Below are 50,309 nucleotides of genomic sequence, written 5' to 3'. Positions count from 1 at the left end.
GAAATGGGGGGATCAGGAGACTTCCGAAATCGAAACGTTATAACCTAAGCTCTCAAGCCTTCGAACTGAATTCCGTACAATTGCTCCGAGTTTCTGTTTGTCAAAGTAATCTTCACCTAGATCAACATACATTTCTTTTCTTGTCAATAAATAATAAGCGATTCTTAGCATGGCATGGGCCACAACAATAGCAGCTCTTTTTCTGCCTTTTCGTGCTAAAGTTCGCCTATACATTGCACCAAGATAGTTTTTGGATGCACCTACCGAATGCGCTGCTTCTGTTAAAGCAGATTTTAAATATTTGTTTCCTTTTTTGCCTTTGGAAGACTTTCGTTTGCCGGCGCTCTCATTATGTCCAGGCACTAATGCAGCCCAAGAACATAAGTGAGCCGCACTAGGAAACTGTTTCTCTATGTTTGTTCCGAGTTCAGCTAGAATCTGTTCCGCCATCCGAGGGGCAATTCCAGGTATGGAGTCCAAGCGTTCTACGTCTTCTTGATACGAACTAACCCTGTTTGCAATTTCTTGATCTAACATTTCAATTTGTTCGGACAGAAAGTCAATATGAGTTAGAATTGTCTTGATCATTAAACGCTGATGGGGGTTTACGTAACCTCGAAGAGCTAGCTCAAGTTCTGCTTTCTTCTTTTTCAGTGTTCGTTGAGCGAAGTTTGCCAATTTCTCAGGATCATCTTCACCTTCTGCAATAGCGCGAAGCATATCCTTAGAGGAAACGCCCATAATATCGGAAACAACAGAGCCGAGTTTAATGTTTGCTCCTTCTAGAACCTTTTGTATTCGATTGTGCTGTCTGGCCCGTTCTTCAATAATGCTTCGGCGATAACGGACTAACTCTCGAAGTTCTCGTTGATCGCGGTTTGGAACGAAGCTAGCTTTTAGAAGTCCATGGCGTAGAAGTTGGGCGATCCATTCAGCATCTTTGACATCTGTTTTACGTCCTGGTAGTGCCTTCATATGTTGGGCATTTACGACTAAAAACTCGATATCCTCAGCTTCTAGCAGGTTAACAATTGGCTTCCAAAAGACTCCTGTGCTTTCCATAGCAACATGAGTACATCCATGTTTTTTAATCCAGTCGATTAATTGCAACAAAAAGACTGTTTTAGTAGAAAACGTACAAATCTCCTTTCCTTCTGGTGTCATTACACATGCTGTAATGGAGTCTTTATGAACATCCAAACCACATGCGCGTTCAATGAGAATTTCCATTGAAAGCATCCTTCCTACGGCACTAAAATTGGAGCTGGTGCAACAACCAAAATAGGATTAATCTACCATGAGTGCTTCCCAAGAGGGAGCGACATTCTGTGATGCACCGTGGTCGTCGGAGTCAGACTAACGGATGGGCTCTACCGCACCATAGTTCATCGACCTTCTTCTCCCAGCCGTAGTAGCAGTATTGACGGCTTTTTGATTTCATTTTCATCCTCTGTGATGCAGCGCTGTTTCGCGCGCTGCATGATTGGCTAACGGGCAGGATAATGACAATCCCGTATGGCAACAAATGCGCTCGCTTAATGATTGTTTCTCTTTTTTTTTATTTTTATGGATACAACTTTTTGTCCTTTTCGTAAGACAAGAAGTTGCACAGATTTCAGAAGGAGAAATTAAATATGATATGTTCTCCACAGAAGCAGAACCATACATATTTAGGGTCACATTTCTTTTCTTTAATATGGTTTGTGGATTGAAATAGCGATCACAATTTTACTAACGACTTGTTTAAGTAAAGGGGATAAAAAAGTGTCAAAAATTCACCAACATAGTTAAGAAAATCTTACTAAAAGAAATTTAAAGGCGTACCTGCGCAGGTATGCATTTAGAAAATCGTTTCAAAATAAGATCCAACTGACATGACTTTTATAATTCCTCATAAAAAGAACCTTCCACCAAATGTTGGAAGGTTCTTTTTCATTGATTGTTTCTTGGTTAGCCGCGTGATAGATAATGTCTATACAGCGTTGTTTGATTTTCAATGCATTTAACTTACCGATTCACTCTCTAGGGCTCGACTTTTCCTATACTCGCTCGGTGTAACTCCGGTAAGGTTCTTAAATGTGCGGTTAAAGGATCTCATCGTCTGGTAACCGACCGCAGTCGCAACATCCTGGATCTTCAGCTCCTGTTTTAGCAGCAGATCCGTCGCTAGTTTGACTCGGAATTCGTTGACGTAGTCGACGAAATTCGTCCCCGTCTTTTCTTTGAAATATGTGGACAAATACCCACCGGTTATGTTCAGCTTGCTTGCTACGTGATCAAGCGTAATGTCTTCGGCGTAATGTGCCTGCATGTAGCTCATGACGAAATGGACGATCGGATCGTGCTCCTCATTTTTCATCCGAACTTGTCGGCACGCCTCGCTGATCAGCTTCTCAAAAAACTGCTCGATCTCACAGAGCGTGTGAATGTGCGGTATCGAGCCTAACATAGCAGATATGATCCTTGTCTCAAGCTGCAGGCCGTGCAATACCCTGATGACTCTGTCTGCGATTTCTTCGGCAAAGCGATGAAATCGCATGGTGCTGAAGCTTTTTTTCTTCATGTGCCTCACCGTGCGAAGCAGCGAATGCAGCACCTGCGCATCGCTGCCTACCTGCAGGTTCGTCTGAAGCTCCTGCTCCAAGGAGGCGGGTAGCAGGAAAGGTTCTTCCACAACTTCGGAGCCCAGCAGAATGTGTGTCTTGTCATCAAACGGCCGCTGTTTGATCATCGCAAGCGTTTCCTCGTAGCAAGCAGTCATTTGCGAAGAATGCTCGTACATTGAGCTGACGGCAATCGTGAAAAAACAGTAGTGGCTATCAGCGTCCAGTACGCTTTTGATCTTATGGAGCACGTCGAGCCATCGCTCATCTTCGTCTTCCGGATAAAGAATCGATAAGATTTGGTTCGCCTCAATCTGAAACGTCTGCGAATCCTTGATGTCCAGACCCATAGCCTGGTTGACGAACTCCCGGAAAAAATAAGTCGCCCGTTCTTCATCACCCTGCATTTCCTCCCAAAATTGCATCTTAAACGTCAATTGGAACAGTACGAACCGATATTTCCGCTCCATCTCAGGTTGCAGTGTCTCCTGAAAGCCGCTGCGAATGCGTTTTAACCGATTCATCAGCGAATAGTAGCGAAGCAGACTCTTTTTTTCCTCCAGATCCGTGAGTGTATCCCGGTTCAGTTTCATCATCCGCCCAATATTTTCACTGATCAACTCAAGTTCATTGACCGGTTTTCCACCGAGCTCCTTCTTCTCATTTAGATGGCGGATGGACTCTACGATCTTTTTCACCGGATTGTTGAAACGCAAGCTTGAGAACACCGAAACCGTCACACTGACGATAATCGAAATAACGAGCAATAGAAGCAGAGTTAAGCTTTGCCGGAAAAGCTGGGCGCTGATACTGCCATCCGACACGATGTTGACATACGTCAACCCGGTGACCGTCCCTTTTTTATAAAAATAGTAGTTCCCGTTATACTTCACCCATTTTTTCCCTGGATCTAAAGCAGGAAGCTCGTGCTTGCCAGTCTGATCGGAAGAAAACAGCGTCTGCCCTTGGGGACTTATCATATAAAAGTTTTCGTTAATCGATTGATGATAGGCCTTGTATAGCTTAGTGAAATCAATAAAAGCAAGCATGATGAAGTCGGGGTAGACCGGACTTTTGACCATATAGGGAATAACAAGATCCGACTGCGAACTATACGCGGTACCCGATGACTCTGTAAAGGTAGCTGAGGGATAAAGTTTGTAAGTAAATGGCTCCGCAAACTCCCGTTTCCAGAATTCATATGTATATCGCGGATTCACATAATGCTCGGAAAACATCGTTTCCGGATTGCTACTCCCTCTGTTTTTTTCTAAAACGAGTGACAGCTTGGCATCATAAACGAACAAATTATTTAAATAAAGCTGTGAATTGGCGGTCGTATGCTGTAAGTCGTTTATGACTTGGCCAGCAGCCACATAATCAATGGAGGGGTGATTTAGCTTTTCAAGGTTATCGCCTGTGTACATGCTTAAAAGCACGCTGTTAAGCAGTTCAAAATATTGCTCAAATCCATTTGTGGTATACGTCAAATTGGCATCGTTGTACTTTATGATTTCATCGTGAATATTGTTGCGGTACATGATCAGCGAAACGATATGAAACGAAACGAATAGCAAAATAATCGTCCAAAAGCTAACCAGCAGCTTAAAAAGTATGGATCGCGTGTTGAGTTTCATCTGTAAAATGCTGCGCACCGAGCCGCCTCCCCTTATATCTGGATAGACACTTTTTCGAAAATGGTACATATTTACGAAAAAACCTGAGAAATGTCTCATTCGTGGTAAATATTTCGATATTCAGTCAGCATTCGTTTCTTATACGATAATAGCATGACAGACAGAAATCAATACTGCAATTAAGGAGGGGAATGCAGAATGGACACGAACTCGGATGCCAATATCCATATGAACACCGTTGCCATCCACAAAATGAAAGCAAAAAATGCAGTGTTAACCCGATTGCGGAAAGAGCGTTATTTATATTTGTTGCTTTTGCCGGGACTTATGTACTTTATTGTTTACCGCTACATTCCAATGGCCGGCAATGTGATCGCCTTTCAAGACTTCAGCGCATTTCAAGGCTTTTTGCACAGCGATTGGGTCGGGCTTAAGCATTTCAAAAAGATTTTCGAAGACCAGGAAGTGATTCGCGTCATTTGGAACACGCTGTACTTATCGTTCTTACAAATTGTTTTTGCATTCCCAATGTCGATTGTGCTCTCGCTCATGCTGAACGAACTACGAAGCGAGCGGTATAAGCGACTTATTCAATCCCTGGTCTACTTGCCGCATTTCTTATCATGGGTTGTTGTCGTCGGCATCGTAACTGTGTTTCTGAAGTCGGAAGGGATCGTTAATAAGCTTCTATATCTCGTATTCGGTATGGATCAGGTTTCTTTTCTGACGGAGCCGGGATGGTTTATGCCGCTCATCGTACTAGAGGTTATCTGGAAGGAAACAGGATGGGGAACCATCATTTTTCTAGCTGCCTTGTCGGGAGTTGATCCGAGCTTGTACGAGGCGGCCATCGTTGACGGAGCCGGCAGATGGAAGCAAATTTGGCATATAACCTTACCTGCGATTCGTAGTACGATTATCATTCTTCTTATTTTGCGGCTTGGCAGTGTGCTTGATGTCGGCTTCGAACAGATTTTCCTGATGCTCAATTCGTTGAATATGGAGATCGGTAACGTTTTGGATACGTTTGTATACTTCAAAGGTATCGAAAAATCGGATTTCAGTTTTGCAACGGCCGTCGGGTTGTTCAAATCCCTCGTAGGCTTCATATTGATCATCAGCGCCAACAAGCTGGCCAAGAAGTTCGGTGAAGAAGGCGTTTTCTAGCCGGAGGATCTTTCACAAGCGGAGGTGCAATTCTTGATCAAACAAAGGTCATTTGCGGAAAAAACGTTAAACGTGCTGAATGTTGTGGCGCTCACTGTCGTCGGACTCATCATGCTGTTCCCGTTTTATTACATGATTAGTATTTCGTTCACTTCCTACTCGGAGTATGTGGCAAAGGACATCGTTCTGTTGCCGGCTCGCCCCGTGCTCGACGCATACCGGTTTATTTTTAACTCCAAAGCGTTCACACGCTCCATCGGCGTTACTGCCTTTGTCACGGTGGCGGGCACGTTATTCAGCCTGCTACTCACTTCTATGATGGCGTATGCGCTTTCTCGAAACATTCTTGGCCAAAGGGTATATTTGTTTCTCGTACTGTTTACGTTCGTCTTCGGTGCCGGGATTATTCCAACCTACATGGTCGTCAAAGCGACGCATCTTCTCGACAGCTACTGGGCGCTCATCATCCCCAGTGCGATCAATTCATTCAATCTCATCGTCATGCGGCAGTTTTTTCTTAGTATACCGAAGGAATTAACAGAAGCCTCCGTCATTGATGGCGCCAACGATTTGCAAATTTACACTCGGATCATTCTTCCGCTTTCGAAGCCGGCACTGGCGGCATTTGGCCTCTTTTATGCCGTCAGTAACTGGAACACGTATTTCAATGCACTTATTTATATCAGCGATCCGGCCAAATGGACCGTACAAGTCATCTTGCGGCAAATCGTCATCTTAAGTCAAAAGCTCGATTCGCTGTCTGACGGCCAGCAAGCTGCGTTGGCGCAAAGTGCTCCTCCTGCTGAGACGATCGGAATGGCGGCAATCTTACTCGCAACGATCCCGATATTGGTCGTATATCCGTTACTGCAAAAGCACTTCGCAAAAGGGGTGATGCTTGGTTCGGTGAAAGGCTAAACGTCTAGAGTCTCGTTAACGCTTTACTTGATATGCAATTTAAGAGATGCTTATTTTAAGGAGGGGGTAAAAAAATGAAAAAACACTTCGTTTCCGTCCTGCTCTCGGTCGCTATGACTAGCAGCATAGTAGGCTGTTCAGGCGAGCAGACAGCTATTCCGAAGGAAAGCCTGAAAACGACGACTGACTCCAAAACAGCTGATAACAAATCGGACAACAATAAAAAATTAACCATTAACTGGTTTGACGGTACTTGGGAAAACCCGGTTCCGCCGCCGGATGGAGAAGCCGTAAAAGCGATTAACGAAAAGTTCAACGTTGATTTTAAATCGCAATTCATCCCCTTTGATACCTATGACGAAAAGCTTGCCGTTAAGATGGCCTCGGGCGATATTCCGGACGTCATTGGCATGGAGGAGGTCAACGCAAACTATTTGAAATGGGCGAAACAAGGCGCATTCTTGCCTCTCGATGAGTTTTTGAAGCAGTATGAATCGACCAAAGCGGTACCGGATTTTGTGTGGGACTCCCTCAAAGTGGACGGCAAGGTCTATGGCATACCGAATTACTTCTCTCCTAAAGGCGGGAAAAAGCCTTTAATTCGCAAAGATTGGCTCGATAAGCTTGGCTTGAAAATGCCGACCAATTACGACGAGCTGAAGCAGGTCGTTACGGCTTTCACGAAGAACGACCCGGATGGCAACGGCAAGGACGACACGACCGGACTTGGACTGTCAAAAGGCATTTACTACGATCCGTCGTTCGGCGCTTATTACAGCAACACTACCTGGTATCACAATAATGACAGCGGTCAGTATATTCCTGGCAACATTGCAAAAGGGAACAAAGAAAAAATCGAATTCCTGGCCGATCTGCAGAAGCAGGGTCTTCTTAACAAGGATTGGGCTATCTTGGCCTATAAAGACGTGTTTAAGGCATTTAATGCCGGTAAGGTCGGCATTTGGTACGAACAGCCAGGACTCAGTACGGGCAACGGGATTGACTTTGAGACGCTCAAGCAAAACGACCCTAAGGCGGAAGTCGTACCGATTCCTCCGTTCAAGGCAACGGACGGCTCCCAAGGCCTTACGCTCGGTAGTGGATGGTACCGTATGTATATGATTTCGTCCAAGCTTAAAAACGATCCGGAAAAAGTAAAGCGTATTCTTGAAATGATCGATTATTTCCATAAAAACGTTCCGCTTGAAGAGAAAAATCCTAAAAATGAATACTTTAACTGGTTGAACGGTGGAGAAGGGAAAGGCTACAAAATGATCGACGGCATCGCGCAGCCGATTCCGGAAAACCGCTCGAACGTCGCGCCTAATGCCTATATTTTAGATGGGGGTTGGGTGATGAACGACGAAGACCTGTTCCAATTCACGAAAACGGAAAAATCGGCGGGAGGGAAACAATTAAATCAAGCCCTCGCCGACATGCTGCATAATATGAAATATTACATCAATCCAATTAATCGCATCATCTCGCCGACTCTGATGGAGAAGCGCGACGACCTTAACAAATACATTACGGATGAGACAACCAAGATGATTATCGGCCAGAGACCTGTTTCCGATTGGGATAAAATGGTGCAGGAATTTATGGCTAAAGGCGGTAAGCAAATGATTGACGACGTCAATAAAGAGCTGCAGGCGAGCAAGATTCAAGGCGAGTGGAAATAATGCTCGCGACTTCATGTAAGCAGAATATAGAATAGAGCATAGTCCGATAGAGAAGTCCGGACATTCCCAGGGGAATCGGTGCTTCTGCTAAGTAACTGATTGTGTCGATATATTGGGCGATTAAGGAACTAGCGGAGCTAGCCTCTCTCTCCCAAAGTAGCTGCTCACGTTTTAGGGAATATACAGAAATGGCCCCGCAGGAATATCATCGTGTTAGGCTCGGCTCCATTATTGATAGAACAGTTGAAAAGGTTGGAAGACAATAAGTCTGGAACGAAGGAACCTGCAATTTAGGTCTTCTTATTAACATGGAGATTGTGATATAATTTTGATAGGCGAAAGACGCACTGAAATAGGGCGTCTTTCGCTTTTTTTTGTTAGAGAGGGGGATTAGACGACTTTCTTTCTGAAATCGACTTTATATAACAAATGATACTATGTGAGCATTATGACGTGAAAACACTCGCTTCGGTAGAAATTGCAGAGTGGATAGCTTTTGAAAGCAACCCCGTCATTCGAACAAATGCGATAAAGTTAATGGGATGTAAAACCTTTGAAGAAGTGAACAGAATGGTGAATTGGAGACCAAAACGTTATTAATCTAACGGACACGTTTGCTCAAATTCTTCCTAATTAGAGGAGACATGCATGAACTATTCGAAACGTCATATATGGATAGAAGCTGAAACATGGCCTTTAGGCTCATGGGATTGTAACGATGAAAGTACCGATGTTATTGTTGTATTTCCGGATCGATCCAAATGGATCGCAAGCTGTTTCACTTACAAAAATATCGAAACGTTGAGGCAAAAGAATATACAAACCGGTGAATGCATGAACGGTTCATATTTTTGGTCCAGTGACATGCTGCTAATTGACGTAATAAGAAGGGAAAGAATCGAAGAACTTGTCGACCACTTGATCAAACAAGGTAATTTTCAAAAAGTATTCAGTCGTTACCCTGATGTAGAGGCTGAAGAAGATGAGAATTATCCTGTTGGTTTTTTTTATAACTAAGAGTCTTAAAAACTTAATCACTTGTTGAATATATCGGAGGAGTTAAATGTGTTCAACAAATAGCCGAGGGCATGTGTATCAATAACAAGAGCAATAATGCATTATGCTAACTAAGGGGATTTGAACTAAGTGAATTATTGGTATCTTTCTAAGGGTACTATCTGCTCTGATTGGTAAGTTGGTTTAAATAAAAAAGGAGGGTGATTGAATTGGAGGACTTATTTAAGGAGTATGCCTTAGGATACGAAATGCTTCGGGATGCGATCGAAGGATTCAAGCCTGCTTCAGACAAATGGAGCATTCATCAAATCCTTATACATATAACAGACTCAGAGATTTCGTCCACATCTCGACTAAAAAAAGTCCTGGCGGAAGATGAGCCAATTCTGATTTCATTTGATCAAGACGCATGGGTGAATAACTTGGAGTATGATTTATTGGACCGCGAGCAGTATTTGCTTCTATTCAAATTCCTACGTTCCAGCATGCAGACAATTCTAGACAATCTAACTAGTGAACAAAGCGAGCGAGTGGGGGTATATGTCGATCAGGGACGGTTCACATTTAAGCAATTGATGGAATACCGCGTCGAACATGTCCGCAACCACCTTGCTCAAATTGAAAGGATAAAGAAGGCATACCATGATAACAAATAATAACCTATTCAGCTATCGGACACGTTGCTTTAATTAAACAGCTTGCCAGCGTGATACGGCAGGCTGTTCAGCTAATGGGAGTTTAGTTCTAATAAATCTGGAAAAATAAGAAAAATGGCTTTTGTCGGAAGTGTATGTTGAAAGTAAAGATACTGAGGAAAGAGAGGCTATACAGCGACACAAACATGTGTGCTTTCAAATCTCTGGAATCGGGGATTTTTTAATTCAAAGCACCTATGTTTGTGTCGCGAGCCCACGACACAAACATAGGTACTTAATCGTTTTGCGACACAAACATATGCGCATAATCGCGGTGGTAGTATAGGTTGGATTAGTAAATGTTTTTTCACGTAGCCGTTAAGCTAAATGGCAGTTTAATCCAACATGTGTGCTTGTTATAATTAGCGAATGGGCTGTACATTCTGCTACTAATGATCCAGTATAATGTCATGCAAAAAGAACGCTAATCTATAACGATTGGCGTTCTTTTTGGGAGTAATAGCAATGTCGCAATTGATCCTAAGATGTGGACGATGTTTGGGTCTGCTTTCTTCATTCGGCGCAGTGTTTTAATATGGAGTTGGAGTCGGAGGAGAACAATGGAAAGAAACAATATCTCTTAATGCAATCGAATAATGATTCCATCTTCCGCCGAAAAACCTATAGCCATAAACTCTTTGATGCCTGACAGTCGTCAAGAAAAACCAGAAATTGTCTCCGTTTCTAAGCCGCATATACGTGAAACGGAATATACATTGTTGAAGCCCCCAGGGACTCAGGGCATAGGGAGACGTTTGTTGCATATATCCCATAATTCGAGGCTCACTCCTTATTGAAATAAGACTTATAACCAGTTTATGCCCAGGGTCAAAACTTGGGTTGGATGTATGCCTAGGAGAAGAAGAAGACCCGAAATGTCGGATGACAAGAACATTATTTCTTTCCCGACAGAGGGCAGGGAGGAGTATTTTTCAACTGATTAACGGACAGATTAGTTCCAATTTACCGGTGCCATATTTCGAGATGCCTCGTCGTCCAAGGTAATATGATTTTTGATTTCAATCCATTTCATTTGTAGCTCATCAGTTGAACCAGAGCGAATCTTGTTCTCAGTTTCTTGAATAAAGCAAGTCAATGCATTTTGAAAAATTGCCTTACCCACGTCTTTTGTTATGACTAAAAAGATCATGGTTTGCTCTCTTATTAAGTTATATAATCAGGTGAGAAATCTTCTTAATGACTGCCAGATTAATAGTAAAACGGAGACCAATATGCTCGAAAAAAGATGGCAAGATCAGCATTTGTTTATAAAAGCATTTGAGGACTCACCTATCGGTATGGCTTTTGTATCCCCGGGTGGAAAATTTATGAAAGTGAATCAGTCTATCTGCAAGATGCTAGGATATAGTGAAAATGAATTAATCAACCTCACCTTCCAAGATGTATCATATCCGGAAGAATTAAAAATTAATTTGGAGTTGAGGGCTAAATCGATTGCCGGTGAGATCGACAGTTACAGATTGGAGAAAAAATATATTCATAAATCCGGTGAAGTGATCTGGGGATTGCTAAGTGTCACTGTCGAGCGGGACGACAAAGGGGAATTATTACATTTCATATCTCAAATAGTCGATATTACCGAGCAAAAAATAAAGGAAGAGAAGATAAGAGAATCCGAAAAGCTATCTATGGTGGGGCAGTTGGCGGCAGGAATCGCTCATGAAATTAGGAATCCCTTAACATGTTTGCGCGGATTCGTTCAGGTGATTCTAAATGAGGATTCTGAAAAGAAAACACGGTATAAAGTCATGTTGGCCGAAATAGATAGAATCAATGAGATTGTCAGTGAATTATTGGTATTGGCCAAGCCTGCCACAGAGAATTTTGGTTTTGGAAGCGTTTCGTGTATGTTGGATCATGTTGTTACACTTCTAGAGGCACATGCAAAACTCTATAACGTTGAAATCAAGAAGTATTTCGAAGCGGATTTGCCTCTAATTAAATGCCATAGCAGCCTTAAACAAGTATTTATCAATATGACGAAAAATGCCATTGAATCGATGCCTGACGGGGGAGAACTGCGCATTGAGGTTAAAAAATTGATAAAGAGTATTTCCATAAATTTTGTTGACAATGGATGCGGTATTCCGGGAGAAGTACTTCAGAAAATAGGACAGCCGTTTTTTACAACAAAAGAGTCTGGAACTGGTTTAGGTATAATGGTCAGTAAAGGCATTATTCAAAATCATAACGGTATTTTTGACATCCGAAGCACCGTGGGGAAAGGAACAACGATTGAAATCATTTTGCCTGCAATATAGCGACTGATACAAGCGACGGTAACCTTAAGTGTTGTTTTTGTATAGATTTAATCCAAATTAGTAGTTTTTGAAAACCAACATCGTCGTTTTTAAAAGAACAGGGCCTACCCAACTCGATACCACGGAAGGTGACAGTTCGAGCGACTTGAGTCTCTTTGGCGATGTCGATACCAACAACAAGATGATAACTGGTAATGTGTTCTATCCGTTGATTTTGGACGTCATTCTGCTTAAACTTCATAGTGAAGCATCCTCCTAGATCGGAATATTCGGGCTATTGACCCAGTGCACAATTCCATCTTACGAGGGAGCTTTTCTTTTTACAAAGCCAAAAATTAACGCTCTACAGGAATGCTTCGTCACATCTAAACTAAGGGGTGGAGGTCGGTCTTTCTAACGGAACGGGTCAGAGCCCTTTTGCGCAACGTCTCCCGATACTCCGTGCTTCTTCATCCTGCGAATGCATGAGCTGGTGAGAATAATCTTTTTTTAAGCTTCTTTTGGGAAAACTCGAGTTGAATCGTATTCCTCGCTGCTTCTAGCCAGACCGACTAACAAGCGAGCTACTTTACCACATAGTTTCATGATGGATTTCATCTTCTTTTTCTTCTTTTCTTCTACGTTGTAGCGGTGTAAAGCGCGGAACTCCGGATTAGTCATGACCATACACAAAGTTTCTGAGCATACGGAATACGTTTAAGAATGATATGGATCTCATTCTCAATCCGTTCAAGCTGGCTTTGCGTAAGGTCATATTCTTCGATGGGATTCTTTAACATGTCTGAAATTAGAAGCTACAGAGAGGTTATGAATATTAACCTAAGGTTTTATTTGATGGAGATCTCAAAAGAGAAAGCGATGGCTGAATTTAATGAAAGAAGATTAAAGCTGCTGTCTCAGTTTAGTATCAATCGAACGTTCCCAGACGCAGACGAATTGAAGTAACTTATTACGTACAGGCACTTCTAGGCACAAACCCACATACACTAATACTAATCTCTAAGCGGAGACTTCCGAAGCAGCTATGATCCGCAAAACCTCAAGGGGGTGGCTGGAATGCCTGGACTGTTTAGCGCAATTGCATTGTTGATCAAGCAGCTAACTTTGCTTGTATCTTATGTCAAGAATAATGCGTTTCCACAACCTCTAACCGAAGAAGAAGAAGAGAAGCACCTTAGGCTGATGGCTGAAGGCAATGACCATTCAAGAAATATGCTGATCGAGCACAATCTAAGGTTAGTCGCCCATATAGTGAAAAAATTCGATAATACGGGTGAGGATCTCGAGGATCTCATCTCCATCGGTACCATTGGGCTCATTAAAGCGATCGAGTCGTTCTCGCCAAATAAGGGTACGAAGCTGGCGACGTTCGCAGCGCGTTGTATCGAAAATGAGATCCTGATGCATCTTCGTTCGCTAAAGAAGACGCGGAAGGATGTTTCGTTGCATGATCCGATCGGCACGGACAAAGAAGGCAACGAGATCACTTTGATCGATATCCTCGGAACGGAAGCCGACGATGTCGTGGAGAAGGTGCAGCTCAAGATTGAGAAGAGCAAAATTTATAAGAATTTAGATATATTGGATGACCGGGAAAAAGAGGTCGTTGTTGGCAGGTTTGGGTTGGAGCTTGGCGGCGAGGAGCGGACGCAGCGGGAGATTGCGAAGGAGCTGGGGATTAGTCGGAGCTACGTGTCAAGGATAGAGAAGCGGGCGCTGATGAAGTTGTATCATGAGTTTTATAAGGCAAAGCGGTGAGTGAATTTAACGAATTAGAAACAAAAAGTTCAAGAGTATTTGTGGGACCGGCGCTTGAAGGCTGAGGCGCGGAGTATATCGTTATTCCAAAGGAAACCATCATTCGCTCGGGAGCTGTGATGTGTATAAGCTAAAGTCTGCTCTCTTGAAATTTCTGGAGCAGACTTTTATTTTTATTGTAGTTCTAGAGTACAAATTTTTTACTGGCTATCTCGACTAAAGTATACTAGGAACTAACGTTCTCCTGTGAGGTGATTGATTTATGGCAACTAATCGTGAAGAAAAGAAGATTGCAATTGTGATGTCTGAAGCCCTTCTAGATCGGCAGTTCGTTGTAGTAACGGTCTTTGATGAAAAGGGATATCAACAAATTTCTGGATTGATAACAAAAATTGACCAGGAAATGTATCTATAGGACGTTCAGTTGTTGGGATGACTTAAGAGTGTATTAATTGCCGGTGTTTATGCTGAATCTTCTTAAAGCAATATAGAGGGAAAGATTGTTAATACTTTGTAAGCTTCTTAAAAGGAGATAATAACAATTGTATAAATCGGTCATCAAAGAGGGTAAATATTTGGTTATTGTAGCTGATGGTGTGTTTGATTCTCCTATAATGGAATTGCCTACAGAAGAGCTTGCGGATAAAGTGGCATTTGAATTACAAACCGCTTGGGATCAAGGTGAATCGTGGGGAGCGCTTCAAATGCGTAAAGAACTTGATAGGGAGAGAGTTTCTAAAGAGATTAGTGAAATTTTTTTTAAAGCAAAGTCTATGAGTCAAGCAGAGAGAGAAGTTCATAAAGAAAAAAAGCATCGACGCCAAGAAAGAGTTGAAAAAGTTCAACAAGCAAGAAGGTGGCAGAGTGTTTTAAGTTGGAAGAAGCATGATGTCTGAAGGATGCACAAGCGATAAATAGCCAGAGTGTTCAATTTACAGTAAACCTAGTACAAGCAATTGATTGTTTGGATGATAAAATGTTTGTCTCATCCTAATCGGGGTAAAGCTCTACACAAATAAGAAATGAAGTTAAACCATGCCCGTGAAACTGGACATGGTTTAGTTTTTTAACATAACGAATTCAGGTACTAACGATATTAGCTCTTATGTAATCAACCATGTCGTTATTCTTTTCGTTCGTCCAACATAGTTTCAAGATATCATCGATTTGGCGCATTTGGTATAGAAAATGCTCATTTTGGAGATTGAGTATCCGGTATAGTTTCAGCGATGATAAGTAATGACAAAATTATTAGCAATCAAATGCCGGAGGGAATAATATGGCCATTTTAGAAGCCAAAAACAAGCAGTTTCTTTTAGATGGAAAACCTTTTCAAATCATATCCGGAGCTATTCATTACTTTCGGGTTGTGCCCGAGTATTGGGAAGACCGGTTGCTTAAACTGAAAGCCTGCGGGTTCAATACGGTAGAAACCTACCTAGCTTGGAATTTGCATGAGCCTCAGGAGAATGTATTCAACTTTGAAGGGCTTGCGGACGTGGAACGCTTTACCAAGCTAGCTGGGGATATGGGGCTGCATGTGATCGTGCGTCCGAGCCCGTACATTTGCGCAGAGTGGGAGTTTGGCGGGTTTCCGGCATGGCTGCTGCAATACCCGGATATCCGGCTTCGCTGCATGGACAACACGTATCTAGAAAAAGTTGACAGATATTATGACGCTTTGATCCCGCGACTTACTCCGCTGCTCAGCACGAACGGCGGGTCGATCATCGCCATGCAGATCGAGAATGAATATGGCAGCTACGGAAATGACAAGAACTACTTAGCTTATTTACGAGACGGCCTTGTGAATCGCGGCGTAGATGTGCTTCTGTTTACTTCCGACGGACCCGAGGACGGAATGCTGCAAGGGGGGACACTTCCCGGTACGCTGGCTACGGTCAATTTCGGCTCCAGACCGGAGGAAGCGTTCGAGAAGTTCCGCGAGTATCGCGCCGATGAGCCGCTAGTGTGCATGGAGTATTGGAACGGCTGGTTCGACCATTGGCTGAAGCCGCATCATACGCGCGATGCAGGCGATGCCGCGAATGTATTCGACCGCATGCTGCGGGCGGGAGCATCCGTCAACTTTTACATGTTCCACGGGGGGACGAACTTCGGATTCTACAATGGCGCTAACGACGGCGCAAATAATGGCGATCTGTATGGAGCGACAATCACCAGTTACGATTACGATTCTCCGCTTTCCGAATGCGGCGATATAACGGAGAAATACCGAGCAGTACGGAGCGTCATTGCGAGCTATTTGGGCATGGATGTGAAGGAGTTCCCGGAACTCCCGGAACCAATTGCTAAGAAGAGCTATGGCCGCGTCGCCATGAGCGAAAAAGCGGACCTGCTTGACCATTTGCAGCAGCTCTCCGAGCCAGTAAGAAGTGTCTGCCCGGAGCCGATGGAGAAGCTTGGACAAAGCTACGGCTTTATCGTTTATTCGACGCATGTTTCCGGGCCACGCAACGGTGAGAAATTGCATTTGCAGGAAGTACACGACCGGGCGCAGATATTCCTGAATGGAATATATCAAGGTACTGTGGAACGCTGGAACGAGCAGTCGCTACCGCTGGATATTCCGGCCGGAGGCGCAAAGCTTGACATCGTCGTCGAAAATATGGGCCGTGTCAATTATGGGCCCCATTTGAAGGATTTTAAAGGTATCACCGAAGGGGTTCGGATGAATAACCAGTTTTTGTTCGACTGGACCATCTATCCGCTCCCGTTAGACACTACGTCTTCGGTTCCTTTCGGACGTATTCCGGAGAGTAATCCACGAAAAGACCGGCCCGCTTTTTACCGTGGTGAGTTCACGGCGGATTCGTTAGGCGATACGTTTGTTCGCTTGGAAGGCTGGTCTAAGGGCGTAGTCTGGATTAACGGCTTCAACTTGGGTCGTTATTGGGAACAAGGCCCTCAGAAGACCTTATACTTGCCGGCGCCTCTGCTTCGCGAAGGAAAGAACGAAATCGTCATTTTGGAATTGCACCATACGGAGAATGCGGTTATTGAGTTGACGGAGAAGCCGGATTTAGGTTAAAAGGAAAATCGAACAGAACTCAAGAGCAGTTCGAGTAAAAGTTTACTCGGCTGTTCTTTTTTGCAAGAAGAAAACCAGGGCGCTTACTTCCTTTGGTTATTATGTTTGCTGTTCATCCCGAATTTCCCGGTATTCCCTAGGCGTAATATTTCGATGCTTCTTAAAGGATTGAATAAAATGGTTTACATGATTAAAACCAACCTTTGCAGCTATTTCGTTGATTGTAAACTCGGTCGTACCTAACAGCTCACAGCTCCTTTTGATCCGATATTTAATCAAGTAATCGTAAGGAGTCAACTGGATGCTTTTTTTAAAGCTGCGAGTGCATTCCGAAATATTTAGATGGACTACGTCAGCGATTTCCTTCAAAGCAATCGGGTTCATGTAGTTTTGGTGTATAAAACTAAGCATGAGTTGCAATCGCTCTTGCTGAAGCCTGTTCTGTTTAGAGGATTCCTCGGAGGATAGCGAAATGTTGGCTATTAGAAGCAACCATAACTGAACCGTGTGGATGGAAATCTTTACTGCCATCTCCATTCCTTCCTCTCGAGCTTCTTTTCCATCTCCCACAGAATGTGCAGGATTTGCTTTTGCCACTCCAAGTCTCCTTCGATTAGCAAAGATAGGAGAGAAGAATTCGTATAAGGATGAACATGTTTTTTTTCCATGGAGCTATCTGAATAGAAGGCGAACAATTTCTCTGGAAAATTAAAGCTCACGTATTCTCCGTCATGGGTGAGGTACGTCACTATGTGCAAAACACTTTTATTGATAAAGATGGCTTGCTCTGCTCCTAAAGTGTAATCAATTCCGTTAATTCGTATATTAAGTTTGCCTTTAGTCACTAAGGTCACCGATTTCGTTTCTGATGCAGGAAGTTAGCAAACTCGAGCTTAACAGGTTTCAAATATCACAAGATAATGAGGAGGGGATCCAAATGCATGACACGAAGGGTCAAGTCAGAATTGGTATGATCGGTGCGAGCGGTCGCGGAGGTATCGCTGCATATTGGCACAAACCGGAGGGGCGATCCGTTGTTGCAGGGGCTGCCGACATTGTTCCAGACAAACTGGAGGCATTCAAGCAGAAAATAAACCCCGACGCTTTCGTTACGTTGGACTACCGGGAGCTGCTGCAGCGCAACGATATCGATGCCATTGCCATAACCTCGCCGGATTACTGTCACGAAGAGCACGCGATCGCGGCACTAGAGGCAGGCAAGCATGTCTTTTGTGAGAAGCCGCTGGCTATTACGACAGAAGGCTGCGACCGCATTCTCGAAGCTTGGAGGAAATCCGGTAAGCATCTCATGGTTGGCTTTAATATGCGCTACATGAATATGTTTCGCACGATGAAGGAGATTGTCGATTCCGGCGTGATCGGCGAGATTAAAGCCGTTTGGGTTCGCCACTTCGTTGGTTGGGGCGGAGATTTCTATTACCATGATTGGCACGCGAACTCGAAAAACTCCACAGGCCTGCTGTTGCAGAAGGGTTCGCACGATATCGACATGATCCACTGGATTACAGGGCGCTACGCAACAAAAGTTTCCGCTTTTGGCGGGCTGGATTTCTACGGTGGTGACAAACCTGATGATCTCACCTGCCCGAACTGCGCGGAGAAAGACACCTGCACCGAATATAGCGGGAAACATTTGATCCAATGTGCTTTTCGCAAGGAAGTCGATATAGAGGACAATAACGTTGTGATTATGGAGCTGGAGGGTGGGATCAAGGCATCGTACCTGCAATGCCATTTTACCCCCGACTATCACCGTAACTATACGTTCATCGAAACGGAAGGAAGGCTTGAAAATTCCGAGCCGGATAACAAAGTGTTTGTTTACACGAGACGTTCGAATACGGAGCGCGAGCTGGCGAATCGCGTGTACGAAATTAAGGAAGCTGAAGGAACACACGGCGGAGCTGATCCTATCATTTGCCAAGATTTTATAGATATGATCTTAACTGGTAAAAGGCCCGTGGCATCGCCTCAGGCAGGGCGCATGAGCGTAGCCGTAGGCTGTGCGGCGACGAAGTCGCTTCGCTCCGGCGGCGGGGTCGTACAAGTGACGCCTGTTCCAGATTTTGCAAGTGAATGAAGCGGGGAAGCCAGTTCACTCCTGAAGATGGGGAACTGACGAAGGAAAGCCGTGTGCTGGAAATCCGTATGCACAGTTTGACGGGGAGTTCGGGGAAGTATTTCCCCGTCTTACCCTACTTAAGCTCTAAATAGCGGCATTTAAGTGACCCTGTGGCGTCCAATTTCATCCGCTCATTAACTTTCTAGATTCTAAATAAAGGACTTGAATAAACTTTTTTGTGTTTTGCCGGATTAAGCTGGGAGCAGAAGTTTCATCATTTTCTAGTGCTTTCATTATTTTTCGGATATCGCTCAGGTCAAAAAACTTGGTTGAGTACTGCTCGAACTTCGGATTCGAATAATCGATCAATCCAAGAGATGCCAAGTGGGTTAGGGCTTGATTCACTGCTCGCCGCACCCGTTGTTCGGCCGCTTTGATCTCTTTTTTCAAGTCGATCGTCGAAGCGGAGGTACCTAATTTTTTCAAAGCAATCTGATGGTATATTTCATGAAGCTGCGGGAAGCCCTGTTCCTGTGAGTGCTCGGCCTCATAACGGTATAAATAATCGAGCATCTCCAGCAAGTCTTTGCTGCCGGCTTCCCCAATCAGTCCGAGATCTGATAACATATAGTTTCCGCATGTTATGATATTTTTTTCATTGGAAGAAGGCTCCTTTTCCGTTAATGCGCCGCTGAAACCGACAGCACGGAGTGATTTTTGAATACTTCGAAAGGATTGGTGGATGAGCAGCAATTCAGAAACCTTTTTAATAACAGCAATAACTTCCAATCGATTTATGGGCTTGGTGATATAATATTCAATTCCGCAGGCGTACGCCTTGACGATCATTTCCTTCGACTCCACTTGAGAAATCATAATGATTTTCCCTTCAAAGCTCCCGGAAAGTTTGCGAACGGTCTCTATGCCGTCACGAACGGGCATTAATAAATCGATAAGCAGGATGTCTACTTGCTTGAGTTCTAGCAAAGTGATATCAACCTGCGCCCCGTCAGGAGCTTCCCCTACCACAGTTCCTAAATCCTCATCCTCGATAATTTGTTCCAGCATGGAACGGATGGCCGGATCGTCATCGATTATAAAAAAACGCATGGCGCTAATCTCCCTTTGCTATTTGGCCAATCGGCAATGTGATGGTGAAAACAGTACCTGCCCCTTCGGGGTTGTTTTGAACTTGGACGTTTCCGAGCAAACGCTCTGTTTCCTGATTCACATAAACCAAACCGATTCCCGTTGATGGATTGCCATTTTTATCGAATTTAGTTGTGTAACCGGGCATGAAGATTTTCTCTCGATATTTCGGCGCAATACCTGGGCCATTATCGGCGACACTGAATACAATCCTATCTTTTTCTCGTTTAACCCATATTTGAATCATTCCCTGTTCCTTTAACGCTTCTACGGCATTGGCAACTAAGTTATTGAACAAAGATAAAATTGTGTAAACATGGCATAAAGGAAAGATCCCTTCGGTTTGCAGCGTGAATTCGATCTTCTTACCAAGTGAATGGGCATATTTCTGATTGGAGCGTAGAACGATATCAGCCAATTCTTCCACTGGCATATAATCGCTATCGTGCGAAATTAGGCTGGATAGACCCGCATATATTCGTTGATTGTCCTTTTTGATCTCATGAACCTCACCGGCGATCCGGAGAGCTTTTTGTGCTAGATCTTCATGAAAACCATGCTGTGCATCGTTTAACGATTGATACAAATCGTAGCTGTCACGGGCGATATTTTCTGCGTTGTGCAGTGTTTTCTTCAATTGAATCGTTTCCTCGTAAAGCTCAGAAATAAGCATGAGCATCTTCTCGTTTTCTTTACGCTTCTGCTCTTCGGCCGCTTTCGACTGCCTCAATTTGACCAAATTGAAAAAACCAAGAACGAAAAAACTACGAAAAAGAGCAATGAGAACAATCTGATTCCAGGTTGCGAAAGTAGTCGTTTGCTCTGTTGCCGAATAACGTAGCAAAAGCTCTGCCAACGTCGCAGCGATTTCACACGTCACACCAAGTGCTCCAATCAGAAGTGGCCGGTTATGACGACGGTTCATTCGAAATGCCGCGAACACAGCCGCATAGGTCAAATAATAAAAGAATACCGGATAATGATGCTGAAAAGCAGCCCCCCAGTTCCAATGCGGTTCGAGTGCTACCTCAAGTCCTGTACGAAAGATCGTAACCGAGCTGCCGACAAGTAATCCGGAGATAAGAGGTGGGGGAGAACGGAGCCAGAGGAGGAATAGAAAAAAGGCTGGGGTGCCCAAACTTACCCGAAAATCAGTTTGAAACGGGTAAAAATTCAATTCGCCCGCGATTGGAACCGAAATGACCATGAGTATTAAAAGAAGCCATTTTTCTTTCAATGCGGTTTCCCAGTCTCCTTTCTTAGCGATTTAAACAGACATCGACATCATTTGTATTTATTATTCCTCCATGGTTATAGATAATCCTTCACTACTTCATTATTCCAAAAACGAGTTGAATAATTCGACGCAGGATGGAGCAAACAATTTTTGCTCAACATGTAGATTCATATAGATTGCTGTAGATTCCCCGTACAATAAACTCATTCAAGACATTTCAAATTTATATACAGAAGGAAAAGAAAGCGCTTAACAATTTTAAGCAAAGGAGAATGATTATGAAAAAATTTGGTTTGGCCTTTCAAATCTTGTTTGGACTCCTATTAGGGATTATTGTCGGAGCCATTTTTTATGGTAACCCAACCATTGAAAGTTATTTGAAACCAGCGGGAGACATTTTCATTCGTTTGATTAAAATGATTGTCGTTCCCATCGTCGTTTCCTCTCTTATTGTCGGAGTGGCTGGAGTAGGAGATATTAAAAAGCTTGGAAGACTTGGAGGGAAGACACTTCTTTATTTTGAAATCGTGACGACGATTGCTATTATTTTCGGCCTGGTCATAGCGAATATCTTTCAGCCTGGAGCGGGGATCAATATGGCTGGACTAGCTAAGACCGATATTACGAAATATGTTGAAGCGACGAAAGCTCTGACCAGTCACAGCTTTGCCGACACATTTGTCAATATCGTCCCGAAAAACATTTTTGAATCATTAGTAGCCGGTGACATGCTGGCCATCATTTTCTTCTCTGTTTTGTTTGGTTTGGGCGTTGCCGCGATTGGCGATAAAGGAAAGCCTGTATTATCTTTTTTCCAGGGCGTTGCCGATTCGATGTTCTGGGTGACGAATCAAATTATGAAATTTGCGCCGATCGGTGTATTCGGATTGATTGGCGTTACCGTATCCAAATTCGGTGTAGGCTCATTGATTCCTTTGGGGAAATTGGTGCTTGCCGTGTATATCGCCATGTTCCTGTTTATAGTTATCGTACTTGGTTTGATTGCTAAGCTTTGCGGTACCAGCCTTATGGCCATTGTTCGCATATTAAAAGATGAACTCATTCTGGCTTACTCTACAGCAAGCTCCGAAACGGCACTTCCAAAGATGATGGAAAAAATGGAGAAGTTCGGCGTGCCAAAGGCCATCACGTCATTTGTCGTCCCTACGGGATATTCGTTTAATTTGGACGGGTCCACGTTATATCAAGCGATAGCCGCATTATTTATTGCCCAAATGTATGGGATCCATATGTCGATTAGCTCTCAAATTATGTTGATGCTTGTCTTAATGCTCACTTCAAAGGGAATTGCTGGCGTGCCAGGCGCGTCGTTTGTCGTCCTGCTTGCCACACTCGGATCTGTCGGGATTCCGCTCGAAGGTCTGGCTTTTATCGCAGGGATTGATCGCATTCTGGATATGGCCCGGACAGTCGTTAATGTCATCGGCAATTCTATGGCCGCGGTGGTCATGGCTAAATGGGAAGGCCAGTATGACAAGAATAAAGGGAAGAAATATTTAGAGTCTGTCAAGCAGGCTGCGTAAGAGAATAATAAGGGGGAACCAACGATGAAAACAGCTGAACAAAGAGTGGAAAAAGATTTTCTTGGATCTAAGGAAGTGCCATCCGACGCCTATTATGGCATTCAAACATTGCGTGCAGTGGAAAATTTCCCAATTACCGGCTACCGTATTCACGAAGAATTGATACGCGCGATGGCAATCGTTAAACATGCGGCTGCTGCAGCGAACATGGAAATTAAGCAGTTGAATTCGAAGATTGGGCAGGCAGTTGTGCAAGCGGCACAGGAAATTATGGACGGCAAATGGCATGATCAATTTATCGTCGATCCGATACAAGGCGGAGCAGGAACGTCTATCAATATGAATACCAATGAGGTCATCGCCAACCGGGCGATCGAGATTCTCGGGGGAATCAAAGGCGATTATTTTAAAGTAAGTCCCAATTCGCATGTAAATATGGCTCAATCGACCAATGATGCTTTTCCGACCGCGATTCATATTGCAACACTTTCTTTAATTGAGAAGCTGCTAGTTACGATGGAGGAGATGCTCACAGCATTTCGTAAAAAAGCCGTGCAATTCGATGGGGTTATCAAAATGGGACGGACACATCTCCAGGATGGCGTGCCGATCCGACTCGGGCAGGAATTTGAAGCCTACAGCAGAGTACTCGAGCGCGATATCAAGCGGATAAAACAAACTCGCAGCCATCTGTACGAAGTCAACATGGGTGCAACAGCTGTCGGTACCGGCCTGAATGCCGATCCCCGCTACATTAAGCGGGTTGTGGAATTGCTCGCCGAGCTCAGCGGGCAGCCGCTTACCAATGCTGATCACCTGGTGGACGCAACTCAAAATACGGATGCCTATACCGAAGTGTCGGCCGCGTTGAAAGTTTGCATGATCAACATGTCTAAGATTGCCAATGACTTAAGATTACTCGCTTCCGGACCGCGTACTGGGCTCGGTGAGCTGAATCTGCCTGCACGGCAACCCGGTTCGTCCATCATGCCAGGAAAGGTCAATCCAGTCATGGCTGAGGTCATCAATCAGGTAGCATTCCAGGTCATCGGGAATGACCATACGATTTGTCTTGCTTCCGAAGCGGGGCAGCTCGAGCTTAATGTGATGGAGCCTGTGCTCGTATTCAATTTGCTTCAATCGCTCAGCATGATGAATCAAGCCTTCAAAGTTTTCCGTGTACATTGTTTGGAAGAAATTGAAGCGAACGTAGAGCGCTGTAAAGAGTATGTGGAGAAAAGTGTTGGGGTCATTACCGCGCTCAACCCGCATCTGGGCTATGAAGTCGTAGCGAGGATCGCGCGTGAAGCGATTCTAACGGGGCGTCCAGTTCGGGAGCTATGCCTTTTATATAATGTCTTAACGGAAGAGGAGCTCCAAATAATTCTCGATCCGTATGAAATGACGAACCCAGGTATCGCAGGAGCGGAGCTATTGGGTAAGAACTAAAGAAGAACAGATAGGAACTATGTCCGCGGTATAACCGTCAATGTTTAGATAACACCAACGAAAGGAATTGATGAAAATGGAAGCCAAGTTGCAGCAGTTGAAATTAGGTAATATATCATATAATTTGCCCGTTTCCCCGCTGGTCGAAACAGCATTGGAACGGAAGGAAGGGGTTCTTGCTTCCTCAGGAGCCTTACGAGTAAATACAGGGAAATATACCGGACGTTCCCCCAAAGATAAGTTCATTGTCCAAGAGCCTTCCGTCATGGATCACATAGATTGGGGGGCTGTGAATCAACCTATCTCAGAGATCCAGTTCGAGCGGCTCTACCAAAAAGCGCAAGACTACATGTCGGACAAGGATTTGTTTATTTTCGACGGCTATGCCGGGGCGGATTCAGACTATCGGTTACCCATTCGCATCGTGAATGAATATGCATGGCATAATTTATTTGTTCGGCAGCTTTTTGTTCGTCCGACTCAGGAAGAATTGCAAACCCATCGTGCGGAGTTCACCGTGATCGCACTGCCGGGCTTAAAAGCTGATCCGGAAGTGGACGGCACGCGCTCTGAAACGTTTATCTGTATTTCCTTTGAAAGGAAAGTGGTTCTCGTCGGAGGGACCGAGTATGCAGGAGAGATGAAAAAATCGATTTTTAGCGTTTTGAACTATTTGCTCCCTTTCCGGGGTGTTTTTCCAATGCATTGTTCAGCTAATGTGGGCGAGAAAGACGATGTTGCTTTATTCTTCGGGTTATCAGGAACGGGAAAAACGACGCTTTCCGCTGATCCAAACCGCCGGTTGATTGGGGATGATGAGCATGGTTGGACCGATCAAGGGGTGTATAACTTTGAAGGCGGATGTTATGCCAAGTGTGCCAATCTATCCGAAGAAAAGGAACCGCAAATTTGGCAGGCTATCCGTTATGGCTCGGTTTTAGAAAATGTCGTTCTAGATCCGGGGACAGGCAGAGCGGATTATAACGATACTCAGACGACAAAAAATACGCGAGCCGCTTATCCGATCGATCTCATTCCTGGTGCGGTCATTCCAGGGAAGGCTGGCCATCCGAACGTCATCATTTTCTTAACTGCTGATGCTTTCGGCGTGCTTCCTCCTATTTCGAAGCTGACAAAGGAACAGGCGATGTATCACTTTTTGTCAGGGTATACTTCGAAGTTAGCAGGTACCGAAAGAGGAGTAACGGAGCCGGAGGCGACATTTTCCACTTGCTTTGGGGCACCTTTCCTTCCTCTTCATCCAACTGTGTACGCAAGGTTGTTGGGAGAAAAAATTGAGAAGCACCAAGTAAACGTGTATTTGGTTAACACGGGATGGTCGGGCGGTCCCTACGGCGTAGGTAAGAGGGTAAATTTAACTTTCACCCGTGCGATGGTAACCGCTGCTTTGAATGGGAGTATCGAGCGAGCGAAATTTACTGTCGATCCGATCTTTGGTGTGCTTTGTCCCAATTCCGTGGAAGGGGTTCCAAGCAATATTCTTGTTCCTCGTCATACTTGGCACGATCAAGAGGCGTATGAGAAGGCTGCTTGGGAGTTGGCCGAACGGTTTACTCGCAATTTCGAGAAATTTTCAAATATGGATAAAGAAATTATTGCTGCCGGTCCTTCGGCAAACCTATGACTCATGTAATTCTGTGAGTTGTAAGGGATCAGGATAAAAAATGAGGGGAAATTCGCAGGAAATATCATTTAATTAGAGCTAAACTTCAATTAGACTCTAATTGAAAGCGTTTTACAAGATTGACTTATGCCTTTGGCAGTAAAATTGTTCAATCTAATGGTGGCAACAATCAGAAGTGGATATTCTCAAAATAAATACAATAACTTTCTAGGAGGTTGTCCCAAAAGGTCTAAAGACTTGAGGGGCTCCCCTTCATTGTATTGAGGACAAATTTTGATAATGGCTTGTAAGAGGACACGGGATTTGTAGCTTGTGTCTACGAGTTCCCGAATAATCTCGTTTACATTCCTACAATTAAGAGTATATTCAAAATCATCTTACACCCAACTTACATGTAAGTTGAGTGTAAATTAGGAGGGGTCTTCATTGAAAGAAAAAACACTTCAAGAAACAGCGTATATTGAAATTAAAAACAAAATTATTAGAGGTGATTTTTTGGAAAGCGGGTTCACTTCTCAAAATCAGTTAGCAGCTGAGCTTGGGATAAGTAGAACACCGATAATAACCGCTTTGCAAAGGTTACAAAATGAAGGATTTGTAAAAATTATTTCGAAGCATGGCATTCAAATTTTGGGACTGAATGTCCGAGAGCTAGAAGAAATGTATGAACTGCGTTTAGCGATAGAAACTTTTATCATTCCAAAAGTAGTTGAACTGATGACTGCGGAACAAATGGAGATCCTTGAGGAAATCATTCAAGAACAGAAAAAATGTGTTGAAAACAAAGATCTAGTTCAGTTCTTGAAATTGGACTCTGCTTTTCATCTTCAACTTACTGAAGTTTACGGAAACTCCTTATTTATTCAAACACTTTCTAACATCCGAGAAAGATTATTTAGTAACCCCTATTATTTTCGTAGAAAAGATTATCAAATTTCCAGATATGTAAAGGAACATGAACAAATCATCGAGGCAATTAAATCAAAGGACATTAGCCAAGCGATTAAAGAGTTAGAAGCACATATTCTAAATGGGTAGTTTTTGAAATAGCGGGTTTCTCTTTATAATGAGCTAATCTAGGAGGAAGCTATGAAGAATAAAACTTTAATCGATAGTATTGTAATTGGATTTGCCACATTTGCAATATTCTTTGGAGCAGGAAATCTTATTTTCCCCCCCTTTATTGGCTTTACTTCGGGAACAGAATGGGTCCCGGCGTTATTGGGTATGACAATTACAGGTGTAATTTTACCGGTATTGGGAATTGTAGCTGTATCTGCTGGCGGAGGAACATTCGCTGAATTAACAAAGCCGATAGCACCTTGGTTTTATAAAGTGTTTTGCACACTCATCATGATCGTCATTGGAACTTTCATCAATGTTCCGCGAACTGCTGCAACTAGCTATGAAATTGCTATTAAACCATTTTTCCCTAGTTTTCCCACACTCTTATTCAGCATCCTTTTCTTTGCTATTGTGTTTTTAGTTTCTGCTAATAGAGCAAAGGTTATTGACAAAATTGGAAAATTCCTCTCGCCTTTTAAAATAGGATTGCTACTAGTAATCGTTGTCGTTGCCATTTTCTCTCCTATTGGGAAGCCAATTTCAACCCATTTAGCACAACCATTTTTGAATGCCTTTGTTCAATCCTATCAAACAGCCGATGTATTGACTGGGTTGCTCGTTGCGAATATTATCATCGCAGCAATCCGTGCCAAAGGATACGCGGGAAAAGAATTGAAGAAAATTACAATCTATGTTTCTGCTGTTGCTGGTCTTGGACTTTTCGTCATTTACGGAGGATTGCTCTATCTTGGATCATGCGGCAGCCAAGTCATTCCAAACAATAGTATTGAAAGAACTAGGTTGTTAGTAGATTTGATGCAAAAATTGATGGGACAAGGCGGCCTGACACTACTTGCACTTTGTGTTTTACTAGCTTGCTTGGTTACAGCAATCGGATTGACAAGTGGGACTAGTGACTTCTTGACAGACCTAACAAAGAATAAAATTTCTTATACGACCTGGGTGGCTATTAATGCATTGATAAGTGCAATTTTTGCAAATGTTAAAGTGGATGCACTTATTTCAGCTGCTGCACCTATCTTCCTTGCATTGTACCCAATTTCGATTTCGCTCGTTATTTTAGGATTGTTTACGAAATATATGCCAAATAAAGGGTCTTATATTGGAACAGTATGTTTCACATTCATCTTTAGTTTAAATGATGCTTTTAATGCAATGGGTATTAAATCTGATGCCTTTAACTCATTTGTGGCAAAAATACCTTTCAGTTCTCAAGGTTTCACATGGTTAATACCGGCGATCATAGGTTTTATTGCGGGAACTATCATTTATAAAATCGTCGTTAAAGATCATAGCAGTAGTATTGCAGCATAGTTTACACGAATTGAAAGAAGGAGATTTAATGAAAAAACCGATAATCGGGATTAGTTGTAGCTTTAGTCCCAATGGACAAATTGGGGTTGTGTCTCACCTTGGCGCACCAAGCCAGGAATGGCAGCTTCTTGCAGACGACTATATTCAAGCCATTGAGAAAGCTGGAGGGATTCCAGTGATTTTGCCAGTCGTTGAAAATCCAGAAACAATCCTTCCTATTCTTGCGAAGCTTGATGGAATTCTTTTTACTGGCGGAAATGATGTGAGCCCACTTTGTTTTAACGAAATCCCTTCAAGTGCTGTTGGAGAGGTTTCTGTGAAAAGGGACCGTACTGATTTAGCACTAATCAAATCGGCATTGGAGAATTATCAAATGCCGATTTTGGGAATTTGTAGAGGTTGTCAAGTGCTGAACGTGGCTCTTGGCGGCACATTGCATCAAGATCTTACTAAAGATGGCGTTACAAAAAATGAGCACTTCTTATTGTCATACCCTATCGAGCATATTTCTCAAAAAGTAAATTTGGAGACAAACAGTAGACTTGCAAAAATTTTTGCAAGTAACAGTATAGGAATCAATAGCTTCCATCATCAAGCAGTTAAAAATTTAGGCAAAAATTTAGTAGTAGCTGCAAGAGCTGAAGATGATGTCATTGAGGCTATTGAAATTCCAGGTGAGAGATTTATAGTTGGTGTTCAATGGCACCCTGAGATGATGCAGAAAAACAAAGTAAATCACTCCGTCCTTTTTGAGAGCTTTATTAATGAGTGCTCCCTTGAGAGATAGAATCGGGGGATGTGCACTGCATTTTCTGAGTAGAGTAGTGTAGTAGCTGACAAAAATTTGGCACTTTGTGCATAGTTGGCGGAGTGAATATGAATGTTGAGGTCGGCGATTTGATGCTCTTATCGAATCACATAATAAGGAGAAGAAGTTAACCATGCACCATCAAATCGAAGCGATTAAGAATAAACTTGTACCGATTATCGAATCCAAGAAAGTGGAGGAGGGGGACCTGGCCTCCTTTCCTCCGGAGCAGATGGCTTCTTTCATTGATCACACATTATTGAAGCCCGAAGCTACCCCCGAACAAATTATTAAGTTGTGTGAGGAAGCCGCGGAGTGGGGATTCGTATCCGTATGCGTGAATCCCCTTTATGTGAGGCTTGCAGCTGAGAAGCTGGCAGGCAGTACGGTTAAGGTATGTACGGTCATTGGTTTTCCACTGGGAGCTTCAGCGCCTGCATTGAAAGTTATTGAGGCGGCGAATGCTTTGACTGATGGAGCGACCGAGGTTGATATGGTCCTTCCGATTGGACAGCTTAAGTCGGGAGATTACATGTCCGTATATGAAGATATTCGCGGAGTCGTTAGAGTGGCAGACGGCAAAGCCATCGTGAAGGTGATTCTGGAGACGGCTTTATTGGCGGAAGAAGAAAAGATAGCTGCTTGCCTCTTAGCGAAGACAGCGGGTGCTGACTTCGTTGAAACATCAACTGGATTTTGCGGTGGGGGCGCTATAGTAGAAGATATCATATTGATGCGTACGGCAGTAGGTCCTACTATGGGCGTAAAGGCCTCGGGAGCGATAAAGAATAACAAGGATGCACGTGCCATGTTGGCTGCCGGAGCGACAAGGATCGGCACTAGCTCCTCAGTGGACATTATCCAAGGGGAACCTTAACAGCGGAAGTCGTGTGATGTGCGGGGGGATTTGTTTCACAAATCTTAGTGCAATCGCTATTATATCCTTTTCCATAAGTATATATTTAAAGGAATGATGGATGCTTGTATAGAGTCATGATTGTAGACGATGAGCCTCTTATGAGATCGACTATACATCAAATGTTTGTATGGAAAGAACTTGATATGGAGATTGTTGCAGAAGTAAGTGATGGAGCAGAAGCATTGGCTGTTTTGCAAGAGAGAAATGATATCGATATTTTGCTGATGAAGCAACCAATTCCAATCGTCCTAAGCGCATATCGTGATTGTAGTTATGTTTGTGAAGCCTTTTTGCTTGGAGCCTATGATTATATTGTAATAGTAGATATGGATGAATCGCACATTTTGCCTGTGCTGCAAAAAGTCCGGCATAAGTTAAAAGAGCTCGATGTCTCGAATGATATGCAAATGACATACCCTGTGAAAGAAGTAAACTCTGATCCAGATCATGTGATCGCCGGGCTTTTTAGCGAAGGTATTCAAGCGGATGGGATGGAGTATTACCGAATCGTTGATGAAGTGTGTAATTGGCTGGGGGAGAGCAATCAAGTGGCTGTTGCGGTGTCGATTTCAAGCTCAGCGAAGATGATTTCGAAAAAGCTGATGAAGCAGACGATACAGACAGAGATGAACTCGGCATTATTTAAACATTTCGTTTATTGTGAGGACGCGAACGAAATATTCATCCTGTTAACGGTTCAACAGCTCAGAAGTGAAATGGCGATTCGTGAACTTATTCACACTACGCTCTCTATAATCAAGACAAGACTTGAGCAGTGTATGAATGTTCGTGTAGCAATGGGAATCAGCGAGATACTGGATGGCAGAAAGCATTGGCTAAGATTACTGAATCAGGCGCGAAGCCTAGTTGCTTTGTCCTTTTTCGAAGGGTATGGCAGGTTCTTCTATCCAGAGAGTGCAATGAAAACATGCATGCAGATTAGCGCTGATCTGCGAATGACCCTAAAAGCCAAAAGCGCTGAGATCGTACGATTGCTTCAACTGAAGAATGAAATGCAATGGGAGCTTGAATTTGACCTATGTATGAAGATATTGGAAGAAAATGTAAGATCCGAAGTTCATGAGACTAGGCTGCTGTTCACGGATTTCCTATGGGAGCTTAGCTCCTTGCTATATGCCCATGAAGTTCGATGGGGCGGCGTGTTTGACCGCAGTAATCCTTTCGAACAGTTGAAAGACTTTCATACTCTTGTGGATACGTTGCAATGGATCAAGCAGGTTTGTTCGGATATTTATCATTTTATTCATGAGCTTAGCCCAAAAATCAATTCGTCCCATAGTATCGTTGAGAAGGCGAGAGAATTCATACACCAGCATTATTGTGAGGAATTGAGTCTAGGTATGGTTAGCCAGTGGGTTGGGGTCACAGAAACTTATTTAAGCAGGATATTTACACAGAATGTCGGCGAGTGCTTTACACAATACGTAACGAAATTGCGCATCGAAGAGTCCAAACGGTTGCTAAAAATGGGATATAAGATCATGGATCTGTCTGAAAAGATCGGGTATACGAATCCGGAGCACTTCAGTCGGGTATTTAAGAGAGTTACTGGTGTAAGTCCGAAGTTTTATAAGGAAAGTCTTGATTAAGAATTCGACGGCCATTTGGATGATACATCCAAATGGCTTCTTGCATTTGTTGATGACGTTGATTTCCGAATAATTTTACCTATTTGTGGGAAAAGTTTGAGTACAGGATCATGGAATGGTGGTGAAAGGATGGGGACAATTCGGAGATGGTTAAAAGGAACGAAATTAGCGCCCAATATGAAGCCGTCCTTTCAGCCAAATCAGCAAATATCAGGCGTCCTTGAAGATAATCAGCTTACACTGCAAGCATTATTTACCCATGCTCCAGACCTTGTTACTCATCAGTTTCAATTAAGAACAGGGGACAAAGCTCTGCTTGTTTACATGGATGGGTTAATTGATAAAACAGCTATTAATGATAATATCTTAGATCCGCTAATGAATGAAGTTGAGACGGTTAACGATATTTGGAATTCTTCCATTACGGTTGCAAAAACAAAAGTTGTATCGTTATGGTCAGATATCGAATCCTCGATTTTCCAAGGTGAAAGTATCCTATTTATTGATGGGCAGACACGCGCGCTAGTATTGGATACGCAAGGCTGGCCTCAAAGAGCGATTAAAGAGCCGCAAATCGAATCGACATTAAAAGGGGCACATCAAGGATTTGTTGAGACTGCAGGGCAGAATATTGCCCTAATCAGGCGGTATCTTCCTAATCACGAGCTGAAAATCAAGGAATATTCCGTCGGATCTCGGGGAAATACGAAGGTTTCCGTGATGTACCTCGAAGATGTTGTACAACCTGATTTCGTGAAAGAAATGGAGGACCGGCTTCTTCAAATTCATGTGGATGCCATTTTAAATACGGGGGAATTAGCGGAGTTTATTGAAGATCATCCGATAAGTCTGTTTCCACAGTTAATGATGACGGAACGTCCGGATTCTGCTGCGGCCCACATTTTGCAAGGGAGGATCGCCATCGTTGTTGATCATTCACCTAGTGTGATTATTGCCCCTGTAACGTTTTCGGCCTTCTTCCAAAGTGTCGATGATTACAGCAGTCGCTGGATCATTGCCTCTTTTTTACGTTTATTGCGCTATACAGCCTTAATAACGACAATGTCTTTATCGGCTTTTTATATCGCCATTGTTTCGTTTCATTACGAGGTTCTTCCTTTGGATTTGCTGGTATCGATCGGGGAATCCAGAGCTAGAGTGCCTTTTCCTCCGATTATAGAGGCATTTTTGATGGAAATATCGCTAGAGATGCTCCGGGAAGCAGGTTTACGTCTTCCGGGTCCTATTGGACAAACGATTGGTGTCGTAGGGGGGATTGTCATTGGTCAGGCGGCGGTCCAAGCGGGGATTGTAAGTAATATTATGGTGATAATTGTTGCGATCACAGCGATTTCCTCCTTTATTATCCCTGATTTCGACATGTCCTCTTCGCTGCGATTACTCCGTTTTCCAATGATGCTCATGGCCGCGTTGTTCGGTATGGTGGGCATTGTGATTGGGCTCATGATTATCGGGGCTCACCTGATTTCAATGGAGTCATTCGGCTTATCCTACGGAAGCCCCATTGCTCCCATCCGATTGTCTGATTGGAAAGATGTTTGGATCAGAATCCCGATGTGGAAAATGAAAAAACGACCTCTCTCAGCCGATCCCACTCAACTTGTCAGACAAGGAGCAAACAGAGAAGGTGAAGATCAACCATGAATAAATATTCATTTAATAAAATTACGTTGGTACAATACATCTTCATCATATCTGAAACGCAAATTGGAATCGGTGTCTTATCCCTTCCCAGCGATTTAGCTAAATCCGCAGGGTCCGATGGTTGGCTCTCCATCCTATTGGGTTGGATCTTGTGTATATTGGCAAGCTTATTTGTCATTCAAATTATGGATAAAAACCCTGGATATACGTTAATTGAGATCTTATCCGCCTACTTTGGGAAATGGATGGGTAGAGGTCTATCTGTTCTTTGGATTTTGTATACGGCTTTTGCAGCAAGCGTGGCTATGTTTTCAACGATCTTTATCATTAAGCTATGGATCATACCTGATATGCAGGACTTTATCTTGATGGTCTTGTTTCTAGTTCCCATCTATATGGTCGCGAAGCAAGGTATTAGGATCATCGGAGTCTCCGCAGAGTTAATATTTCTAGTCTCCATATGGATGCCTTTCTTTTTGTTGTTTACACTCAAGGATGTTCACTGGCTTTTCCTTCTTCCAGTCGCTAAAGAAGGCTTGCTTCCTATTCTGTCTACTGTAAAATCTACCGTCTTTTCTTTCCTTGGGTTTGAATTGGCTTTCATTCTGTATCCGTTTCTCAAGGACAAAAAATCCGCTTCGAAAGGAATTGTGATTGCAAACTCGTTAAGCATGATTATTTTCGTATCCGTTACAGTCATCTGTTATATCAAGTTTTCTCCGGATGAGATCAAAGATTATGCTTACCCCACACTCAACTTATTGAAGGGCATCCGATTGCCGTTCCTAGAACGTTTGGAGATCACTTTTCTTTCTTTCTATCTGCTTATCCTCTTTATAACGGTCATTCCCTACCTCTATACAACTGTGCTAGGAATAAGTCAATTATGCGGCAAGCAGGATCATCGAAATGTTTTGCGGATATTCATTGGCCTGTTGATCCTAAGTTCATTCTTCTTCTCTCCATCTTCTTCCCAAGTAACTCGATTGGGCGTTATGTGGGGTCAGATAGGTACATGTTTCGCCTATGTGTTCCCTGTATGCTTGTGGATTTATGGACGGCTGTTTCAACTAGTTAGAAAGGGACAGGTTCAATGAAGAAATGGCGCGGCATTGTCATCACTTGGGTAGCATTATTTGTCATCGCTGGGTGCGGTAAGCAAGTTTATATAGAGACACAACGGTTTATTATTGCTGTAGGCATAGATATTGATGAGGAAAAGAAATTGGCCGCGTACTCGTCATCTACTGTCTTCAGTAAAGAAGCTAAGGATAAATATAAAATCACAGCCGCAACTGCAGATACCATGCGTGAATCTAGAATCATATTGGGGCAGAAAATAAACGGTAATATTGTAACTGGAAAATTGCAAAATATAATGATTGGAAAAAACTTGCTGATGCAGACCAATGTATTACCTTATTTGGATGTCTTCTACCGCGATCCCAAAAATGAAACGAATGCAAATATGATTGTGGTTGATGGAAGTGTGAAAGATGTGATGTATACGAATATGAGCGATAAAGGCGCATTGGGCGGTGTAATCAAGCAATTGGTGGAAAGCACTTATCAAAGCAGAATTTCCGTGATCACTACACTGCAACAATTCCATCAACAGATGAAGGATAGCCGAATAACGCCAAGCTTACCAGAAATGAAAACAGAGAAGAATGAACTTGTTATTTCAGGGACCGCGCTATTACATAAAGATGGTACCTACGCTGCTTCTTTGAATAATCAAGAAAGTTCACTCTTGCTCTTGTTGCAGCGCAATACGAAGAAACCTATACCGTTGACTGTACACATTCCTCGCGAGATATCTCTTACGGATGAAGAAATGTCCTATGCGAGTTTCAATATTAGAAAAATAAATGTTAACTTCAAACCAATATTTGATAAAAGCCATCTAACGATCGATATCCAGATGAAGGTTGTGATCGAATTAACGGAGCGTATGTTTACCTTTGACATGAAGAAGAAAAGTAAAACATTGGCACAAGCCATTGAGCAAGAGCTGAAAAAACAATGTGAGGCTTTAATTAAGAAAGCTCAAGTGCATCAAATCGATCCCTTTGGTTTCGGGATTTATGTGTCGGCATACGACTACAAAAACTGGATGAAGGTAGAAGAACACTGGGTAAAAACTTTCTCTGAAGCAACCGTAAATTATTCTCCTACAGTTGTCATTAGAAATATTGGAGTTGCCGAATGAACAAGTACTCGATGAATCAAATCTCCTTGAAACAGTTCATCCTGATCATCGTTGAAAACCAAGTCGGGATCGGAATACTATCCCTTCCTCGCGAGTTAGCCGAATCGGCCGGGACAGATGGATGGATATCCATTATATTGGGCTGGATTTTGGCGGTGCTGCTAAGCTTAGTCATCATACGAATTATGGAGAAAAATCCCGAATATACGTTATTCGAAATATTAACTAAATATTTTGGAAAGTGGGCGGGTAAAGGTTTAGCAGCAGTATGGATTCTGCTCTACGTATGTGCAGCAAGTACAGTCATGCTTTCAGCGATTCATATCATAAAAATTTGGATCATTCAGGGAACACCGAACTACATGTTAATGGCCCTGTTCGTCATTCCGGTCTATATGATTACCAAGCAGGGAGTAAGGGGGATCGGAGAATTTGCCGAACTCGTTCTTATTGTCACGCTGTGGATGCCTTTCTTGTTGATCCTAACGTTAAAGGATGATACACAATGGATGAACCTTATTCCGATTGGAAAAGAAGGGATATCTCCCATTCTATCATCCGTAAAAACGACCGTATATTCTTTTACCGGATTTGAAATGGCTTTCTTCTTTTATCCTTTTCTGAAGGACAAGAAATCAGCTTTCAAGGGAATTGTTCTTGCAAACTCAATTTCCATGATGATCTATATAACGACTACAATCGTATGCTTTGTTAAATTCTCTAGAACTGAGATCAAGGAATACGTTTATCCCACGCTCAACTTATTAAAGCTAATTCACTTGCCTTTTTTGGAGCGGTTGGAAATTATCTGTTTGCCCCTGTATTTGGTCTTCATTTTTATGACGATAATTCCTTTCCTCTATGTGGCGGCATTCGGAACAAGTCAAATTTTAGGCAAGCAGGATCATCGGAATTTTTTGCGAATCGTCATCACTCTATGGATTCTATTGTCATTCTTTTTTATCCCAACGGATTCTCAAATCACTAAAATGGCCAAAATGGTGGGGATAACAGGCTTATATAGTGTTTATGTGTTCCCAATCTTCCTTTGGATCTATGGATGGATTTTTCATTTCGTTAGGAAGGAGGTAAGACAATGAAAAGATTCGGTACTATTTTTTTAACTTGGGCAGTTTTGTTATTTCCTACAGGGTGCGGTAGTACCGTTTACATAGAAAACCAACAATTTGTTCTCACGGAAGCCTTGGATTTTGACGAGAACAATAAGCTTGTCGTGTTCACGTCAACTCCTGTTTTCAGTGAAGAAGCCACGGACAAATATAAAATCTCATCCACAAATGCGAATACGCCGCGCCAATCAAAAGCCCTGATTGATAGTAAGACAAGCGGCAGCCTTGCATATGGAAAATCGCAAAATTTGCTTATAGGAAAAAAACTGCTGCAGCAGCGTAATGCTTATCCCTATTTGGATGTCCTTTCCCGTGATTCCCGCAATGAGATCAATGCGAATGTCATTATGATCAATGGAGCAGTAAAAGATGTGATGTATACAAATATGAGCGATAAAGGCCGTATCGCCTCCGTAATCAAGCAATTGGTTGATGCTTCCTATAAGAGCCGAATTACCGTGCAAACGACACTTCAGAAATTTCATCAACAAATGAAGGATAAAGGAATGACGCCGGCTTTAACTGAAATGAAACCAGAGAAAAATGATCTCGTCATTACCGGTACAGCTCTCCTGCATAAAGACGGCACCTATGCGGTCTCTTTGAATCAGCAAGAAAGTTCTCTGCTCCTATTATTGCAGCGAGATACGAAAGATAACATACCGTTAACGTATCACTTGCCTGCCGGAATGTTCGATACGAATGAAAGAACCTCCTTTGTAAGTTTCAACATAAAAAAAGTAAAACCTACGTTCAATGCGGTTTTCAAAGATGATCATTTTACAATCGATATTGCGATGAAGGTTCGGATCGATTTGACGGAGCGCTTGTTTATGTTAAACCTAGAGGAGGAGAAAACGAAGCTGGAACAAGCTATTGAAAAAGAGCTGAAAAAAGAATGCGAGACTTTAATCAAGAAAGCTCAAAAATATCAAGTGGATCCCTTTCAGTTTGGCATTCATGTACGTGCATATCAGTATAAAAACTGGAAGAAGGTAGAGGATAATTGGGGGAAAGCGTTTTCTGAAGCCGAGGTACATGTTACTCCTAAAGTAATCATCGGAAGTAGTGGAGTCTCTGAATAGAAATTGAGTGGCAACATGAATCAAAATAGAACCCTAAACATTTGGTCTTAGGGTTCTAAATATGAACTAGACTCGCAATCTATTTCGTCGCTTTTCGTCCTACGAATACCCAGTACAGGGATAAACTCAAAAGGGTAATGAGTACGAGAATGAATAGGATATTACTAAACATGGAAGCATTAGAATTGTTCGTAATTCCTAAGAAGCTTGTTTGCATAGAGGAATTGTCCATCATGGCTGCTGTATAGGCAATTCCGATTGACATCGCGACACTAAGTGTTAAATTATAAAATCCGACCACTGTTCCAGATTTTTCTTTTTCTATCGTACGGATACAAGAATCAATTAATGGTGCGTACATGAATGCAAATGAGCCAGAGAATAACACCATGGAGATCACGAGTACAACAACCGAAGTTTGTACAAAGAATGCGCCTAGTAATAAGCTTACCACTATACAAGACATTGCGATTGTAATGCATGGTTTGCTTCCTAGATACTTAGCAATTTTTCCGGAAAGAGCCCCGACGATCGTAGCTCCGATAAAGCCAGGAATCATGAATAGTGAAATGGTATCTAGTTTCAAGCCATACATCTTTTCAAGCAAGAAAGGGAATAAGAAGATATAGGCTAATTGAACAGAATAAATGACAAAGGCAACTCCAAGCAAGGAGATAAACTGTTTATTTTTGAAGAATGCTATTCCAATAAACGCTTTTGAGTTTTTACTGATGTAGACTAGGAATAATGTAATTGCAACAACAAACAAGATCAGGTAAATCCAATTGAAATCAGTAATATAAAGGAGTAGGGCTGCTGAAATGGCTCCTACTAGGAATAATCCTAATACATCGACATGACTGTCTTTCGTTTCTTCTTTAGGAAGATACTTCAAAATAAAAGGAAGGGTGAAAAGGGTGATTAAAGAAATTAAAAATAGAGAAGTCCAATGGAAATACGTAGAAACGTAACCGCCAGTTAATGTACCAATAAGCTGCGAAAGAGCAAAGCTGCTTGTACTTAATCCTAGAAATTTCTTTTGTTCACTGGCAGGCATATGTTTGGTTACAAATATAACATATAATGTTTCAGCTGAAGCTAGACCTGCCGTTTGAACAATTCGTGAGATCACAACGAGCAAATACGAATGTTGAAACATATACCCCATGACGGAACCGGCACATATCAACATGATCCCAGCGATAAAAAGCTTTCGTATACTAATGGAATCCGCTAATGCTGCGTAGACCACTGCCCCAATTCCAATCACAAGGCCAGCCAGGGTTGATTGCCAGCTGACTGTTGTCGCTGAAATGTGGAATTCCTTTGCCATATCAACAGAAATGATCTTAAACGAATTATCAATGATCAAGCAAAGTAGAAATAATAGTAAGGTAACAGGCACTGCTTTCTTACTATTAAATTCCTGAGTTTTCTTCATGCGCACATCTGTGGTTATAGTAGACATAGCTGATCTTCTCCTTTGTTATTTCCTTCTCTGAAAAAAAGGTAGCGCTTTCAATACTCAGTCGAAATTTTAACATTGGTTCCGATATCCTGATCATGGATAATGATTCTTTGCAATATCCAATATTGTATAGTTGTCTATAAACGTATCAACGTTTATAGACAACCTTTATCAATTTTTATCGAGTCACTGTATCCAAAGCAACCTCGATCATATCGTTAAACGTGGTTTGTCTTTCGAGCGCAGTGGTTTGCTCACCTGTGACGAGATGGTCACTAACCGTTAATAGAGATAATCCGCTTACGCCAAATTTAGCAGCTAGGTAATAAAGTCCTGCTGTTTCCATTTCTACGGCTAATACGCCATGTTGGCCAAGCTTAAACACTGAAGCATTGTCATCCGAGTAAAAAATATCAGAAGACAGCACATTTCCTACGTGAAGATTAAGACCTTTTGCCTTTCCAACTTCATATGCCTTTTTAATTAATTCAAAGTTACCTATTTGTGGGAAGTCGTATCCTGGGAAGCTATTACGAATAATGGCCGAATCTGTTGCGGCTGCTTGGGCAATAATAACATCTCGAATTTTCACATCCGCTTGTATGGCGCCACAAGTCCCGATACGAACTAGATTTTTTGCTCCATAACTATTAATTAATTCATGAATATATATGGATGCAGAGGGCATGCCCATTCCTGTACCTTGAACGGATACACGGCTTCCTCTATAAGTTCCTGTATAACCTAGCATACCTCGAACATGATTGTAGCAAACAGCGTCTTCCAGAAAAGTTTCTGCAATATACTTTGCACGTAATGGATCACCGGGTAACAAAATAGATTCTGCTATTTCTCCAGCCTTAGCTTCAATATGAAAACTCATGTTACTTGCCTCCTATGGTTGTAACGATTTCTCAAGAAAACGATTCAACCACAGCATACCACAATGTAATTTCACACACTGTTACCGGTTTCACATCAATTTTGTTAACTGGTTAACAGATAAAATGTTAAAGCGGTAACTGAAATTTGAGACCTGCAGCGTTATATTGAATGCAAGACATGTCTACGGATTATCCCATTTTCGAAGTTCCGGATACTCTTCAGTTTGGATACAAATCGATTCAAGTTTGTTCTTATTTAAGATATAAAAATATTTATTCCGAACATCCAGAATTCCCTCGGCTTGAAATTCAGCCATGGTTTTGGAGATGGATTCTCTAGTAACTCCAATCATATTGGCTAAGAAAGATTGATTTATCTTTAGGTCTATTTTATAAATGCTATCTTCCTGCTCACCAAAGTTATAATACAGATCCATGATTAAATTTGCTGTCCTTGTTCGAACATCGTAAAACGACAAATAGCGAATTAATCGATTGAGTACGCGAATTCGCTCAATAAGGATCGTATACGCATTTTTTAGAACAACAGGATATTGCTCAACGATTCGAAGAAAATCTTGTTTTTCTAGTTGCCAAGCGGAAACATTCTCCAAAGCTTCAACACTACTAATTCGATAACAATGGTTGGATAATGCTTCTGATTCACCTAAAATTTCGCCCGGAGTCATAATTTGAAGAATAATTTCTTTATCTTCGTTTAGGCGATACACTTTCAGCTTACCTGATCGAATTAAGTAAATCTCTTCACTAAGATCATTTTCAAATATGAGGATATGGTTCTTTTTAAAATGACGCTCCTTCAATAAAGGTGCGATTTGTGATATGGAATCCGGAGTAAGATTTGAGAAGATTGTAAAATCAGAGAGGTTAGTAATCATCAGTTGCAGATCCTTTCATTCAATAACTGTAGTATTTTAGTTCGGCGGTAATCTTATACAAGCATTCAAGACTGGAGGCATAAACGATATGAATTTCGAACGTATTAGTGTGATTGTCCTCGATAGTGTTGGCATCGGCGAATTGCCTGATGCGGCCAACTTTGGTGACCAAGGAAGCCATACGCTTGAACACATTTGTCAGCAGGTCCCTGAGATCAAATTGCCCAATCTGACTTCACTCGGTTTGGGCAACATTGCACCACTTTCCGCTATCCCTAAGATGGAGAAGCCCCAAGCCTTCTATGGAAAAATGAATGAAATTTCGGTTGGTAAAGATACGATGACCGGCCATTGGGAACTAATGGGGTTAAAAGTAGAAGTTCCATTTCAGGTTTATCCAAAAGGATTTCCAGATGAGCTAATTGCGAAGTTTGAAGAGTTGACAGGCAGAAAGGTGATTGGAAACAAGCCCTCCTCCGGGACAGATATCCTAGATGAGTACGGTGAAGAACAAATGCGCACTGGAGCATGGATCGTTTATACTTCAGCCGACAGTGTCCTTCAAATCGCAGCACATGAGGATATTATTCCACTTGAAGAGTTATATCATGGTTGTGAAATCGCTCGGGAACTAACCTTGAATGATCCGTATATGGTTGGGCGTGTTATCGCAAGACCATATATAGGACAACCAGGAGCCTTTACACGCACATCGAATCGGCACGATTATGCACTAGAACCATTTGGTGATACCGTACTCAATCGCCTAAACGATCAAGGTTATACTGTCATCTCCGTCGGTAAAATCAATGACATCTTTACAGGGAAAGGGATTCAAGAATCTCATCCAACGAAAAGCAATGTAGACGGAATTCTGACTACCATTGATTTATTGAAGCGTCCATTCAAAGGGTTGCTCTTTACAAATTTAGTTGACTTTGACTCTTTATATGGCCATCGCCGTGATCCGATGGGGTATGCTGCTTGTCTTGAAGAGTTTGATCAATATTTACCTGAACTTATGCAACAAACTGGAGAAAAGGACTTACTGATCATTACAGCCGATCACGGGAATGACCCAACAGCACCAGGTACGGATCATACGCGCGAATATGTCCCCATTTTGATCTACAGCCCTAAGCTCTCATCGAATACCGCCTCGATCGGTATAAGAAACACTTATGCCGATCTAGCTGCAACGATTGCTGACAATTTCGGTGTCGCCAAGACAGACATCGGGGAAAGCTTTTTGAATCTTTTAAAGATCAATGACTAAACATGTCGAGCAGAAAATTCAGGAGGCCGGTCTCAACTGTGGAGGAGCATGCGGCGGAATTGTTTAGGTACAAACATAGCAAATGACTAGAGCAAAGCCAATCTGGCTTTGCTCTTATTAAAACCCAAGAGCAAAGGGCGTCCCATTCCCGGTTACTCTCTTAACCGCCAAGGCACAGTCATACTAGGCTGCATCAGACGCCTCGTAAGCGGGCCCAATGCCGCTTTTGGCCGCGGTGATACAAGAAAGGCCTTTTTAAGTGGTCTGTGTCCAAATTTAAGGGGTTGAACCGGTAAATTTCTAAAGAACTTAGGATAACTTAAGTCTAAAATGTTAAAATAAAGATTCAGAATTAGACGTATATTTGGAGGCAAGGATCATTGAAGTTGTTTAAGGGAAAATTTTTTATGAAGACAGTTGCCATATCCCTTTTAGTTGTTATGGCAGTTTCTATGTTCATAACGATTAGCTGCTATCGGTATGTAACGAATGTTTTTGACAGCCATCACATTGACGATCAGGTGAAGATGAATGGCTTGATAGCCGCACATGTGGATGCCTTACTGGAGTCTGTTGTGAAAGGTGCATCCAATATCATAATGGATCCGGATATCCTACAGGCGATTTATGTAAAAGACTTGGAACACCAAACGGATAAACTGTTACAAATTCAGCAGAAACTAAATACGTTTTCCAATATTGTGAAAGATATTTATAGCGTTGATTTGTACATTCCCAGTTCTGTGCTGTTAATATCAAGTGCGAACGGGATCATCCCCTCTACAATAATGTCTGATGATACGATGCGCTTGTATCAGAGGATTGAGGCCTTACGTAAACCCATGTGGATGTTGACTCAACAATCCGCGCAAGAAAATGTGATTTCGTTTGTTCAACCGCTGCCGGTGCAGTCCAACTTTCCTCAGGCTTATTTAACGATTCATCTGAGGGAACGAGCAGTAAATAACATCATCGCGATTAGTCAGGAGGGCATGCCAAACGAATCGCTGATCATCAGTGATACAGGAAAAAAAATATCCGCTGAAGATAAGAGTACGTTAGGTCAATTCCTGAAATCGGATCAAGAAAAGATACTAAAGGACATCTTAGATTCATCCGCGCATAACGGCTATATAATAGATCGCCCGAGCCATACTTTTACGACATTTAGCAAGCTGTCTTCGAGTGAATGGATCTTGGCGATTCGGTATCCCATGGATGCGCTTTTCTCTTATAAGCAAGCTACACTTCAGCATTTGATCATGCTTGAGCTTATTGTTATGATCGGCTCGATTCTCGTTCTGATCTCATCCTATTCTTATCTTTTTGCACCCGTCACACGGTTGATTCGAGAACTTGGTGATGTTGTCAGGGATAAGAAGGTTCGATTTCTGGATGAACGGAAAATCATTGCTGAGTTTCTACAGCAAAAGAGAGAAGAAGTACTCCAACTAGAAGAACAAAATCGGAGAAAAACCGTATCCATAAAAGAATTAACCTATTATCGTTTACTTCAAAGTCCCGAAGCATTCGTTGAAAATCGTGATGACTTCCTGCAGGAAAGTTCGTTGAATGAACACAGTAAATACTGGATTATGTTTGTTGAGCCTGAGTTAGCTTCGGAATCGAAATTCAGTGAAGATGAACCGGCGTTACAAATTTTCGCGATCTCGAATTTATGCGATGATGTGATGAAACAGAATTTTATTGAAGCTCAAATCATTCCTTCTCTGGATAGGAAGCAAGTCATTGTTATTTGCAGCATACCTTCACAAATGAAAGATCGTAACATCGCTGGAATATCAACTCAAGCTGCCGAGTCCATTCAAAGCACAGTTAATCATTATTTAAGCATCCCTGTATCAATTAGTATCGGAAATGCTTATTCTCTCCGTGAAGGGGTACACAACTCCTTTAAAGAAGCGAGTGAATGCTTAATGGAGCGGTTTATTAAAGGTTCCGGCAGCATCATTTCCCTCGTGATGTGAAAGCTCCGTCCATTTTTCAATATCCGTATGAATTGGAAGCATTACTGATCAAAGCGTTTAAACAAAACAAACCGGAAGAAACACTGCTTTTATTCAAAAATATGATCCAATACATGCTTGATGCGAATGTGAATTCGCGTAGATTGCTGCAATCTGCACAAATGTTATATTCCACTGTGCTCCGAATATTGTATGAAACCACGGATAACCAAGCGTTAGTTGCGCAATGGGAGTTATCACCGCCTCCCGAGTGGAAGTCTGTCGATGAACTTGTGCATTGGTTTGAATTTGACTTTTTTCCGGAAGTATTTAAAGCTATTGATCTTATGAATGAAAACAGAGGGCATCAAACGGTTGAAGCCGTCAAACAATATCTGTATGAATCCGCAACGCAAATGCAGTCATTGACCTCCGTTGCTGAACAATTTGGAATGAACCCGTCCTATTTAAGCCGCATATTCAAGAAAATAACGGGTCAAAGCTTTGTTCAATTTACGGCCAATTTAAAAATTGAAAAGGCGAAGCACTTGCTTCTAAACAGTACTTTGTCCATAAATGAAATTTCGGAAGCAGTAGGATATACGGAAAGGACATTTGGACGCGTTTTTAAAAATGTAACCGGCTCCACACCAGCTAATTATCGGATGCAAAACAAAAGCTAAGGAATAATAACGAAATAACTAGAGCAAAGCCGATTTCGGCTTTGTTTTTTTTCTGCATGTGAACCGTCATTTTTTGATTATTGTATTTCAACCGCGAAAAATAATGGCGTTTCCCTAACGAGCATCTAATAAATTAGCTTGTTGATCTGACATTTCGACTAAAGTGTTCATTTCGGTAAATTACTGTCAGTTGTAGGATGAAACTCACAATAATAATATTATCCTGCAGATGATAAAGGCTCGAAATTTGGAACATCCTATCCGTATGCAGCTTTTGGAAGGTCACTCAGCATTATGCGTAAAGGGGGCGTCAGGAATTGATGGAGAGAAGGAGTAGGCAGTCAAGGCAATTGTTTATTTTAATCAGTACAATTCTTGTCTTAGCCGGTTGTTCCAATCTTCCTGATAAAGCAGATCATCGCACTACAGATCCAAGTAAGGACAACGTTAGCAAAGTTTTAACGATTGGTATGCCCACCGACATGGAAACGTTTGACATTCACAATCACAACATCGCATCAACAGAAGCCATTCATATCAATATGTTTAGTTATCTGTTTAAGAGAAATTCAGACTTGGAGATCAAGCCGGATCTCGTAGAAAGCTATAGAATCGTCGACAATACGACCTGGGAATTTAAATTAAGAAAGGGTGTTACTTTTCATAATGGCGATCTATTAACCTCTGCAGATGTGAAGTATACATTAGAGCGAGTCGCCAAAGATCCATCTCTTAAAGAATACCCTAACTATAAACAAATTAAAGAAGTAAAAATAATTGACGATCTAAATTTTCAAATCATAACAGATGGTCCGCAGCCTGCGCTGCTTAACCGCTTATCCAGAATAGGTTCGGGTATACTGCCGAAGACTTATATTGAAAAAAATGGTTTTGATTATTTTCTGACGCATCCGATTGGTTCGGGGCCTTATCAATTTGTGGAATGGGTTCGCGATGATCATGTCACATTGGAAGCTTTCGATCAGTTTTATGGTGGGCTTGTAAAAGACTGGGATCGTGTCGTGTTCAGAAAAATCCCCGGGGATTCGGATCGAGTCAATGAACTGCTAGCCGGCAGAATCGATATTGCTGAAAATCTTCCTCCAGACATGGTTCAAGCCATAAACGCACAAGACAATGTAGCCGCTCTATCATCTGCTTCCAATCGTGTTGGATTACTTGCTCTTCGAACCACGAAGGGATTCGCTACGGCTGATCCTAAAGTGCGGGAAGCGATCGATCTGGCCATTAATAAGAAGGCTCTGATAGACACCGCTCTTGGCGGATACGGCATACAAACGCGGACCCGCGTCACGCCTGGGAACTTCGGGGCAGATCCGTCTTTATTTAATACTTCTTTATATAATCCGGAGAGAGCTATGCAGCTTTTAAAGGAAGCAGGTTATGCTAAGGGCTTAACGATTACGTTGTCAGCACCTGTTGGCGTTTATACGAAGGATAAAGAAGTGGCGGAGATGATTCAAGCGATGCTGGGAAAAGTCGGCATTAAGGTGAACTTAGAGCTAATGGAGCGATCGAAGCTGAGTGAAATGCGTCATGAAGGTAGAAATAAAGAGCTGCTCCTTCTGTCTTACGGGAACTCGCTGTTCGATGCCGATAACGCACTTGACTTATATCGTTCGGGGAAAGCCAAGACGGAGCTTGACTACAGCAACAATGAGGTAGACGATCTGCTGAGTGCAGCGTTGATAAATATGAACCCTAAAGATCGTATCGCCCAATATCAGCAGATTCAAAAAATAATAGCGAATGAAAGGCCGCACATTTATCTATACAATGAGCAGAGTTTGTATGGAGTGAAAAAGACGATCAACTTCAAACCGAGAACGGATGAAATGATCTATGTGCCGGAAATAACGAAAAAATAATGGAATTCAATGATTCGACGACTAGTATCTTTGAGAAAGCGATAGAGTTCATTCATCAGCATTATTGTGAGGAATTGAGGCTAGGTAGGGTTAGCAAATCGGTTGGGGTAAATGAGAATTATTTAAGCAGGCTATTTAGGAAGAACGCCGGCGAGAGCTTTAATCAATATGTAGCGAATCTACGCATCGAAGAGTCTAAACGGTTGTTAAAAGAGGGTAATAAAATCATAGATCTGCCTGAAAAAATCGGTTATATGAGTTCGGTGCACTTCCGCCGAGTATTTAAGAAGGTTACAGGTGTAAGTCCGAAGGTTTATAGGAATAGTCTTGGATTAGATACAACAATGAAAGCGGATCAAGAATAGCGCTCGAACGAGAGGGGTCAACCTATGGATTTATGGACAAAGCAAGAGATAACGCAAGAGAAAAAAATGAAAAAAAGGAGATATGCTCAACCTGACGCATACGTACTATTATTTTTTGTCGCACTCATTTGCGCAATTTCTACTTACATTTTACCAGCTGGAGTCTTCAATACGGTGAAAAAAGGCGATATCACCGCATCTGTTCCGGGGAGCTATCATGCCGTCGCGTCAAATCCTACGAGTTTCGTAGATTTCTTTACCGCGATCCAAAACGGAATGGTTAAGGGAGCACCGATTATTTTCCTTATCCTTTTTACCAGCGGAGCTTTAGCTATCATTGAAAAAACAGGCGCGATCGATGCGTTCCTCAAGTCGACGATTACTCGATTCAGAAACCGGTTGCTGCTCTTAATCATCCCTGTAGGCTTGATCTTTTCAGTGTTAGGAACAACAGGTATTGTTGTCAATTCTGTCATTGCCTTCATTCCTTTAGGGTTATTCATCGCAAGAGGATTAAAATTGGATCCGCTTTTTGGTGCAGCGCTTATCTATCTAGGGACCTACGCCGGATGGAATGTGCCGGTATTTGCACCTCAAACGCTTGGATTGTCTCAGCGTATCGCGGGACTTCCGCTTTTCTCAGGCATCGGATATCGGATTGTTATTTTTGCAGCGTTTCTGGTTGTAACGGTTCTCTATTTGTACGTGTATGCGAGAAAAATTCGAAAAGATCCATCGAAAAGTGTCTTAGGCGTAGACTGGCTCAGAGATGTGGACAGAGGTGAAGTTGCTGGAATAAACAGTAAAACAACCGTTACCTTGCAGCAAAAGTTGATCCTTTTGTTCGCGGGAGCATCTCTTCTAGCTTTCATGATTCTCTCACAAAAAATGAAGTGGACGGAAAACGAGATGGCCGGACTCTTTATATTTATGGGTATAGGCTGTGGTTTGATTGCAAGAATGAGCGCAAATGAAATCGCTTCCACGTTCATTCATGGCTGCAAACAAATGGTCTATGGAGCGCTAATCGTAGGTATGGCCAGAGCTGTTGGCGTTATCCTGGATGATGCCAAAATTTTGGATACCATCGTTAATGCGCTAGCGACAGTATTAGCTCCATTGTCCCCTATGGCAGCATCAATCGGCATGTATATCGGAAGTGCTTCTCTTCACTTTCTGATCTCTTCCGGTTCTGGGGAGGCTACAGTGCTCATGCCTATTCTTGTTCCTTTGGCCGACTTACTGCATATCACGCGCCAAGTAGCGGTTCAGGCGGTCATGTTTGGAGAAGGCGTCGTGAATACGATCAACCCGACATCCGGTGTCATGATGGGTGTGCTCGCGACGAGCGGCATTTCCTACGGCAAATGGCTGAAGTTCATGTTTCCATTAACGGCGGTTTGGTTTTTACTTGGAATTATTTTCACCATCATCGGAGTATTGATGAACTGGGGACCTTTCTAAGTATAAGTAACAGGGGGAATTAATTGGATGGATAACGTATTAGCCTATTTAAAACAACATCAGGCGGAAATGCTGGATGATCTTAAAACGCTAGTGCTCGCCGAGTCACCGACTCATTCCAAGGAAAGGGTAGATCAATGCGGCGCAGAAATTCAAAAGCTATTTAAGAAGCATCTTCACCTTGATCCGGAAGTGAATGCTCAAGTGCAAAGGGGGGACCATCTGCGATTTAGTTACGGAGCAGGAGAAGAGCAAATCTTAATTCTGGGACATTTTGATACGGTTTGGGACGTGGGCAGGCTGTCCTACCGCGTAGAAGGAAACAGAGCGTATGGACCCGGCATTCTGGATATGAAGGGAGGCATTATCCAAGCTCTTTGGGCGCTTAAGGCTTGTCGGGAGTTGGGGATATCCTTCAATAAGCGAATTATTTTCCTATGTACCAGTGACGAAGAGACTGGAAGCGGCACGTCCCGTGAATGGATCGAGCGGGAAGCTGTGCAGAGCCGGGCTGTACTCGTGCCGGAGCCGGCAGCAGCCCGCACTGGAGCATTGAAAACGAGCCGTAAGGGAGTTGGCCGATTTGGGATCAAGATCTCCGGAAAGGCAGCGCATGCGGGGAATCATCATCAGGACGGAATCAGCGCGGTACAGGAAATGGCTCATCAAATTTTATTTCTGCACGGTCTCACCGACTATGCTCTGGGGACAACTTTAAATGTTGGCGTGGTCCGTGGAGGCAGTGTAGAAAACGTGGTGGCTGAACAGGCTGAGCTCGGTGTGGATCTGCGAATTAGCCAAGTGAGTGAGGGAGAACGGATATCGAAAATTATTTATGGGTTGAAACCGCATTTGGACGGTACCACCCTGCAGGTTTCTGGAGGCGTCAACCGTCCACCGATGGAACGGTCAGCGGGTAATGAGCAGTTGTTCAGACTTGCCGCAGCATGCGCTGCTGAATTAGGGTTTTCCTTGACTGAGGAAGCCGTAGGCGGGGGCAGTGACGGGAATTTTACATCTGCGTTAGGCATTCCGACGTTGGACGGGCTCGGCGCTGTAGGGGAAGGCATCCATGCTGAAAATGAGCATGTTGATATCGATCAGCTTCCTATTAGGGCTGCACTTCTCGCGGGGCTTCTTCGCAAGCTATGAGGATGAATTCAACATGCATGAGCCGAAGAAGGGACAGGACAAAGACAATATGCACATAGCGATCGGCTTTGGTATGACGAGTATCTCCATTGGCTTGGTAAAAAACGGGGAAGTTATTTCAAGAACAAGAATACCAGTATTGTCGCAAACAGGGTTGTTAAGACGCCTTACGCTTATAGTCGATGTTATCTATAAGTTACTTTCCCGGAGTCAGGTGACTCTTTCTGAATGTACAGGGCTCGGAATCGCAACGTCTGGTGTGATAGATGAAGAAAGAAGGACCCTAATAACGATTAATGATGCCTATTCGGATGCAATAGGGTTCCCTTTTGTTGAGTGGTTTGAAGGAGCGTTCGGACTACCTTGTATCCTTGTAAATGATAATAAGGCGGCATTGGCGGGTGAAGCCGCGTATGGTGTGGCGAGAGGGGAAACGAATGCCCTCCTCGTGACGATTGAAACCGGTATAGCCGCTGCAGCTATGCTTAATGGTCATGCGTTGCCAGGCTGGGAAT

Annotated in this window: 41 protein-coding genes and 1 pseudogene (1 of these 42 only partly in view); 32 read left to right on the top strand and 10 right to left on the bottom strand. The window is 42.7% G+C overall.

Features of this window, described 5'->3' with window-relative positions; translation table 11 throughout:
- Positions 1-12: 12 nt before the first annotated feature.
- Together O9139_RS27835 and O9139_RS27830 are read right to left on the bottom strand one after the other, a co-directional pair.
- On the bottom strand, positions 13-1,230 hold the full coding sequence (locus O9139_RS27835; RefSeq protein WP_270880676.1) for an IS110 family RNA-guided transposase: 1,218 nt from the start codon (positions 1,228-1,230) through the stop codon (positions 13-15).
- A 772-nt stretch (positions 1,231-2,002) separates the two neighbouring features.
- The gene (locus O9139_RS27830; protein WP_270885010.1) at positions 2,003-4,258 is read right to left on the bottom strand and encodes a helix-turn-helix domain-containing protein; all 2,256 of its coding nucleotides are present in this window, start codon (positions 4,256-4,258) and stop codon (positions 2,003-2,005) included.
- A 234-nt stretch (positions 4,259-4,492) separates the two neighbouring features.
- On the opposite strand from O9139_RS27830, the gene O9139_RS27825 reads away from it, so the two are divergent.
- From O9139_RS27825 to O9139_RS27805, 5 genes are all read left to right on the top strand, one after another.
- On the top strand, positions 4,493-5,407 hold the full coding sequence (locus O9139_RS27825) for an ABC transporter permease (protein WP_270885021.1): 915 nt from the start codon (positions 4,493-4,495) through the stop codon (positions 5,405-5,407).
- Between the two features lie 36 nt (positions 5,408-5,443).
- A complete protein-coding gene (locus O9139_RS27820; RefSeq protein WP_270885020.1) occupies positions 5,444-6,325 on the top strand; it encodes a carbohydrate ABC transporter permease in 882 nt (293 codons plus the stop codon).
- A gap of 74 nt (positions 6,326-6,399) precedes the next feature.
- Positions 6,400-8,007 carry an extracellular solute-binding protein gene (locus tag O9139_RS27815; protein WP_270885009.1) on the top strand — a complete coding sequence of 536 codons (1,608 nt, stop codon included), beginning with the start codon at positions 6,400-6,402 and terminating at the stop codon, positions 8,005-8,007.
- Between the two features lie 648 nt (positions 8,008-8,655).
- Entirely contained in the window at positions 8,656-9,024 is a 369-nt protein-coding gene (locus O9139_RS27810) for a hypothetical protein (RefSeq protein ID WP_270885008.1), read from the top strand.
- A gap of 209 nt (positions 9,025-9,233) precedes the next feature.
- A complete protein-coding gene (locus tag O9139_RS27805; protein ID WP_270885007.1) occupies positions 9,234-9,680 on the top strand; it encodes a DinB family protein in 447 nt (148 codons plus the stop codon).
- Between the two features lie 991 nt (positions 9,681-10,671).
- Here O9139_RS27805 and O9139_RS27800 read toward each other — a convergent pair.
- Positions 10,672-10,869, bottom strand: a complete 198-nt coding sequence (locus tag O9139_RS27800; RefSeq protein WP_270885006.1) for a hypothetical protein — start codon at positions 10,867-10,869, stop codon at positions 10,672-10,674.
- A gap of 82 nt (positions 10,870-10,951) precedes the next feature.
- On the opposite strand from O9139_RS27800, the gene O9139_RS27795 reads away from it, so the two are divergent.
- Complete coding sequence (locus O9139_RS27795) at positions 10,952-12,001, top strand: PAS domain S-box protein (protein ID WP_270885005.1); 1,050 nt, start codon at positions 10,952-10,954, stop codon at positions 11,999-12,001.
- Here O9139_RS27795 and O9139_RS27790 read toward each other — a convergent pair.
- Positions 11,982-12,242, bottom strand: coding sequence for a hypothetical protein (locus tag O9139_RS27790; protein ID WP_270885004.1), 261 nt, complete (start codon positions 12,240-12,242; stop codon positions 11,982-11,984). The genes O9139_RS27795 and O9139_RS27790 overlap by 20 nt on opposite strands.
- Before the next feature lie 815 nt (positions 12,243-13,057).
- Between O9139_RS27790 and sigK the strand changes: the two genes are divergently transcribed.
- From sigK to O9139_RS27765, 4 genes are all read left to right on the top strand, one after another.
- On the top strand, positions 13,058-13,759 hold the full coding sequence (sigK, locus tag O9139_RS27780) for an RNA polymerase sporulation sigma factor SigK (RefSeq protein WP_270885003.1): 702 nt from the start codon (positions 13,058-13,060) through the stop codon (positions 13,757-13,759).
- Positions 13,760-14,021: 262 nt separating this feature from the next.
- Complete coding sequence (locus O9139_RS27775) at positions 14,022-14,174, top strand: hypothetical protein (RefSeq protein ID WP_270885002.1); 153 nt, start codon at positions 14,022-14,024, stop codon at positions 14,172-14,174.
- Between the two features lie 127 nt (positions 14,175-14,301).
- A complete protein-coding gene (locus tag O9139_RS27770) occupies positions 14,302-14,655 on the top strand; it encodes a hypothetical protein (protein ID WP_270885001.1) in 354 nt (117 codons plus the stop codon).
- Positions 14,656-15,038: 383 nt separating this feature from the next.
- On the top strand, positions 15,039-16,811 hold the full coding sequence (locus O9139_RS27765) for a glycoside hydrolase family 35 protein (RefSeq protein ID WP_270885000.1): 1,773 nt from the start codon (positions 15,039-15,041) through the stop codon (positions 16,809-16,811).
- Between the two features lie 99 nt (positions 16,812-16,910).
- On the opposite strand, the pseudogene O9139_RS27760 reads toward O9139_RS27765, so the two are convergent.
- Positions 16,911-17,677, bottom strand: a pseudogene (locus O9139_RS27760) (helix-turn-helix transcriptional regulator); the annotation flags it as partial.
- A gap of 71 nt (positions 17,678-17,748) precedes the next feature.
- Between O9139_RS27760 and O9139_RS27755 the strand changes: the two are divergent.
- Positions 17,749-18,912 carry a Gfo/Idh/MocA family protein gene (locus O9139_RS27755; RefSeq protein WP_270884999.1) on the top strand — a complete coding sequence of 388 codons (1,164 nt, stop codon included), beginning with the start codon at positions 17,749-17,751 and terminating at the stop codon, positions 18,910-18,912.
- Between the two features lie 165 nt (positions 18,913-19,077).
- On the opposite strand, the gene O9139_RS27750 is transcribed toward O9139_RS27755, so the two are convergent.
- A complete protein-coding gene (locus tag O9139_RS27750) occupies positions 19,078-20,004 on the bottom strand; it encodes a response regulator (protein ID WP_270884998.1) in 927 nt (308 codons plus the stop codon).
- A gap of 4 nt (positions 20,005-20,008) precedes the next feature.
- A complete protein-coding gene (locus O9139_RS27745) occupies positions 20,009-21,280 on the bottom strand; it encodes a sensor histidine kinase (protein ID WP_270884997.1) in 1,272 nt (423 codons plus the stop codon).
- 278 nt (positions 21,281-21,558) lie between these two features.
- Between O9139_RS27745 and O9139_RS27740 the strand changes: the two genes are divergently transcribed.
- The 13 genes from O9139_RS27740 to O9139_RS27680 all read left to right on the top strand — a co-directional run bounded on the left by O9139_RS27740 (position 21,559) and on the right by O9139_RS27680 (position 37,747).
- Positions 21,559-22,824 (top strand): cation:dicarboxylate symporter family transporter, encoded by a 1,266-nt coding sequence (locus O9139_RS27740; protein ID WP_270884996.1) that lies wholly within the window; start codon positions 21,559-21,561, stop codon positions 22,822-22,824.
- 24 nt (positions 22,825-22,848) lie between these two features.
- Positions 22,849-24,273, top strand: a complete 1,425-nt coding sequence (gene aspA, locus O9139_RS27735; protein ID WP_270884995.1) for an aspartate ammonia-lyase — start codon at positions 22,849-22,851, stop codon at positions 24,271-24,273.
- A gap of 76 nt (positions 24,274-24,349) precedes the next feature.
- Positions 24,350-25,918 carry a phosphoenolpyruvate carboxykinase (ATP) gene (gene pckA / locus O9139_RS27730; protein WP_270885019.1) on the top strand — a complete coding sequence of 523 codons (1,569 nt, stop codon included), beginning with the start codon at positions 24,350-24,352 and terminating at the stop codon, positions 25,916-25,918.
- A gap of 426 nt (positions 25,919-26,344) precedes the next feature.
- Complete coding sequence (locus O9139_RS27725; RefSeq protein ID WP_270884994.1) at positions 26,345-26,956, top strand: GntR family transcriptional regulator; 612 nt, start codon at positions 26,345-26,347, stop codon at positions 26,954-26,956.
- Between the two features lie 51 nt (positions 26,957-27,007).
- Positions 27,008-28,318, top strand: coding sequence for a branched-chain amino acid transport system II carrier protein (brnQ, locus tag O9139_RS27720; RefSeq protein ID WP_270884993.1), 1,311 nt, complete (start codon positions 27,008-27,010; stop codon positions 28,316-28,318).
- A gap of 28 nt (positions 28,319-28,346) precedes the next feature.
- On the top strand, positions 28,347-29,105 hold the full coding sequence (locus tag O9139_RS27715; RefSeq protein ID WP_270884992.1) for a gamma-glutamyl-gamma-aminobutyrate hydrolase family protein: 759 nt from the start codon (positions 28,347-28,349) through the stop codon (positions 29,103-29,105).
- A 253-nt stretch (positions 29,106-29,358) separates the two neighbouring features.
- Positions 29,359-30,003: a deoxyribose-phosphate aldolase gene (deoC, locus tag O9139_RS27710; protein ID WP_270885018.1), complete on the top strand. Its 645-nt coding sequence runs from the start codon at positions 29,359-29,361 to the stop codon at positions 30,001-30,003.
- Between the two features lie 116 nt (positions 30,004-30,119).
- Positions 30,120-31,655: a response regulator transcription factor gene (locus O9139_RS27705; RefSeq protein ID WP_270884991.1), complete on the top strand. Its 1,536-nt coding sequence runs from the start codon at positions 30,120-30,122 to the stop codon at positions 31,653-31,655.
- A gap of 129 nt (positions 31,656-31,784) precedes the next feature.
- Positions 31,785-33,320 (top strand): spore germination protein, encoded by a 1,536-nt coding sequence (locus O9139_RS27700; protein ID WP_270884990.1) that lies wholly within the window; start codon positions 31,785-31,787, stop codon positions 33,318-33,320.
- Entirely contained in the window at positions 33,317-34,417 is a 1,101-nt protein-coding gene (locus O9139_RS27695) for a GerAB/ArcD/ProY family transporter (protein WP_270884989.1), read from the top strand. Before O9139_RS27700 ends, O9139_RS27695 begins: the two co-directional genes overlap by 4 nt.
- A complete protein-coding gene (locus O9139_RS27690; RefSeq protein WP_270884988.1) occupies positions 34,414-35,532 on the top strand; it encodes a Ger(x)C family spore germination protein in 1,119 nt (372 codons plus the stop codon). Before O9139_RS27695 ends, O9139_RS27690 begins: the two co-directional genes overlap by 4 nt.
- A gap of 26 nt (positions 35,533-35,558) precedes the next feature.
- Positions 35,559-36,632 carry a GerAB/ArcD/ProY family transporter gene (locus tag O9139_RS27685; protein ID WP_270884987.1) on the top strand — a complete coding sequence of 358 codons (1,074 nt, stop codon included), beginning with the start codon at positions 35,559-35,561 and terminating at the stop codon, positions 36,630-36,632.
- Positions 36,629-37,747, top strand: coding sequence for a Ger(x)C family spore germination protein (locus tag O9139_RS27680; RefSeq protein ID WP_270884986.1), 1,119 nt, complete (start codon positions 36,629-36,631; stop codon positions 37,745-37,747). Before O9139_RS27685 ends, O9139_RS27680 begins: the two co-directional genes overlap by 4 nt.
- A gap of 79 nt (positions 37,748-37,826) precedes the next feature.
- On the opposite strand, the gene O9139_RS27675 is transcribed toward O9139_RS27680, so the two are convergent.
- The 3 genes from O9139_RS27675 to O9139_RS27665 all read right to left on the bottom strand — a co-directional run bounded on the left by O9139_RS27675 (position 37,827) and on the right by O9139_RS27665 (position 40,998).
- A complete protein-coding gene (locus O9139_RS27675) occupies positions 37,827-39,215 on the bottom strand; it encodes an MFS transporter (protein WP_270884985.1) in 1,389 nt (462 codons plus the stop codon).
- Positions 39,216-39,393: 178 nt separating this feature from the next.
- Positions 39,394-40,098: a purine-nucleoside phosphorylase gene (deoD, locus tag O9139_RS27670; RefSeq protein WP_270884984.1), complete on the bottom strand. Its 705-nt coding sequence runs from the start codon at positions 40,096-40,098 to the stop codon at positions 39,394-39,396.
- 183 nt (positions 40,099-40,281) lie between these two features.
- Complete coding sequence (locus tag O9139_RS27665) at positions 40,282-40,998, bottom strand: Crp/Fnr family transcriptional regulator (RefSeq protein ID WP_270884983.1); 717 nt, start codon at positions 40,996-40,998, stop codon at positions 40,282-40,284.
- 88 nt (positions 40,999-41,086) lie between these two features.
- On the opposite strand from O9139_RS27665, the gene deoB reads away from it, so the two are divergent.
- The 8 genes from deoB to O9139_RS27630 form a co-directional block, all read left to right on the top strand.
- On the top strand, positions 41,087-42,274 hold the full coding sequence (gene deoB / locus O9139_RS27660; RefSeq protein ID WP_270884982.1) for a phosphopentomutase: 1,188 nt from the start codon (positions 41,087-41,089) through the stop codon (positions 42,272-42,274).
- Between the two features lie 380 nt (positions 42,275-42,654).
- Entirely contained in the window at positions 42,655-44,262 is a 1,608-nt protein-coding gene (locus O9139_RS27655) for a hypothetical protein (RefSeq protein WP_270884981.1), read from the top strand.
- 32 nt (positions 44,263-44,294) lie between these two features.
- Positions 44,295-44,924, top strand: coding sequence for a helix-turn-helix domain-containing protein (locus tag O9139_RS27650; RefSeq protein WP_270884980.1), 630 nt, complete (start codon positions 44,295-44,297; stop codon positions 44,922-44,924).
- Between the two features lie 320 nt (positions 44,925-45,244).
- The gene (locus tag O9139_RS27645; protein WP_270885017.1) at positions 45,245-46,813 is read left to right on the top strand and encodes an ABC transporter substrate-binding protein; all 1,569 of its coding nucleotides are present in this window, start codon (positions 45,245-45,247) and stop codon (positions 46,811-46,813) included.
- Positions 46,813-47,178 (top strand): helix-turn-helix transcriptional regulator, encoded by a 366-nt coding sequence (locus tag O9139_RS33475; protein ID WP_377525321.1) that lies wholly within the window; start codon positions 46,813-46,815, stop codon positions 47,176-47,178. Before O9139_RS27645 ends, O9139_RS33475 begins: the two co-directional genes overlap by 1 nt.
- Positions 47,179-47,202: 24 nt before the next feature.
- A complete protein-coding gene (locus tag O9139_RS27640) occupies positions 47,203-48,642 on the top strand; it encodes a YfcC family protein (RefSeq protein ID WP_270884979.1) in 1,440 nt (479 codons plus the stop codon).
- Positions 48,643-48,669: 27 nt separating this feature from the next.
- The gene (locus tag O9139_RS27635; RefSeq protein WP_270884978.1) at positions 48,670-49,794 is read left to right on the top strand and encodes a M20 family metallopeptidase; all 1,125 of its coding nucleotides are present in this window, start codon (positions 48,670-48,672) and stop codon (positions 49,792-49,794) included.
- A protein-coding gene (locus O9139_RS27630) for an ROK family protein (RefSeq protein WP_270884977.1) crosses the window boundary here: on the top strand, positions 49,715-50,309 show its 5' portion. 302 nt of this gene lie beyond the right edge of the window; the window shows 595 of its 897 coding nt (coding positions 1-595); its start codon is at positions 49,715-49,717; its stop codon lies off the right edge, out of view. Before O9139_RS27635 ends, O9139_RS27630 begins: the two co-directional genes overlap by 80 nt.

Origin of the sequence: Paenibacillus aestuarii, assembly GCF_027789125.1 — a bacterium.
Taxonomy (GTDB): Bacteria; Bacillota; Bacilli; order Paenibacillales; family NBRC-103111; genus Paenibacillus_E; species Paenibacillus_E aestuarii.
Note: the sequence above shows the minus strand (reverse complement) of the source record. Positions and strands in the feature narration are given on the sequence as shown.

What these genes read in the sequence shown, in the direction of transcription:
- O9139_RS27835 (WP_270880676.1), bottom strand. Translation starts at nt 1,230, where the DNA reads ATGGAAATTCTCATTGAACGCGCATGTGGTTTGGATGTTCATAAAGAC.
- O9139_RS27825 (WP_270885021.1), top strand. Translation starts at nt 4,493, where the DNA reads ATGAAAGCAAAAAATGCAGTGTTAACCCGATTGCGGAAAGAGCGTTAT.
- O9139_RS27815 (WP_270885009.1), top strand. Translation starts at nt 6,400, where the DNA reads ATGAAAAAACACTTCGTTTCCGTCCTGCTCTCGGTCGCTATGACTAGC.
- O9139_RS27810 (WP_270885008.1), top strand. Translation starts at nt 8,656, where the DNA reads ATGAACTATTCGAAACGTCATATATGGATAGAAGCTGAAACATGGCCT.
- O9139_RS27800 (WP_270885006.1), bottom strand. Translation starts at nt 10,869, where the DNA reads ATGATCTTTTTAGTCATAACAAAAGACGTGGGTAAGGCAATTTTTCAA.
- O9139_RS27795 (WP_270885005.1), top strand. Translation starts at nt 10,952, where the DNA reads ATGCTCGAAAAAAGATGGCAAGATCAGCATTTGTTTATAAAAGCATTT.
- O9139_RS27790 (WP_270885004.1), bottom strand. Translation starts at nt 12,242, where the DNA reads ATGAAGTTTAAGCAGAATGACGTCCAAAATCAACGGATAGAACACATT.
- sigK (WP_270885003.1), top strand. Translation starts at nt 13,058, where the DNA reads ATGCCTGGACTGTTTAGCGCAATTGCATTGTTGATCAAGCAGCTAACT.
- O9139_RS27775 (WP_270885002.1), top strand. Translation starts at nt 14,022, where the DNA reads ATGGCAACTAATCGTGAAGAAAAGAAGATTGCAATTGTGATGTCTGAA.
- O9139_RS27765 (WP_270885000.1), top strand. Translation starts at nt 15,039, where the DNA reads ATGGCCATTTTAGAAGCCAAAAACAAGCAGTTTCTTTTAGATGGAAAA.
- O9139_RS27755 (WP_270884999.1), top strand. Translation starts at nt 17,749, where the DNA reads ATGCATGACACGAAGGGTCAAGTCAGAATTGGTATGATCGGTGCGAGC.
- O9139_RS27750 (WP_270884998.1), bottom strand. Translation starts at nt 20,004, where the DNA reads ATGCGTTTTTTTATAATCGATGACGATCCGGCCATCCGTTCCATGCTG.
- O9139_RS27740 (WP_270884996.1), top strand. Translation starts at nt 21,559, where the DNA reads ATGAAAAAATTTGGTTTGGCCTTTCAAATCTTGTTTGGACTCCTATTA.
- aspA (WP_270884995.1), top strand. Translation starts at nt 22,849, where the DNA reads ATGAAAACAGCTGAACAAAGAGTGGAAAAAGATTTTCTTGGATCTAAG.
- pckA (WP_270885019.1), top strand. Translation starts at nt 24,350, where the DNA reads ATGGAAGCCAAGTTGCAGCAGTTGAAATTAGGTAATATATCATATAAT.
- brnQ (WP_270884993.1), top strand. Translation starts at nt 27,008, where the DNA reads ATGAAGAATAAAACTTTAATCGATAGTATTGTAATTGGATTTGCCACA.
- O9139_RS27715 (WP_270884992.1), top strand. Translation starts at nt 28,347, where the DNA reads ATGAAAAAACCGATAATCGGGATTAGTTGTAGCTTTAGTCCCAATGGA.
- deoC (WP_270885018.1), top strand. Translation starts at nt 29,359, where the DNA reads ATGGCTTCTTTCATTGATCACACATTATTGAAGCCCGAAGCTACCCCC.
- O9139_RS27705 (WP_270884991.1), top strand. Translation starts at nt 30,120, where the DNA reads ATGATTGTAGACGATGAGCCTCTTATGAGATCGACTATACATCAAATG.
- O9139_RS27700 (WP_270884990.1), top strand. Translation starts at nt 31,785, where the DNA reads ATGGGGACAATTCGGAGATGGTTAAAAGGAACGAAATTAGCGCCCAAT.
- O9139_RS27695 (WP_270884989.1), top strand. Translation starts at nt 33,317, where the DNA reads ATGAATAAATATTCATTTAATAAAATTACGTTGGTACAATACATCTTC.
- O9139_RS27690 (WP_270884988.1), top strand. Translation starts at nt 34,414, where the DNA reads ATGAAGAAATGGCGCGGCATTGTCATCACTTGGGTAGCATTATTTGTC.
- O9139_RS27680 (WP_270884986.1), top strand. Translation starts at nt 36,629, where the DNA reads ATGAAAAGATTCGGTACTATTTTTTTAACTTGGGCAGTTTTGTTATTT.
- O9139_RS27675 (WP_270884985.1), bottom strand. Translation starts at nt 39,215, where the DNA reads ATGTCTACTATAACCACAGATGTGCGCATGAAGAAAACTCAGGAATTT.
- deoD (WP_270884984.1), bottom strand. Translation starts at nt 40,098, where the DNA reads ATGAGTTTTCATATTGAAGCTAAGGCTGGAGAAATAGCAGAATCTATT.
- O9139_RS27665 (WP_270884983.1), bottom strand. Translation starts at nt 40,998, where the DNA reads ATGATTACTAACCTCTCTGATTTTACAATCTTCTCAAATCTTACTCCG.
- deoB (WP_270884982.1), top strand. Translation starts at nt 41,087, where the DNA reads ATGAATTTCGAACGTATTAGTGTGATTGTCCTCGATAGTGTTGGCATC.
- O9139_RS27645 (WP_270885017.1), top strand. Translation starts at nt 45,245, where the DNA reads ATGGAGAGAAGGAGTAGGCAGTCAAGGCAATTGTTTATTTTAATCAGT.
- O9139_RS33475 (WP_377525321.1), top strand. Translation starts at nt 46,813, where the DNA reads ATGGAATTCAATGATTCGACGACTAGTATCTTTGAGAAAGCGATAGAG.
- O9139_RS27640 (WP_270884979.1), top strand. Translation starts at nt 47,203, where the DNA reads ATGGATTTATGGACAAAGCAAGAGATAACGCAAGAGAAAAAAATGAAA.
- O9139_RS27635 (WP_270884978.1), top strand. Translation starts at nt 48,670, where the DNA reads ATGGATAACGTATTAGCCTATTTAAAACAACATCAGGCGGAAATGCTG.